Here is a 55998-nt window from a genome sequence, read left to right as displayed (position 1 = left end):
ACTCGACACCAAGGAGGCGCTGGCAGGACCCCAAGCCAAGACCGACCCGGCGACGTATCGCGTCTGGCAGAAGACCGACAGCGAAGGCGGACCGCCCGGCAAGTACCTGGTGGACGACGCCGGTCGTGCCGTCTACCTGGTGGATCCGGGCATCAACGGCACGCACAGCGTGCGACCGGACGGCACCAAGGTCGCCAAGTTCGACGCGCCCAAGGCGACGCTGATGTCCTACATCATCAAGGGCATCCTGAACCGCGAGCTGCCCTGGGGGCTGGTGCTGCTCGGGGTCATGATCTCGGTCGTGCTGGAGCTCTCCGGCATCCCCTCGCTGGCCTTCGCCGTCGGCGTATACCTGCCGATCTCGTCCTCCACGCCCATCCTGGCCGGAGGGCTCGTGCGCTGGCTCGCGGACAAGCAGATCCAGAAGCGCCTGGCCGGCAAGAACCTGACCGAGGAGCAGCTGGTCGCCGAGACGGACAAGAGCCCTGGCGTGCTGCTCTCCAGCGGCTACATCGCCGGCGGTGCCATCGCCGGCATCGTGATCGCGTTCGTGGCCGGCGTGATGGGCGACGTGCAGACCAAGATCGACGACTGGGCCAAGCACAACAACCCGCTGTTCGAAGGCCCGAGCTCCGACGCCCTGAGCATGATCCCGTTCATCGCCATTGCGGCCTTGCTCTACTCGGTGGCCGTGAGGAACGGCAACGCGAAGAAGAGCGCGAAGGCCTGAGGGACCGGCGTCGTGGCGTTCGTGGCGGCGTGGCGTTCGTGGCGCAAACTCTCCCACCCGCGCTGGGCGAAACTCGGCTCAGGGCCCGACGATCTTGCCGCCGACTGCCTCTTTCTTCCCGGTCACCGTCGTGCCCTGGAAGGTGATCTGCGCCCCTGCGCCCACGACCTTCGCGGCCGTCTTCTTGGCGTTGACGCTGCCGCCCTTCATGGTGACCTGGGCGTTGCCCATCGCCGAAATGCCGTCGGGCGCGGTGATGTTCACGTTCACGAGCTCGAGCTTGCAGCTGCCCATGGCCGAGATGGCCTCGCCGCTGGCGATGGTGGCGGTCACTCCCTCGAGCTTCACGTTGTCATTGCCCGAGCAGCTGAACTTGCTCTTGCCGTCCCAGGTCGCTGCCTTGCCGGGGCCGGAGGGCGCGTTGCCGCCGGAGGCCTCGCGGAAGATGTACCAGGCGAGGCCGAGCAGGCCGATGATCACGATACCGACGATGACGCAGCCGATGCCGTACCAGATGATCTCGGTCTTGACCTTGTCCTTGACCTGATTCTTGAGGCCTTCGGTGTCGATGCCGCCGTCGGTGCTGGCCTTGATCTTGAAACCGCCGACGTTGACCTTGGCTTCGTACTCGTAGTTCCGCGGGTCGAGGCGGTCTTGCGCCTGCTGCGCGAAGGCGTTCTTCATCGCGGTCATGGGATCGGGGGGCATGGGCCCACCCATCCCCGGCGCCGCGGCGTACGGGTTCTGGACGTTCACGCTGAGCTGAAGGCCAGAGATCTGGATCCCCGGCGCCTGGGCCGATGCCGCGGCGACGATGTCGTTCAGGAAGTACGGCAGGCTGCCGGCGATGGTGGGAATGGCCACCTGGCTGGAGGCCAGCTTCTGCCCGATCACCTGCGTGATGGCGGAGAGCAGCGCCGCCTGCACCTGCGGCAGCATCGCGTTCGGGTCCCCCGGCCCGGCGAAGGTGAAGCTGCCCTGTGCCGTACCGCTCACCGATTGACCCGAAGTCGGGTCACGGAAAGGACCGATGTTGCCGCCTAGTTGTCCCGGATACACGTGCGCCTGTTCTCCCGCCGGGGAGACTACACGATCCGGTTCGGACCACTAGCCCGCAATTTCAGAGCTTGCCGGCGTGCGCGCGCAGGAGCCCGTAGATCTCGTCCTTCAAGTACACGCGCCGCTTCTTGAGCTCCTCGAAGCTGAAGTCGGACATCGGCACGTCCGCTTCCTCGGCCTTCACGACCTCGAAGTTCGTCCGGGAGTAGCTGTCGAACAACGCCTGGAACTTCGCGTCGCGGTGGCGAAGCTCGGCGATGAGCTCGACGTAATCGGGGAAATCGGACTCCAGCTCGTGTGTTTCGACGTGCATCTTCGTTTCTCCTCCGTGACGCCGACCGAAGCTCAGTGGCCCTCGGCTCGGCGCTTCTGGTACTCGCTCATCAGACGTTGCTGGACGGGCTCCGGCACCTGCTCGTAGTGGCTGAGCGCGACCGAGTAGCTGCCGTCGCCGCCGGTCATGGACTTGAGGCTACCCTCGAAGTCCGCCATCTCTGCCATCGGCGCGACCCCGCTCAGCTCCACGTGGCCGTGCGGGAGCGACTGGTTCCCGGTGATGCGGCCGCGGCGGTGCGAGAAGTCGGCGCTCACGTCACCGACCAGCTCGGCGCGGGCGCGCACCTGCACCTCGAGCAGCGGCTCAAGCACGACCGGCTTCGCCTGCGCCACTGCCTCCAGCATGGCGTAGCGGCCCGCGGTGATGAACGCGACCTCTTTCGAGTCCACGGCGTGGGTCTTTCCGTCGAACAGCGTCACGCGCACGTCCGAGATCGGGAAGCCGGCGACCGCACCTTCGGCCATGGCCTGACGCACGCCCTTCTCGACTGCCGGGATGAACTGGCCGGGGATGACGCCGCCCTTGATCTCGTCCACGAACTCGAAGCCGGCCCCGCGCTCCAGGGGCTCGATGCGGATGGCGACCTCGCCGAACTGCCCGGCGCCACCGGTCTGCTTCTTGTGCCGGTAGCGGGCCTCGGCGCGCCCGACGATGGTCTCCCGGTACGGCACCGTGGGCAGTCGCGTGGTGACCTGGACGTTGTAGCGCGACCTGAGCTGCTCGACGACCGTGCGCAGGTGCAGCTCGCCGAGCCCGCGGATGATGGTCTCGTTCGACTCCGGGTTGTGCTCGACCTTGAGCGACGGATCTTCGTCCAGCAGGCGGTGCAGCGAGTCCGACAGCTTCTGCTCGTCGCCGTGACGCTCCGGAAGCAAGGCCAAGCCGAACACCGGCTCCGGGAACGGCGGCGGTGTCAGGTGGTAGTTGTCCTCGTCGTGGCAGTCGTGGAGGACGGCGTCGCGGAAGATGGCGTCGACGCGGGCCACCGCGCAGATGTCGCCGGGGATCGCCTGCTCGAGGTCCACCTGCTCCTTGCCCTGGAGGCGCAGGAGGTGTCCCACCTTGAACGGCTTGCGGATGCTGCCGATGTAGAGCTGACTGTTGGCGGTGATCGTGCCCTGGTAGACGCGGAAGATCGAGAGCTTGCCCCGGAACGGGTCGTTGATGACCTCGAAGACGTGGGCGACCACGTGCTTCGCCGGATCCGGGACGATCTCCACGGGTTGGACGTCCGCGCCTTCGCCCTTGAAGAACTTGGGCGGATTCCCCTCAGTCGGGTCGGGCATGAGCCGAGCGAGCACGTTGAGCAGCTCGGTTGCCCCGGCGCCGCTCTGCGCCGAGACGAAGCAGACCGGAATGAGCGCGCCCTGCCTGAGCGCAGCTTCGAAAGCGTCGTGGAGCTGCTCCGGCTTCAGGGACTCGCCCTGGCCCAGGTACGCCTCCATCAGCGCGTCGTCGAGCGCGACCACCTGGTCCACGATGGCCTCGTGGGCGGCCGCGACGTTCGAGAACGCCGTCTTCGCGTCGAGCTCCGGTGAGAAGAAGCAATCGACGACGCGCTGCCCGTCGGGTGACGGCAGGTTGAGCGGGAGACAGACCTTACCGAAGGTGTCGGTCAGCTCCGTCATCAGCTCACCGAGCGCACCCGGGGCGGCGTCGATCTTGTTGACGATCAGCATGCGGCACAGCCCCTCGGCGGCGCGCATGGCTCGGCGCGTCACCGCGCTGACGCCCGTCTCCGCATTGACGACCACCGCGGCGGTCTCCACCGCCTCGAGCGCCTCGAACGCGCGACCCAGGAAGTCCGGCGTGCCCGGAGTGTCCAGGAGCTTCACGAAGTGGTCGGCCCAGTCGAGGTTGGCGAGACTCACGTTCAGCGAGTGCCCCATAGACTTCTCCAGGGGGTCGAAGTCGCTCACGGTGTCGCCTCGGGACACGGCGCCCATCGCCTTGATGGCCTTGGCTTCGAAGAGCAGGCGTTCGACCAACGTGGTTTTGCCGCTGCTGGCCTGGCCGAGCAGAGCGATGTTGCGGATTACACGAGGGGAAGACGGATTCATCGGCACTCACTCCCGGGCTACGACAGGGGCGCCAGAAGCACATCTCGTGCGCGACCCCCCGTGCCGCGCGGGGACAGCGAAATTCCCGCGTCGGCAGCCGTGCAAACGGCTCGCGACCAGCAAAATGCTGCGAAGCATTTGCGTCAAGGGACAGCCAGCCCGCACCCAGGTCGCACTCCGTGCGCCGGCTATCTGGCCGGGCGGAATCATCGTATACGCGGCGCGCTATGCGCGCGTTCACCGTTTCGGTCCTGCCGCTCGTCTTGGCCGCTGCCTGTGCGCCCCGCGACACCCCCCGGCCGCCTCCCGCGCCCCTGCCGGCTCCCGCCCCGCTCGCCGCGGCCCCGCCGGCACCCAGGACCTACGACGCGTTCGAGCGCGACACGTTCAACCAGCTCGCGGTTCGCATGAACCTCCCGGTGTACTGGGTCGCAGACTCGAACGGCAACAAGGCCGTCGATCCGAGCGAGCTCCGGGGCCTGCTCTTCTACCCGACCTCACCCGCGTGGGTGCGCGACGGCAAGCTCACGCCCGAGCTCGAGCTCGCCTACTCGGGCATGCTCGCCATGCTGCACCCGCCGACTGTCGAGCTCGAACCGGCCGAAGCCGCGCGCCGCGCGCTCGTCGTGGAGGAGCTCGACCAAGGGCGCCCCACGCTGATCGACACCGACCTGTCGAAGCTGTCGGCCGGCGACCGCGCCGCGGCGCGGTCCATCGTCGCGGCGGCGCTGGAGGTGGAGCGGCTGTTCGCGACGCAGACCGGCATGGCGGCGCTTCGCGCCAAGGTCCCCTCGGATCACGCGCCCAGCCAGAGCCTGTTCCGGCGCAACTGGGGCCCGAAGTGCGAAGCGCCGAAGACCGAGAAGAACCCGGCGTGCAGCGCCATCCCGGGAGCACCCAAGCGCAAGGTGGACGTCTACCCGGCGAGCCTGCAAGACGATCCGAAGTTCTGCGAGGCGCTCGAGAAGCGCAAGGACGCGAAGGAGCTCCTCGCTCCGTTCGTGGTCGTGCGCGAGCAGGACGGGCACATCGTGCCCGTGAAGTACTCGGACGCCTACGCGCAGGGCATGCAGATGGTCGCCGGGCACCTGGACGCCGCCGCGGCGGCCCTGGGCGCCGACGAGCGGGCGTTCGCGGACTACCTGCGCGCGGCGGCGAAGGCCTTCCGCGACAACGACTGGGAGGCGGCGGACGAGGCCTGGTCGAAGATGGGCAGCCAGGGCTCGAAGTTCTACCTGCGCATCGGGCCCGACGAGACGTATTGGGAGCCCTGCAGCCAGAAGGCGGGCTTCCACGTCAGCTTCGCGCTGATCAACAAGGCCTCGCTCGGCTGGCAGGAGAAGCTCACGCCGCACCAGCAGGAGATGGAAGCCTCGCTCGCCAAGCTCATCACCTGGCCCTACCGCGAGCGAAAGGTCAGCTTCAAGCTCCCCGACTTCATCGACATCGTGCTCAACGCGGGTGACAGCCGTCAGGCCTTCGGCGCCACCATCGGTCAGTCGTTGCCCAACTGGGGCAAGGTCGCCAACGAGAGCCGCGGTCGAACCGTGGCGATGAGCAACCTCTACACCGACCCCGACTCGCTGAGGATCCGGCGCGAGATGGCCCAGTCGCTGCTCGTCAACGAGGCTGCGCTGCTCCTGCGTGACGACGCCACGCCGGGCCTGCTCGCGACGATCTTGCACGAGGCGACGCACAACCTGGGGCCGTCCCACGAGTACAGGTTCCAGGGCAAGACCGACACGCAGGCGTTCGGTGGCGGACTGGCCTCCATGCTCGAGGAGCTCAAGGCCCAGAGCGGCGCGCTCTACTTCTTGGATCTGGTGACCAAGCAGGGCGTGATCAGCGAGAAGCTGCGCCGGCAGTCGTACCTGGACAGCGTGGTCTGGGCGTTCGGCCACATCGCGCAAGGCATGTGGAGCGAGGACGGGACGCGCAAGCCCTACAGCCAGCTCGCGGCCATCCAGCTCGGCATTCTGATGGAGGAGGGGGCCGTGGAGTGGGACGCCACCGCGCTCGCCGCGAACGGCAAGGACACCGGCGCCTTCCGGCTGAAATTCGAGAAGTTCCACGCCGCCGCCGAGAAGATGATGCGGCAAGTGGCGCAGATAAAAGCGCGAAACGACAAGAAGGGCGCCGAGTCGCTCGCCAAGAAGCACGTGGACGGCGGGAAGATCCCTCAGGCGATCTTGGCCGAGCGGGTACAGCGCTCTCCCAAGAACAGCTTCGTGTACGCGGTTAAGCTCTGAGCCCCGAGGCTTGACGCGCCACGCGGGCGCGGACATGGCACGGTCGCGATGCGCTTCCTCCATCCGTGTGAGAACGGCGGCGATGCTCGCGAACGCGAGGCGTTCCTCTCGCACCTGGACTCCGTCCTCGACGAGCTGCGGTCGGCGAGCACCCGAGCGGACGCGGAGCGAGTCCGAACCCTGCTCGGGCGCATCCACCCGGCCCTCGACGCGGAGGTCCTGGACGACCACGGGTCGGGGCGTCTGGTGGTGATCACGCCGCACGAGGAGCGCCGCCTCAGACCGCTCGCCAGTCTGGTCGTGGAGCGAGCGGGCAGCCTGGACGGCGTCCGCTTCACGACTCACCGGCCCGCCCGGAGCTTCGCGGAGATGCTCGAGACGGTCCGGCGCGAGCTCGGGTTCGAGCTCGCCGACGCCCGGGCGCGCGCCGGGTTCGCCCGCGGTCACCTGCTCGAGCTCGTGCTCTACGGCGCGGGGTTCGGCGGCAACAACGACGACAGAGCGGGCCTGGCGGCGGAGCGTGCTGCCGAGGTGCTGCTCGGCGAGCGCGTGCTCGACGACTGGGTGGGGCGCATCGACGCGGAACCGCTGCCGCGGGGCGGACCGTTGCGAGTGGTGCAGCGCGACGCTGCGGCGAACTTTCCCCTCTCGGAGCTGCCGCAGACGGTGGCGCTCGCGGTCGAGAACCTCGCTCAGGAGCTCCCCGACGTCACGCGGTTCGGCACCCCGCGCGAGGGCTGGGTGCTGTTCGAGGCCGAGCCCGAGGCCGCGGCCGAGTATGCCGCGCAGGACGACGTGGCGCTGGCGAGCAGCGCCCTGCCGGAGATGCTGAAGTGTTTCTTGGAGGGGTCTTCGTTCGCTTCGAAGCGTTTCGTGCGCGGCGGGGCGCGCATCGCCTACCTGAAGATCGACGCCAAGGGAGCGTCGTTCGAGCGGCGCGTCGCCGACCGGGCCAAGCTCGAGGACGAGCTCACCCTCGCGCTGTCCCCGCGCCGGCTCGGCGCCGTCGTCGGTAACGGGCTCGGGTTGCGCTACGCCTACGTGGACCTGGCGCTCGCGCCCGAGCCCGAGGCGCTCGCGTTGGCCCGCGAGGTGGCTCGCTCCGCCGGCGTCGGCCGCCGCAGCTGGATACTATTCTGCGACACCGACCTCACGGACGAGTGGGTCGGGGTCTGGCCCGACTCGCCACCGCCGCCAGGCCTTCGCTGAGGTTCAGAGCACGCGTCGGAGCAAGGCGTGCAGACGGTCGAGCGTGGGATCTCCTGCCAGGCGTTCCAGCGCGCCGAACACCTTCTCGATCGTGGGCTCGACGAAGGCGAGGAAGCTGGGGTTCTGGCGCACGCGATCGATGAAGACGAAGCGCCCCGCGTCCTTCAGCTTGCGCTGCACGGTGACGGTGTCGAACTCCCGGCCGACGGCCGCGCGACCGGCCTGGTCGAGCTCGTGGTGCACGGCGTATTCGTCGAGGCGCGCCTCGACGAAGGCGCGGTCGAAGCTCTGGTAGCTGTCGTTCAAGAGCGCGACCAGATCGTAGACACGGGGCCCGAGCAGGGCGTCCTGAAAGTCGATCCAGACCAGCTCCGGCTCCGCACCTGGCCGTTCGTGAACCATCAGGTTCCGGCTCTGGTAGTCGCGGTGGACGAAGCCCTTGGGCCAGCCCGCGATGGTCTTGGCGAGGGCGTCGGCAGCCTCCGCGAAGGTGGCCTGGTCCTCGGCGGAAAGCGCGATCCCCCGGGCCTCGAGCGCCCATTCGCGGAAGTGGTCGACCTCCCAGCGGAGCAGGTCTTCGTCGAACGCCCGCGAGGCAATGACCGAGCCGGGCGGCAGCGGGTGCAGGCGCCGCTGGGCACGCGCCAGATCGGCGACGGCGGTCTGGTACAGGCGCTCGCGCGACTCCGGGTGCTTCTCGAGGTAGCGCGCGAGGGTGTCGTCCCCCAGATCCTCGACGAGCACGAAGCCGGCCTCGCAGGCCTCACCCAGCACGGCGGGGACGCGGACGTCTCGACTGGCCAAGAGCTCCCGCACCTCCAGGAACGGCCAGCGCCGTTCGGCGTCGTCGGCCTTGGCGACCTCGTCCGAGCGCCTCGCGTCTGGGACGTACATCGCGACAGCGGAGCCTCCTCTGCCCAGGTCGACGCGGAAGAAGCGGCGAGTGGACGCGCCGCCCTCCATGGCTTCCAGGCAGAGCGGCTCCTCGCGCCCCGTCAACGTCCGCACCAGGCGTTCGAGAGCGTCGAGAGACGGCGCCGGATCGCGGGCGGCCGCTGGGGGGAGGGTGGGCATGCGTTTCGAGGGTGTAGCAAATGTCCAGGGTGCGGTACACGTTGGGCGCGATGGCGCTCGGGCGACTCGGAGCGGGCTGGCATCCGCGCCTCGAGCGCTGCCTCGGGACTGTGGGCTATCAATGCGACCCCAGCGCGCTGCCGGCGCTCGCCGAGCTCCTGGACCGAGTCGTGGAGTGGAACGACAAGGTCGACCTCACGGCGGCGCGCGATCCAGACGAGCTGGTGGATCTGTTCGTCGCCGACGCTGCCGTGGTGGCACGCCTGCACCCGCCGGCGGACGAGACCTGGGTGGACGTCGGCAGCGGCGCGGGAGCGCCCGGAGTTCCCCTCGCGCTGTTCACACACGCGGTCTTCACGCTGGTCGAGCCCAAGGCCAAGCGAGTGGCGTTTCTCCGCACGGTGGTCGGCGCGCTGGGCCTAGGGCGGGTCAGCGTGCGTCGCGATCGCTCCGAGGCCCTCGCTGGCTCGAGCTTCGACGTGGCCATCTCCCGGGCTACGCTCGAGCCCGCCGAGTGGCTCTCCGAGGGCGCGCGCGTCGCCCGCAGCGCCGTCTGGCTACTGGTCGCCCGCAGCGAGGCCCCAGCCCTCGCCGGCTGGCAGATCGACCGGGACGAAAGCTATGAGCTGCCCCTGACCGGCGCACCGCGTCGAGTGCTGCGGTACGTCCGGGTGGCGGCCCGGGGGAAATGACGGCGAACCCGTCCGTACCAACCAGGTAACGGCGGGCTGCCGACTGAGTTACACTACTGCTTGAATTGGGGACACTCCCCGCCCGTCCATCCCACACTGGAGCACCCATGCAGAGACTGGTTCGAAGCGCGCTGTCTGGACTCGCCGCCATCAGCGTCTCCCTCGCCGCTTCGGCGGCGCTCGAGGATGCGGGCGACGTCGAGGTACGCTTCCTGGCCGTTGGTCCCGCGGGCATGAAGATCAACGGCGAAGCCTCCGAGCTGAAAGCCAAGGAGAAGAACGGCAAGGTCACCCTCGAGGTGCCGGTCACGAACCTCAAGACGGGCATCGGGCTCCGCGACAAGCACCTCAAGAAGTACCTGGAGGTCGGCAAGTATCCCTCGGCGACCTTGGAGATCGACCGCAGCAAGCTCAAGTTTCCGGAGAACGACAAGACCGTGCGGGCCAGCGCGACCGGAAGCTTCACGCTGCACGGCGTGACCAAGCCGCTCAAGTTCCAGTACAAGGCGCTGCGGACGGGCAGCGACTATCACGTGCAGGCGCTCGCCACCGTGGACATTCGCGACCATGACGTGGAGGTGCCGTGCTACCTGGGCGTGTGCGTCGACCCCGAAGTGAAGCTCAAGGTGAAGCTCAAGCTGCGCGAGAAGTGAGCTCTCGCCCCGCGCTCAATCGCTGCTGGCGTCGCTAGAGCCGCCGTCGGTGCCTGCCGCGCCGCCCGTGGAGCCACCGGTTCCGCCCGTGGAGCCACCGGTTCCACCCGTGGAGCCCCCGGTTCCGCCCGTGGAGCCACCGGTTCCGCCCGTGGAGCCACCGGTTCCACCCGTGGAGCCACCGGTTCCACCCGTCCCGCCGGTGGAGCCGCCGGTACCGCCGCCACCGTCGCTGCCCGCGGTGCCGCCGCCGCCGTCGCTGCCCGCGGTGCCGCCGCCGCCGTCGCTACCCGCGGTGCCGCCGCCGCCGTCGCTGCCCGCAGTCCCACCGGTGGAGCCGCCGCTGCCGCCGGTGGAGCCGCCGCTGCCGCCGGTGGAGCCGCCGCTGCCGCCGGTGGAGCCGCCGCTGCCCGCCGCGCCCGCCGCGCCACCGGACGCGTCGATCTTGCTGCGATCCACGTCCGTGATGAGCGCACAGCCAATCAGCGCCGTCGCGGCGCCGGCAAGGAGGAAATAACGACGCAAGCCAGCCATGGGCAGGGTTCTATCACAGCCCGGCGAGCCCAGGGCGAGCGTGAAGCTCAGTCGCCGTCGCCGGCGTCGTCGCTGCCGTCGGCGGCGCCGTCGCTGCTCACGTCCTCGGGCGCGTCGCTGCCCGCGTCCGCGCCGCCCGACCCATCCTGGCTGACGTCGTCTGGAGCGTCTGCCCCGGCGTCGCTTCCGCCGGTTCCGCCGGTAGAGCCGCCGGTTCCGCCGGTAGAGCCGCCGGTTCCGCCGGTAGAGCCGCCGGTTCCGCCGGTAGAGCCGCCGGTTCCGCCGGTAGAGGCATCGGTCCCGCCGTCACTCCCCGCGACGCCTCCGGTTCCACCGCCATCGCTGCCGGCCACGCCGCCGCTGCCGGAGCTGCCGCCGCTGCCGGAGCTGCCGCCGCTGCCGGAGCTGCCGCCGCTGCCGGAGCTGCCGCCGCTGCCGGAGCTGCCGCCGGTTCCGCCGGTTCCGCCGCTGCTCCCACCCGTGCCGCCCGCACCCCCGGAGCTGCCGCCGCTGCCGCCGCTGCCCGACGAACCGCCGGTCCCTTCTTCAATCTTGTCGCGATCGACGTCGGTGAGCAGAGTGCAGCTCGTCACGAGCAGCGCGCCCAGCAAGCCGAGATTCAGTGCGGTACGGCGGACGTTGGTCATGGTGATGGCCTCGTCTTCGAAGTGGCCGCGATGTTCCTCCGCCCCCGCCGAGGGCGCAAGGCTGATCGCCTGATCGGGGTTTCCGTACGTAAGATGGGCCGGCTGTGAAGGTTCACCTCATCGACGGCACTTACGAGCTGTTCCGGGCCTGGTTCGGCACGCCGAGCGCGCGTGATGCCGGCGGCCGCGAGGTCGGCGCCACACGCGGGTTCCTGTCCAGCATCCACGCCTTCCTGCGCGACGAACGCGTCACCCACGTCGCCTGCGCCTTCGACCACGTGATCGAGTCGTTCCGCAACGACCTCTTCGCGGGATACAAGACCGGCGACGGGATCGAGCCCGAGCTCTTGGCACAGTTCCCGCTGGTGGAGCGCGCAGCCGCTGCGCTGGGCATCGTGGTGTGGCCGATGACGGAGCTCGAGGCCGACGACGCGCTCGCGACCGGTGCGGTGCTGTACGGCGCCGACGCGCGCGTCGAGCAGGTCGTGCTCTGCTCGCCGGACAAGGATCTGGCGCAGTGTGTTGCGGGGACGCGCGTCGTGTGCTTCGACCGGGCGAGGCGTCGCCTGCTCGACGAGGACGGCGTGCGCGAGCGCTTCGGCGTGCCTCCGAGCGCAATCGCCGACTACCTCGCGCTGGTGGGCGACGCTGCGGACGGCATTCCGGGCGTTCCGCGCTGGGGCGCGCGTTCGGCTGCCGCGCTCCTCGCGCGGTATGGAAGCCTCGAGGCCATTCCGTTGGACTGCTCCCGGTGGGACGTGAAGGTGCGAGGAGCGGACGCGCTGGCGCGCGAGCTCCAGGCGCACGCGAGCGATGCGCGTCTGTACAAGCAGCTGGCCACGCTGCGTCGCGATGCCCCGCTCGACGAGCGCCTGGACGACCTCGCGTGGCTGGGCGCGGAACGAGCGGCGCTCGAGACGCTCTGCGCCGAGATCGGCGAGCGGTCGCTGCCGGCGCGCGTCGTCCGCTGGCGCGAATGACCCGATGCAGGTAGGCTCTCGTGCGATGAAAGCGCTCGCTCGGGTCGCCACCCTCGCCGTTCTCACCGTCCCCGCGGTGGCGTCCGCGCAGGCCTGGGGTCAGCCGACGCAGCCCCCGCAGCAGAGCTGGGGTGCGCCACCACCGAGCCAGCCGCCGAACAACGGCATGAACGCTGGGGGCCTCGCGCCGCCGAGCTCGAACCCCGGGGACCCCAACGCTGCGTACGCCGGGACGGAGCAAGAGCTGGCCAAGGCGGACAAGGAGGACTCGGGCCGAGGGCTGGAGTTCTTCTGGCTGAACGCGGAGGTGGGCGGCGAGCACCTCGGCCTACAAACCTTCAAGGCGAACAACCTCGTGGATGCAGGCACGGTCAAGACCAGCCAGACCGGTCTGCTGTACGGCGCGGGCCTGGGCGTGCGGCTGGTGTTCATCACGCTCGGCGCGCGCTTTCGGCTGGGGCAGTTCACCGAGTGGGACATCTGGACGCTGAACGCCGAGCTGGGCATCCACATCCCGCTCGGAGCCATCGAGCCCTACTTCACCTTCGGCGGGGGCTATGCGTCGATGGGCTCCTTCGACAGCGGCAACCTGGGCGGCAGCCTGCGCTCCGACGACGTGGACATCAAGGGCTACAACATCCGCGGCGGGTTCGGCCTGGACATCTACTTGTCGGACACGGTCTCGATCGGCGCCAACTTGACCGGCGAGATGCTCGTGCTCACCCGGCCCGGGGTCGACCCCTCGCGCTTGCAGGGGGGAACGCCCGATCAACAAGAGGTCTACAAGGCCGACGGCTCCAGCATCGGCGCGGGCGTCTCGCTGACCGGCGTCGCAGGGCTCCACTTCTAGGCGAGGCGGCGCGGGCGTGCCGCGGATCCTGCTCATCGTCTTGTGCGGCGCCGTGCCTCTGGCGCTCGCCTTCGGCATCTGGCGGCGCGTCAACCGCCTGAGTCACGTGCCGCGCCGGCTGACGGTGAGCGTCGTCGCCGCGGCCGTCGTCGCGGGGCTCGTCGCCGGCTGGCTGGAGCGCGCCGTGCTGGGGTTCGCCGAGCTGTCGTTCGACGCGGCGAAGGTCGGCACGCCCGGAGCTTTGCTCGCGACGTTCCTCCTGGCCGCACCCCTCGAGGAGGGGCTGAAGGTCCTGGTGATTTGGCCGCTGTTCGGCATGCGGGCCCTGCGCTCGCCGCGCTTGGGCTTGACCTACGCGGCCTGCGCCGGAGCCGGCTTCGCTGCCGGCGAGATCACCAGCATCGGTCTGGTCGAGCAGCCGTCGATGCTCCTGGCCGTGCGCCTCCTGGTCGGGATGACCGCGCACCCGTTCCTGGCCGGGCTCTGGGGCTACGCGCTCGGAACCCAACGCGCCACGCGCGGGCGCTGGTTCGTGCTCGCGTGGTTCGCCGCGGTGGCGCTCCACGGGCTCTACGATCACATCGTCTTCGGTCGCGGCCCAGGGGTGCTGGTGCTCGCGATCCCGATGTTCCTGATGATGACGCTCTTCGGCTGGCTCGCGCTGCGCGACGTCGCGCCAACCCCCGACTCGAAGAGCTCGCTACTGCTCTCGAGCATCCCCGAGCCGCCGTCCCTCGGATCCATGCGGCGTGCGCTGGTGCGGCCCGATCGCCCGCTGATGCTGCACTGGATCGCCATCGGCGCGCTGGTCACGTTGGGAGTCGTGCTCGTGGCGCTGGGCGGCGCCGTGTACGTCGGGCACGTGATCGGCATCGACTTCGCGCTCGCCGACGAGGCCGACGTTCGCTCCAGCGGTCCGCTGGTGCTGCTCGGCGCCGCGACGCTGTTCGGTTTCCCGCTCGCCGGCTACCTGGTAGCGCGGGCGAGCTCCGCCCACAGCGTGCTGGAGCCGGCCATGGGCGCCGGGGTGGCCATCGTCGCCGCCGTGCTGCTCGTGTCCCTCGCGGCGCCGGTGACCGCAGTCTTCGGGCTCGCGGTGGCCCCGCTCGCGTTCGCGCTCGCCTGCGGCGGTGCCTGGTTCGGTCTGGTGCGCTGAGGCACGCGCGGTCCGATCATTTGGCACACGCCGTCCTGGCACAACCCTTGGGGTCATTGATTTCCATGGCTTGCGGTGCGCCGCGAGCGGCACGGAACGTGCTGCTGGATCGGGCCATGTTGCCCAGAGCCGTCTCTGCCGCGCTCGTACTCGCCTGCGCGTCTCCCGCCCTCGCCCAGTCCTCGGCCGCGTTTCCGGATCTGCCGAAGCGGGCGGTTCCTGCGCCGAGCGCGGCGGCGCCCGAGCGCGCTGCATCGGAGCGGGAGACCCCGAGCCAGCTCGGGCTCCGCGAGCCGACCTTCGGGGCCCCCGCGCCCCAGCTCGGGACGAGCCCGGGGTTCGGGTCCAGCAGCGTTGCTTCCTCGCCGCCGGCCTTCGCGCCGAGCTTCGCGCCCGCAGGCCCGATGCACGACGTCGTCGGCGACGATGGTGCCGCCTCCGCCCCTTCTTCGACGCTGCTGGTGGTGGGAGGTCTCGTGCTTGGGTTGCCCTATGCCACGGGCGTCGGCATCGGCGCCTCCGAAGGCTTCGAGAACGGCAGCGGTTGGCTGGTCGCGCCAGTGGCGGGGCCGTGGCTCTCGCTCTCCGCACGACGTGATCCCTGCGCCGAGAGCCAGCAGAAGCAGGAGTTCGACAGCGACGTGGGCAAGTGCGTCGCGGAGCCGCTGGTCCGCGGCATGCTCGTGCTCGACGGCGTGCTCCAGGCCACCGGCGCGGTGCTCATGCTGATTGGCGCGACGTCGGGCGGGCCCGCCAAGCCGCGTCGCGAGCCGCCGCCGCTAGTGGCGGCGCCAGCTCCCATGGGCCGAAGCGGCTACGGGCTCGCCGTCGCCGGTGGCTTCTGAGCAGGCTTCGGCGCTAGCCTAGGCCCATGAAGCGCCTCGCGTTGGTCTTGGTTTCTCTCTCGCTCTTCGCCTGTGGCGAAGACTCCGACGACGCCGGCGCAGCGACCGGTGGAGCGGCCGGTGCCGGTACCGGCGCGTCGGGTGGGGCTGCCGGGAGTGGTGGCGCTGGCGGCGGGAGTGCCGGCGGCGGCGGGAACGCTGGCAGCGGTGGCGGACAGGCCGGCTCGGGTGGAGCGCCGAGCGGTGGTGGAGCGCCGAGCGGTGGTGGAGCGCCGAGCGGTGGTGGAGCGCCGAGCGGTGGTGGAGCGCCGAGCGGTGGTGGAGGCTCGAGCAGCGGGACGACGGTGGCGTGCGGCGCGCTCACCTGCAACGTGCCGCAGACCTACTGCTGCAACTTCTACAATCAGCCCGATCAGTGCATGTCCCCGGGAGCCAGCTGCGGCTACGGCGTGGACGTCTTCTGCGATGGACCCGAGGACTGTGCGGGTGGCACGGTCTGCTGCGGCGAGCTCTTCATCCAGGGCTCGAACAAGTCGTACCAGAGCTTCACCTGCCAGGCTTCCTGCACCGGCAGCAGCAAGCGCGTGATCTGCGGCGCGAGCGGCAGCTGCCCCGGCAACGGCCAGTGCGGCGCGAGCGAGATCCTGCCCGAGTACAAGGACTGCAAGTGAGCCAAGAGAAGGTCAGCGGCGGGTGTCTGTGTGGCGACGTCCGCTTCGAGCTCACGCTCCCGGTTCGCTTCTGCGCCCACTGCCACTGCTCCATGTGCCGGCGGGCCCACGGCGCGCCGCTGGTCACCTGGGTCGGCGTGCCGCAGGAGCAGCTCCGCTTCGTGAGCGGCGAAGAGCGCTTGGTCCGCTACGCCTCCTCCGCGGCCGGGCGCCGCAGCTTCTGCGGTCGCTGCGGCAGCACCCTGTTCTTCGAGGCAGAGCGCTGGCCCAACGAGGTCCACGTCGCCCGCGCCAACGTCGAGGGCGATGTCGGCGTTCCGGTGCAGGCCCACTGCTACTGGGACGACCGTGCGGACTGGCTGCCCGTCGGCGACCAGTTGCCAAGGCTGGGCGGGGCGAGCGGCGTGGAGCCGAAAGTCAACGACTGACCCGTTCGAGGATCCCCGGCAACATCTTGCGCCAGCGCCGGGCCACCAGATCCGAGGACCAGGACGGAAAAGCGCGCTTGGCCGCGTCGAGCAGGATGGCCTCGCGAGTGATCAGCACGCGGTGCGAGTTCTTCTCGATGCCTCGCACGATGGCCTCGGCGGCCTTTTCGGGCGGTAGCATGCGGCGAAACGAGCGCACGGCGCGGGCCCGCAGCGTCTCCGCCTCCGCTCCGCCGACGAAGCGCGCCGCCTGGACGATGTTGGTGGCGATGCCGCCGGGCTGCACACAGGTGACGCCGATGTTGGTGTCGCTGAGCTCTGCTCGCAAGCTCTCGCTCAAGCCGTAGACGGCGAACTTGCTGGCGCAGTAGGCCGAGTTGAGCGGCATGCCGATCAGGCCGAACACGCTGGAGACGTTGACGATGTGGGCCTCGTCGGCGCGGCGCAGGAGCGGGAGGAACAGCTTGCAGCCGTGCACCACGCCCCAGAGATTGATGCCGATGAGCCAGTGAAAGTCCTCGAGCGACTGGTCCTCGAAGGTCCCGGACACGGCGACCCCGGCGTTGTTGACCAAGACGTGCACGGCGCCGTGCGCCTTCTCGACGTCCGCCACCAGGCTCTCCATCCGCGCTCGGTCCGCCACGTCGCAGTCGTGCGTGGTGGCCCGCCTGCCCAAGCGCTCGACATCGGCGCGGGTCTCGGCGAGCCGGCGGTCGTCGATGTCCACCAGGGCGAGGTGTGCCCCCTTCTCCGCGAGCCGGACCGCGGTGGCCCGCCCGATCCCACTCGCGGCGCCGGTCACCACGGCGACGCGATCTCGAAGGCGCTTCATGCCCCGGTGCTACGGCGGATGTGGCGCCCCAGCAATGCCAGCGGACGGTACGCTGATTGCGCCCGCGTAGGGGCTCTGGAAGACTCCCGCCCGTTGGCCGCTGCGTTCAAGATCGGCTTCGCGCTCTGCCTGGCGGTCCTCTTGGGTACCGCGCAACCGGCCGTCGCCGAAGAGGCCCCGCGCCAGCCGACGCTGTCGCGCTCGAGCGTCATCGTGGTCGGCGTGGAGAGCGGCATCGAAGCCGGCCGCGGCATCGACGCCATGGTCCGGCCGCTGGGCGGGCGCCTGATGCGGGCGGGCGACCTGGATGCCTCCGTGGAGGTCCCCAGCGCACGCTATCGAGACTTCGTCGCGGAGCTCAGTCGCATGGCCGAGCTCCGGAGCGAGAAGGTCACCACGACCGACACGAGCGCGCTCCTGGCGGACGCGATGGCCGAGGTCCAAGCTGCGCGGGCGGCGCGCCAGCGCCGCGAGAAGCTCGCGGGTGTCGCCCGCGACGTGAACGAGAAGCTCACGGTGGAGCGCGTGCTCGAGGGCAGCTCGAGCCGCATCGTGTCGGCAGAGGCTCGAGTGCGCGAGCTGGAGAGCCGAGCGGCGGTGGTCTGGGTGGAGATCCGCTTCCAGACCGAAGGCAAGGAGTCCATCGAGCCGGCGACGTTGCCTTTCCCCTGGCTGGACGAGCTGGGGCCCGCCCGGCTCGCCAACCCGCCGGACCACGTGCCCTCGCGCTCGCTCGAGCTTCGGGCGCTCACCGACTTCGCGCTCTCGCTGAAGACGAGCTACGTCCACGACGCGGCGCCGCTCGACGGCACCCAGCTGGCGATGGCCCTGGCGTTCGACATGCGTGTGCTCGGCGAGGCCAACCCCGTGGGCTTGTTCGGCGGCATGAACGTCGCGCTCGGAGCGAGCCAGGGTTTCGTCTACGGCTTGCAGTTCATGGGCGGTGTCGGCATGCCCATCGGCCGGCGCTTCGCCTTCGGTGTCAGCAGCGGCCCCGGCATCGACGGCATCACGACCGTCGTTCCGTTCGGGTTGGTGTTCCCCGTCGAGCTCTGGCTGGGCTGGGATCTCTTCGAGTGGCTGAACGTGAGCGCGTGGGGGCACAACGCTTGGGTCGTCGGCTCCGACGACCGCCAGAGCGGGTCGGCCCATGCTCTGTTCGGCGACGAGCTCTCGGTAGGGCTCGCGCTGGTCCTCGCCGACCGGGACAGCTTCAGCTCCTACACGCAGCGGCGCCACGGCTGGCTGTTCGGGGCCGGCTACCGCGAGCTCCTGGGCACCGAGATGTTCGAGCTTCGCCTGGGATACGCGGGTATCGACGCGGATTTCTCGGGGAGCTACTAGGCCCCCTTGCCGCTCTCGACACTTTGCGTCAAAGTCCAGATCGACGCGGTGCGCCACGCGCTGCGGCCAAAGCCCGTTACCCGGTTTCGTTCGAGGGGGGAGGAGCAATGACCCATGTCCCTTCCCCAGAACCGTTACAAGGCTGACCTCCGCGAGCTCCACTTCGTGCTGTTCGAGCAGTTCAAGCTCGGCGAGCTGCTCGGCCGCGAACCGTACCAGGACTGGGGCGAGGAGGAGGTTCGCCTCACGCTCTCGGAGGTCTACCGCTTTGCGACGGAGGTGACGGGCCCGCTCAACGCCGTCGGGGATCAAGAAGGCTGCCGCATCGAGGACGGTCAGGTGTTGACACCGAAGGGCTTCAAGGAAGCGTGGCAGAAGACCTACGAGAGCGGCTTCAAGAGCCTGGTGGTCCCGGCGGAGTTCGGCGGGCAAGGCGCGCCGCGCGTGCTCGCGGCGCTCACCACGGAGCTGACCAGCGGCTCGAACACCGCCTTCGACATGTACCCGGGGCTCACCATCGGCGCTGCGGATCTGATCGAGGCCTTCGGAACCCCCGAGCAGCGCGAGCGCTACTGCGGGAAGATGTTCGGCGGCGAGTGGGCGGGGACGATGTGCATCACCGAGCCGCAGGCGGGCTCGGACGTCGGCGCCGCGACCAGCTTCGCGAAGAGAAACGCCGATGGCACCTACAGCATCACCGGCACCAAGCTCTTCATCAGCGGTGGCGATCAGGACCTGACCGAGAACATCGTGCACATGGTGCTGGCGCGCACCGAAGGCGCCCCCAAGGGGACCAAGGGGCTCTCCCTGTTCATCGTACCCAAGCGGCGCGTCACGGGTGAGCCGAACGACGTCAAGTGCCTGTCCATCGAGCACAAGATGGGCATCAAGGGCTCCTCGACGGCCCTCCTGCAGTTCGGGGACGACGGGCAGTGCGTCGGCGAGCTCTGCGGCACGACGGAGCAGCAGGGCATCAAGCAGATGTTCAAGATGATGAACTACGCGCGCATCGGCGTGGGCCTGCAAGGCCTGGGCATCGCCTCGGCCGCGTACCTCTCCACGCTGGAGTACGCCAAGGAACGCAAGCAGGGCTCGAGCGCGGCCCAGTGGAAGGACCCCGACGCGCCACGCGTGGCGATCATCGAGCACGCCAACGTGCGGCGCATGCTGCTCTGGATGAAGGCGCACGTCGAAGGCGTCCGCGCGCTGATCGTCAAGGGAGCGATGCACCTGGATCGCGCTGCAGCCTTGGCCGGCAAGGACGACGAGCAGGCGCTTTACCACCAGGGACAGGTCGAGCTGCTCACGCCCCTGATCAAGTCGTACTCTTCGGATACGGCGTTCCGCGTGGCGGAGATGGCCATCCAGGTCCACGGCGGCGTCGGCTACACCGAGGACTACCCGGTCGAGCAGCACTGTCGCGACGCGAAGATCTTCAGCATCTACGAGGGCACCAACGGCATTCAAGCGCTCGACCTGGTGGCGCGCAAGCTGGGTCAAGCCGGCGGCATGAACACCCAGCGCTTCCTGGGTGACGTCTCGGCGTTCGTCGAGCAGCACCGCGAGCACCCGGTGCTCGGCCCGAGCGTGGCGAACCTGGCGCTGGCGCACGAGGCGGTGGCGGGCTCCGTGATGCAGCTGCTCGGCTGGTTCCAGGGCGGAGAGGTCGAGCGCGTGCCGCTGGTCGCGAACCGCTTCTTGACCATGATGAGCGAGCTCACCGTGGGCTGGCTCTTGCTCGACGCCGCGGCCGTTGCGCTGGAAAACCAGAAGAAGGTCGCGGAGTCGGACCCGGACTTCGCCTTCTACGAAGGCAAGAAGCACGCGGCGATCTTCTTCGCTCACCAGGTGCTGCCGGGCGTGGTCGGCTCGGCCAAGATGCTCGCCGCCGGCGACAACAGCGCCCTGGACATCCCCGACGCGGCCTTCGCGACGGTCTAAGGCTCGGCAGGCACGCTCGGCCGCTCGCCGCTGGGCGTCCGCGGCGGATCTGCGAATTCGTCCGCCAGATCGAAGGCCACGAAGCGCCCGGAGAGGTGGGGTGCCTCGCTCACCCAGAGCCGGCGCCGGCCCGAGTCGAAGACCACGCCGTGGGTGGCGATGTGGGCGTCGATGGCGCGGCGATCACCGGCCGGGAGCGCCGCTCCGCCGGGTGCGCGCTTGTCGCGCAGGAGCCGAACCGCGTCTTCGACCGTCGCCGGGTGGTCGAGGGAGGCGGCCAGCTCCTTGCCGCGCGCCTCGCGCTCCAGCGTCGTCGTCGCCGCGCGCACGTGCTGGTTCTTCGGATCGGCCGCTGCCGGACCGTCGAAGTGGTTCGAGACCGCGGCTTTCGCGGGCAGCGCGCGTGCGTGGGGCGGCGAGCCCGGCACGCGCTCGATCACGCTGGTAGCGCCGTTCGCGTCCGCCGCGATCACGATGTGGCTGACCATCGGCTCGCGCTCCGCAAAGGCCCTCACCGCTTCTTCCACCGTGCGCGCGCTCGAGAGCACGCGGCGCAGCGCGTGCACGACGGGCTCGCCTTCGGCGCGCGGCTCGCCCGCGCGGCCGCCGTGCACGACCAGGGCGAGGCCCTCGCGGTTCATGCCGCTGACCACTCCGGGCAGGCCGGGCCAGGCCACCGACGCGAAGGGGATCGTGCCGGTCTCCCGGACGAAGAACACGGCCTTCTGCTCGTCGAACACGTCGTGTACGTCGAAGTCGAAAGCGCGGGCGAGCAAGCTGTGTCCGCCCTCCGCTGCTTCTCTGGCGAAGGTGAAGCTGGTGCAGCCGATCAGGGGCGAGCGTTCGAACGACAGCGCGATGTCGTAGAGGGCGTTCAGGTAGACGAAGCGCTGGTAGGTCGGGAAGAGGTCCGCGTAGGGATCCGGCGCGAAGCCCAGCGCGCTCGCGGCTAGCTCGCGACGCCGCGCTGCATCGAGCCCTCGATCCAGATCGCGGTAGCGGAGCTGAGCCAGATCGAGCAGCAGCCAGCGCAACGGCGCGGGGCGAACGGCGCGCCGGAATTCCTCGAGCAAGATGCCTTCGTTTGCGACCATCTCCGGCCGGAGCAGGCGCGCCTGGGCGAAGCCGATCTGCTCCGGCGTCCCCGAGAGGTGGACCACCCGCAGCTTGCCGTAGCTCGACGACGTCGAGCGCCCGAGCGCGCGGACGCCGGGTGCGGGCTCCGTCACGGGCTCGTCGTTCACCTCGACCGTCGGAGGCTCGAGCCGGGCGCGCTGTCGGATGCCGAAGTGAGCGGCAGCCAGCGCGCCGAGCGCTGCCACGGCGACTATCGCGAGGCGCCGCCGCCAGCTCACGCGCCCCCACGCTCCGAGAGCAGCGTGCTCACCACGCGGAACACGATCCGCGCTGGGTCACGCACGACGTGGAAGTGCGTGCGCCGGTCCGGCGGGTAGAGCACCCGCACCGGGATCTGGACGATGTCCCAATTCGCCCGGGCGGCACGCAGCAAGACCTCGGCTTCGAAGGCGTAGCCCTCCGAGCGTGGCGCGAGCGCGAGGGTCTTCTCGAGCGGATAGCGCCGGAGGCCGCACTGCGTGTCCCGGAGCTCGCGCCCCGTGAAGCGCGAGAGGAAGAAGTTCGAGATGGCGTTGGAGCGCTGGTTGGCCCGCGGCGCGCCGGCGCCGACCAGGTCACGCACACCCAGGATCAAGCTTTCCCGCGGCGCGGGGTGGAGCGCGAGCCGAACCGCCTCCTCTGCCGGGTGCTGGCCGTCGGCGTCCACGCTGACGACGGCGTCGGCCTCGAAGGCGCGGGCGCGCTCGAAGCCGGTCAGGAGCGCCGCGCCCTTGCCTCGGTTGTGCGGGTGTCGCACCACGTACGCGCCGGCCGCGCGGGCCGCTCCGCTGGTGTCGTCCGCGGAGCCGTCGTCCACCACGATCACCGGCGGTGCCTCGCCGGTGTCCGGCCAGAGCGCTCGGAGCTCGCGCGCGAGCGCACCCACCGAGCGTTCGGCGAAGTAGGCCGGGACGACCGCGAGCACGCGCATGCCGCGAATCTGCCACGCTGGGCCGTGGTATGGACACCTCCGTGGCCGACCTGGCGAAAAATGAGATGGAAGCGCTCCTGGCGCAGGCCAAGCGGCAGCTCCGCGCGCGCATGAGAGGATTGCGCAGCGCCCTGCCTGCGTCCGCCATCGCGGCGCGCAGCGGGCGCATCGTCGAACGGGTCGCAGCGCTCGGCCCCGTTCGCGACGCGAAGAGCGTCGCGCTGTTCTGGCCGATGGCGAACAAGAACGAGGTCGACCTCGTGCCCCTGGACGCGACGCTCAGAGCTCAGGGAAAGCGCCTGTACTACCCGTTCATGACCCCCACCGAGACCGGCTACCACACCGGCTTCCGCCTGTTGTCCGACGTCGGGCTACTGGAGCAGCGCGGCCGCGGCTTCAGCGAGCCGCCGCTCGACGCAGCCGAGGCGACGCGGGGCGACATCGACGCAGTGGTGGTGCCTGCGCTGGCCGTTTCGGCCGACGGCTATCGCATCGGTTATGGCATCGGGTTCTACGACGTGACTTTGCCGGACGTGTGCCCACCGGCCTCCACGGTGGTGGTGGCGTTTTCGTTCCAGCTGCTCGCGGAGGCGCCGCACGACGAAGGCGACTTTCCCTGCGACTGGGTCGTCACGGACGCGAGTGTCACCGATGCGCGGTCCGCGCGCGGCCCGGCTTGACGCTCTTCTTCGCGCAATCGGCGCAGAGCCCGTAGAGCTCGTGCTTGTGGTCTTGCACCACGAAGCCGTAGCGCGCGGCGATGCGCTCCTGCAGCTCCTCGATGGCCGGCTCCTCGAACTCGGTGATCTTGCCGCAGTCGAGGCAGATCAAGTGATCGTGGTGCGCCTCCTCGTCGGCGAGCTCGTAGCGGGTGAAGCCGTCGCCGAACTTGCGCTCGTGTACCAGGCCGCCTTCGGACAGGAGCTTCATGGTGCGGTACACGGTCGCGTAGCCGACGCGCGGGTCGGCGGCGCGGACGACCTCGAGCAGTTGGTCGATGGTCACGTGGTCCGTGGCCTCGAACAGCTTGTCGATGATGACTCGGCGCTGCTCGGTGCTGCGCAGGCCGCGCTTCTCCATGAACGTCGTCAGCTCGGCGCGCAGACGCTCGCGGTCCGGGGGCCGCGGGCCACTCTGGGGCTGGAGCTCCCCTCGCTTCACCCGTCTTTCATCGCGCCCGCGGGGCGGGGGGTCAAGCCATCTCAGCCTTCTCTTGCCCGCAGTCGGAACAAAGCCGCGAGTGTTCCCAGCACGGCGGCGAGCGGTGCGATGGCTGGTGGCAAGAGCGCGAACGCCACGCCGAGGGCGCTGCCCACACCGGGGACCAATGTGAGCAGCAGGCCCAAGCGGGCCTCGCTCTTGGCGCGATGGGCCAGACGAATGGCGTACGCGGCGTCGCGCACGTCGTCGCTGGCGAGCTGGATGCCCCACTCCGCCGTGCTGGAGCCGGCCGAGCTCAGCGCTGCCGAGACGTCCGCGGCGCCGAGCGCCACGTCGTCGCCCGGGCTTCGCCCGACGACCGCGACCGTGGCGCCCCCGTCGGCGAGCCTGCGCACCTCGTCGCCGCGGTCGGCAGGCAGCACTTCGGGGCGGATGTGCTCGATGTCGAGCGCGCGACCGATGGCCTCGCAGGTCTCGCGGGCGTCACCGGAGAGCAAGACGGGCTCGACGCCCACGTCGAGCAGGTGCTGCACGGCGGCGCGGGCGCCGGGGCGCAAGCCGTCTTGCAGGCCGACTACTCCGACCAGGCGTCCTCCCAACGCCACGAGCAGAGCCGTGCGTCCCATGGCCTCGAGCTCCAGGATCTTCGGCTCCGCTGCTGCCACGCTGATGCGTTCCTTCAGCATCAGGGCGCGGCTGCCGACCACCAGTTGCTGGCCGCTCGACGCTACCGCGGTGACCCCGAGCCCAGGTTGAACGCTCGGGCTGCGCACGCCGTCCGGGCGGACGCCGCGCACGCGCGCCGCGCGCAAGACTGCCGTCGCCATCGGGTTCGACTCTCCCGCCTCGGCGCCCGCGGTGAGGGCGAGCACGCGCTCGGGCTCGACGTCGCCGATCGGCTCGACGTTCGCGACCTCCGGCTCGCCGAGCAAGAGCGTTCCCCGAGCGCAGAAGGCAGCGACGGACACGCGGCCCGCTTTGTCCAGGGCCTCTGCGGAGCGAAACACGATGCCGCGACGCAGGCCGAGGAGCACCGACTCCATCATGTGCAGCGCGCCGATCTGAGCCACACCCGCGTTGGCCAGCGCGCTCTGCGCCGCCACCGCGAACATCGCGATCACCAGCGGCGACTGGTCCTCGGCGTACCCCGCCAGCGCAGCCAGGCCGGCCGCCAACGGGGCCGCACGTTCGGCGGTCAGGCGTCCGACGCGAGCGCCGCTCGCGAACAAGTCGGCGCGGCGCCGCGGGTCGTTCGTCACGCGCATCCAGGCGCGATCGAAGCCCGTCCAGGCCGCCACCGCCCGCAGCCGTCCGTCCAGCACGCTCGCTCCAGCCACCACGTGATCGCCTTCACTGCGCATCACGCTGGTCTTTGCGCCGAGCCAGGGGGCCACGCGACCGCTCCCGGCGGTGATGGTGGCGTCGACCGGCATCACCTCGCCCGGTTCGACCACGATCTCCTCTCCGGGACGCAGATCGAGCGCGCGCACCGTCGCGGTGTCGTTTCCGATCACGCGGCGGCCGGGGCGCGAGAGCGCCTCCGCGATGGCGTCGCGCTCCAGATCCAGCGGCCGGCGTGCTCGACGCGCCAGCCAGATGCCGGCGGCGACGGCGGCCAGCACGATACCCGCGAGCGTCGCCGCGGCGTTGCCCTCTTTGGCGTTCGCCGCCCGCGCTGCCATCGCCACGCCCAGGGCGATGATCGGTCCCGCCAGCAACACTCCTGGGTGAGGCTCCGTCGGGTCGCGTCGAGCGGTGATGCCCTCGGCGATCAGGGCAGCCGCCGCCACGCAGACCACGACCAACCGTGCCGTCAGCGCGCCGGGCGAGCTTCCGGCGAGGCTGAGCGCCACCGAGAGCATGCCGCCGGCGATGCACAGACCGAGCAGGAGCGCGCCGATGTCGGCGCGGTCGGCGCCGTCCGCGAGCTCGGCACGGGCGCCTGGCGGCTCGTGCAGCGCGTCGCCCTCCCGATCCGAGAGCGCGTCCAGGTGGCTGGCGTCGTGCACGGGAGCGATCTCGGCCGTGGCCACGTCTGCCAGGGCCGCGACCTGCCGGCGCTGATCCAGCGCTTCCGCGGCCTCGGCCCGCGTGGCGAGCACCTCCGCGGCGGGCGTGGGCGAGCGCCGGCGCTTTGGCATGGGCAGCGGCGTCTCGCGCGTCGCCGGGTCGTAGCTCTCGCGGCACTCGGCGCTGCAGAAGTAGCGGAACCTCTCGTTGAAGATGGCGACGCGGGAAGCCCTCAGCGGATCGACGGGCACCCCGCAACGGGCGCAGCGCACCGGGCGCGCGCGAGGACCTACCGGGGTGTCGATGGCGGTCTCACCCATCGAGGCCCATCGCCCAGACCAGGACGGCCTTCGAGGTGTGCAGGCGCGCCTCGGCCTCGTCCCAGACGAAGCTCCTCGGCCCTTCCAGCACCGCCTCCTCGATCTCCTCGCCGCGGTGCGCGGGCAGGCAGTGCAGCACTACTACGTCCTTCGACGCCCGCGACAGGAGCTCGCGGTCGAGCATGAAGCCGCGGAAGGCCTCCAGCCGCTTCTGCTGCTCGCTCTCCTGGCCCATGCTGGCGAACACGTCGGTGCTGACCACGTCGGCGCCTTCCATGGCGGCGCGCGGCTCCCGCACCACGCTCACGCGTGCGCCGCGCTCCTTGGCCCGCGCGAGCTCCTCGGCGCTGGGATCGTAGCCCTCCGGACAAGCCAACACGAGCTCCAGACCCAAGAGGCCCGCCGCCTCGATCCACGAGTTGGCCATGTTGTTGCCGTCGCCGAGCCAGGCGTACTTGAGGCCCTTCAGCGTGCCGCGTACGCTCCGCGCGGTCATCAGGTCGGCCAACAGCTGCATGGGGTGACTCTGATCGGTGAGCGCGTTCAAGACCGGCACCGAGCTGTACTTCATCATCTCGACCAAGCGGTCCTCGCCGAAGGTGCGCAACGTGATGGCGTGCACCATGCGCGAGAGCACGCGCGCCGTGTCGCGGATCGGCTCGCCCCGGCCGATCTGCGAGCCTTGCGCGGTCACCACGACGGGGTGCCCGCCGAGCTCGGCGACGGCGACCTCGAGCGAGATGCGCGTGCGGGTCGACGACTTCTCGAACACCAAGGCCACCGACTTGCCCGCCAGCGGCTTTGCGGCAGTGCCGCGCTCGGCCTTGAAGCGGTCCGAGGCGTCGAGCACTTTGACCAGGCCTTCGGGGCCGAGGTTGGAGAGCGTCTGGAAATGGCGGAGGCTGGACATGGCGGGGAGGGAACTAACCCGGCGGCGCGCGGCCTGCCAACCGGGGGTGGTTTTTCCCGGCTGCGAGCCAAGGGAGCGCACGCAGACCCGTTGCGGTGCCGAGCGCGCAGACGTGCGCCGTTGCTCGAAAGACCGGTGGAGACGACCGGGATTCGCACCCGGATCTTCGGCTTGCGGCGCCGACGTCCTCCTGTTGGACGATCGCCCCGTGGTGGCGCAGGTTCGCGCCCGCCCCCGATGGGGGCACTACCGCCCGCGGGCGGTTCTCTCTCTGTCTCGGGTCACGCCCGCGCCCTTCGGGGCTTGGCGAGACCGATCTTGTGACGAACGATCTTCAATCTCCGACTCCTCGTGTGGCAGTCCGAGCCCATGGAACGGAGAGGCCGCCTCGCGGGCGGCCTCGATCCGAACACCAGCGTGTCGTACGTGGGCTACCGCGAGCTCGCTCCTCCGAACGCGCTTGCATTGCGCGTGTCGCTCTTGGGTTTGGACATGTTTCGCTCCTCAGACGGATGAGCCGCCGAGTTTGTTTCCAGGTTTGTTCGTGGCCCGAAGATTTCCGCGAAAAGTTGGCCACAAAACACGACGGCCGCTCGGGAGACGAGCGGCCGGTGCGTGCTTCGAGCAGCGCGACCGCTACGTGGTCTCCACCTTCGAGGCGCGTCCTCGACGGAGTGAATTCTGGGTACGAGCGGCGTTCATGCGAGCGCGTCATTTAGGCGCGCTCGCGGGGCTCGTCAAGGCGTGGCGCGAGCGCGCGAGACAACGGCCCGCGTCGCCGCTACGCTCTCGTCCATGCTCCGAGCCTGCCTCGCCGCCACTCTGCTCTCCGTTCTCGTGCTCCCCGCCTGCGGGTCCAGCGGCTCCGGCGGCGGCGCGAGCTCGGGCGGGACCGGAGGCGCCACGGGCGGCGGCGGCGGGAGCGGCGGCACCGCGGCCACCGGTGGCATGACCGGCGGCAGCGCGGGAGTCGCCACGGGCGGCGGCGGGACGGGCGACGCCGGCGGTGCTGGTGGCAAGCCAGTGATCGAGATGGATACCAGCCTGGGGAAGATGGTGTTCGAGCTCGAGCCCACCGACATGCCGGTGACCACGGCGAACTTCCTGAGCTACGTCGACTCGGGGTTCTACGACGGCACGATCATCCACCGCGTGCTCCCCGACTTCGTGATCCAGGGCGGCGGCTACGCCACGGGACTGGTGGCGAAGACCGCGAATCCGCCGATCAAGCTCGAGACCAGCCCTGCCGTCCAACACGACTACGGCGTGATCTCCATGGCGCGGACCTCCGATCCCGACAGCGCTGACAGCCAGTTCTTCGTGGTCAACGCCAAGGCCGGCTCGCACAGTCTGGACGGCAGCTACGCGGCGTTCGGTCGCATGCTCGAAGGCGGCGCCGTGCTCGACGCCATCAGCGGCGTCCCGACGCAGAGTCAGTCGGGCCTGGAGGACGTGCCGGTCACGGAGATCGTCGTGAAGTCGGTCACGCGCAAGCCGTGACTCCGGTCGGGGCATCGCGTAGACTCTCGAGCATGGTGCGGACGCTGGCGTTCTCGTGCTGCGTCATCGCTGCAGCTTGCGGCTCGTCGCAAGACGACGGGCTCGGCGGCACGGGCGGGAGCTCCGGCAGCGGGGCGAGCAGCACCGGTGCGGCAGCGGGGATGGGGGGAGGCTCGAGCGGCGGAGCGGGCGGCAGCGGGGGGAGCGCCGGCGCAGGCGGCAGCGTGCTCGCGGGTGGGGCTGCCGGCAGCGGAGCGACGGGCGGCAGCGGAGCGACGGGCGGCAGCGGAGCGACGGGCGGCAGCGGAGCGACGGGCGGCAGCGGAGCGACGGGCGGCAGCGGAGCGACGGGCGGCAGTGGAGGCGCGCCCGCCGCCTGTTCTCCGGCCTGCGGCGGCTCCACACCGTATTGCTGCGACAAGGGCAGCGGGCCCAAGTGCTACAACACCGCGCAGGGTTGCGGCTGCACACCGGGGGCGACCGGAACCTGCGGGGGGACCTACGCCATCTGTTGCGACAAGTCCGACGGGCAGGGGCCGCGCTGTCAGGCGACGGCCAATGGATGTGGCTGCAAGCCCGGAGCCGCTTCCAATCCTTGTGCGGGGACGTATCCGATCTGTTGCGCGGGGACTGGCGGGCAGGCGATCTGCAAGAGCGTCGCGGCAGGCTGCGGCTGTGTCGTGGGCGCCAAGGACAACGTCTGCTCGGGCGGTTATCCGATCTGCTGCGACAAGAAGGACGGCCTCGGGGCCGTCTGCCAGAGCACGTCGAACACCTGCTCGTGCAATCCGACCATGCCCCTGCAAACCTGCCAGAGTCCGTACCCGGTGTGCTGCGTGAAGGTCCCGATCTCCGAGCCGCGCTGCTACTCGTCCACGACGGGGTGCCAGCCCTGAGGCGCTTCCTGGCTGAGCCCGCCGTGCGCGCGTCGCTCACCCGCCCCTGAAGTCGTCGAGCGAGAGCTGCGTATTGCCAGCCCAGACGGCGATGCCCGGACGACTCGCCGGCCAGACTCCGACGTTCACGCTGTCCACCGTCACGCCGTTGACCAGGACCGTGAGCATCCCTGCCGCCGTCAGGCGCGCCTCGATGCGGTCGCCGTCGTAGACCGCCCAGGGTTGGCTCATCAGGTCGCTCCATTTTCCGCCCACGCACTTCTGCGCCACGATGGCCTGCTGATACCCGGAGTGGCCGACCTGAATCAGGTTGCAGTTGTTGTCGCTGCTCGCGGCGAACAACACGCCGACCAGGCCCGAGCTCGGATCGACCTTCATCAAGCGCACACTCACGGTCTGCGTCGCGCACAGCTTCTTGGCGTGGAAGATGCGATCGTCGAGGTTGTTCTTGGTGTGCCGGAGCTGTCCGGCCTGCACCGCGAACGCGGTGATGTCGCCCGTCCAGGCCGACCCCAGCGGCCCGTCGGGCTGGCCGAAGTCGTCCAGCAGCGGCGGACTCTCGGGGAAGCAAGGGTTGCCATCCCAGGTGTCGGGGGTGACGTCCTCGGGCGCGTCGAGTGAAGCGTCGCCGCTCGAGCTTCCCCCAGGGAATGCGCCGGCTCCGCCATCGCCGGTTCCAGCGCTTCCGCCGTTCCCTCCGCCGGAGCTTCCTCCGCTCTCGCCGCCATCGCCGCTCGTCCGCGCCTCCTCGATGCTGAGGCAGGCCCCGAAGACGAGGCCGAAGCCGAAGAGCCAAGCGCGCGCCATGCCCGACCAGCATACACCGAACGGGTTGCAGCTCGTGGTCGAGCCGTGCTCGCCTCGGGTGTGGCCAACGTACATCTGAGAGTTTGTCCCCTGTGTGAGGCGACCTGCGGGCTCAGCATCGAGACGGAAGGGGATCGGGTCACCAAGATCCGAGGCGACGAGCTCGACGCGTTCAGTCGCGGCTACATCTGCCCGAAGGGTGTGGCTCTCGGCGATCTGCACCACGATCCCGATCGGCTGAGGCGCCCGCTTCGTCGGCGGGGCGAGCGTTGGGTCGAGGTGGGTTGGGACGAAGCCCTAGACGAGGCCGCCGAGCGTCTCGCCGCGGTGCAACGCGAGCACGGCAAGGACGCAGTCGCCGTCTACCTCGGCAACCCCACCGTTCACAATCTGGGCGCGCTGCTCTTCGGGCCCCCCTTCGTGCGTGCGCTCGGCACCAAGAGCCGCTTCTCGGCCACCTCCGTGGATCAGCTCGCGCACCACGTCGCCGCCTGGGCCATGTTCGGTCATCAGCTGCTCTTGCCCGTGCCCGACGTGGACCGCACCGACTTCTTCCTGCTCATCGGCAGCAATCCCCTGGCCTCGAACGGCTCGCTGATGACGGCGCCGGACGTGAAGCGGCGGCTCTCCGACATCCGGGCCCGGGGCGGCAAGCTCGTGCTGGTGGACCCGCGCCGCACGGAGACCGCCGAGATCGCCGACCACCATCACTTCATTCGGCCCGGCACCGACGTCTACCTCCTGGCGGCTCTGCTCCAGGTGATCTTCGCGGAGAAGCTCGAGCGGACGGGACGCCTCGCCGCCCACACCGTGCGGCTCTCGGAGGCGCGGCGCGCGGTAGAAGGCTTCTCCCCGGAGCTCGCGCAGAAACACACCGGTATCGCTGCTCAGGAGGTTCGGACCCTGGCGCGCTCACTGGCGGGCGCCAGGAGCGCCGTCGTCCATTCGCGCATGGGCGCCTCGACCCAGGAGCACGGCGGTCTCTGCCAATGGCTGACCCAGCTCTTGAACCTGGTCACCGGCAACCTGGACAGGCCCGGCGGTGCCATGTTCACCACGCCCGCGCTCGACGCGTTCCGCTTCGCCAGTAGCGGGCACCTGGGTGTCTGGCGCTCGCGGGTCAGGGGCCTTCCCGAGTTCGGCGGCGAGCTGCCGGTGGCGGTGCTGGCCGAAGAGATGGAGACGCCCGGCGCCGGACAGATCCGCGCGCTGGTCACCCACGCCGGCAACCCGGTGCTCTCGACTCCGGACGGCCGCCGCTTGGAGCGCGCGCTCGCGGGGCTCGACTACTTCGTGGCGATCGACTTCTACAAGAACGAGACCACGCGGCACGCCCACCTGATCTTGCCGCCGACGGGCCCTCTGGAGCACGACCACTACGACGCCGCCTTCTACCTGCTCGCGGTGCGAAACTTCGCCAAGTACTCACCGGCGGTCTTCCCGAAGCCGGCCGCGGCGCGCCACGAGCACGAGATCTTCTCGGGGTTGACCCAGCGCCTGCTCGCGCGCGCGCCGCTCCGCCGGCGCCTGCCGGAGCGCGTGCTCGGCTGGCTCGGCCCGGCGGGAATGTTGGACCTCGGGCTGCGCTCCGGGCCTCATGGGCTTCGGCGCGGACCCAATGGTTTGAGCCTCGCGCGACTGCGTCGCGAGCCCCACGGCGTGGACCTCGGCCCGCTCGTGCCGCGCCTTCCGGGCGCGCTGCGCACGAAGCAGCGGCGCATCGACGCAGCTCCCGAGCTCTTCGTCGCAGCGCTCGCGGCTCTGGTGGACGCGGAGCCTCCCTCCGCGACCGAGCTCTCGCTCATCGGCAGGCGGCAGCTCCGCGGCTGCAACTCCTGGATGCACAACGTGCCCCGCCTGATGACCGGGCGGGAGCGCTGCACGCTCTTGATACATCCCGACGACGCGCGGGCCCGCGAGATCTCGCAGGGCGACCGAGTGCGGGTGCGCTCGAGGGTCGGGGAAGTCGAGCTCCCGGTCGAGGTGAGCGACGAGGTGATGCGTGGCGTGGTGAGCATCCCTCACGGATTCGGGCACGATCGTCCCGGAACCGCGCTGGGCGTCGCGGAGCGTCACGCCGGCGCGAGCATAAACGACCTCACCGACCCCGAGCGGGTCGACGCTGTGACCGGCGCCGCGGCCTTCTCCGGCGTGCCGGTCGAAGTCACGCGCATCACGCCGTAGCCAGAACGCGATCGACGATCGCCAGCGCCTCGGCGAGCTCGCTCTCTCGGATCACCAAGGGCGGCGAGAAGCGCAGGCCGGCGGCGCCCGCGATGCTGAGCAGGAGGCCGGCGTCCCGCAGCTTCTCCAGGACCCCCCTCGGGTCGACGCCATCGCGCAGCACCAGGGCCTGGAGCAGCCCGCTGCCTCGGGAGGTCGCGACCAGGCGCTCGTGCTTCTTGGCCAGCGCGGTCAGGCCCGAGGCCAGCTGGGCGCCGCGCGCATTCACGTTGTCGAGGATCTTCTCTTCCTCGAGCACGTCCAGGACGGTCAGCGCCGCCGCCGAGGCCAGGGGGTTGCCGCCGAAGGTCGAGCCGTGGCTGCCCGGCGGCAGCACGCCCTCCAGGTGCGCCTTGCACAGCATGGCGCCGATCGGCACGCCGCCTGCCAGGCCCTTGGCCAGCGCCAAGACGTCGGGCTCCACGCCGTCGTGCTGCACGCACAGGAACTTGCCGGTGCGACCGATGCCGGTCTGGATCTCGTCCGCGAGCAGGAGCGCCCCGTGCTCGTCGGCGATGCGGCGCAGCTCGGCGACGAAGCCCGCGGGTGCCGGCAGCACCCCGCCCTCGCCCTGCACGGGCTCGAACAGGATGCCGGCGACGTCGGGCGCCATCGCGGCGCGTACCGCGCCAGCGTCTCCGTAGGGGACGTGCGTCACACCCGGCAGCGGACCGAAGCCGTCGCGGTACTTCTTCTGCCCCGTCGCCGCCAGCGCGCCCAGCGTGCGACCGTGAAACGAGCTCTCGAAGGCGATGATGCGGAAGCGGTCCGCCTGGCCCTTGTCGAAGTAGTGCCGCCGCGTCAGCTTCAGCATCCCCTCCATCGCCTCCGCGCCGGAGTTGCAGAAGAAGGCCCGGGCCATACCCGTCAGCTTGCACAGGCGCTCGGCCAGGTGGATGTTCGGCTCGTTGTAGAAGTAGTTCGAGAGGTGGATCACCTCCCCGGCCTGCTTGGCGATGGCCGCCACCAGGCGCGGGTGCGCGTGGCCCAGCGTGCTCACCGCGATGCCCCCGTGGCAGTCGAGGTAGCGCTTGCCGCTTTTGTCCCAGAGCTCCGAGCCCTTGCCGCGCGCGATCACGAGCGGGGGCTGGCGGTAGTTCGGGTACAGGTACTGGCCTCCGAGGGCCACGAGCTCGGCTTCGCTGGACATGGCGGGATGCAACTACCCCAGCCGCGCGCGGCCCGCCAATCCTCTGGAGCATTTGCCGGCGTGCGCGTTGACCCGAACGGGTACGCCGCCTAGTCTTCGGTGCGGCGATGAGGGGCGTGCGTCTTTCGCGGAGGGCTCTCATCAGCGGGGTCGTGGGCGCCACGGCGGCGTTGGGCCTCCCGGGCGCCGCGCGCGCCGACGAGGTCACCGTCCCGGTACCGCTCCAGATCGAGCTGCTCGCGAAGGTCGCGGCCTATGACAAGAACCTCCCGGCCCGGGCCGGCAGCAAGGCGCGCGTGGTCGTCTTGAGCAAGTCCAAGGACGGCGACTCCGAGCGCATCGCCGAGCAGGCGAAGAAGGAGCTGCAGAAGAAGGACACCATCGCGGGCCTGCCCGCGGAGGTCACGTCGCTGGGCTACAGCGACGCCAAGGATCTGGTGAAGCACATCAAGAGCAAGCACATCGCGGTCGTCTACCTGGCTCCGGGGTTCTCCGGCGGCGAGCTCGGTACGCTGGCCAAGGCGCTCGAAGGCGTGAGCGTGCTGACCGTGGGTGCGGTGCCCAAGCAGGTAGCCGGCGGTGTCGTGCTCGGCTTCGACCTGGTGGGAGGCAAGCCGAAGCTGCTCGTTCACCTCAAGCAGGCGAAGAAGCAAGACGTCGAGCTCAGCAGCAAGGTGCTCAAGCTCGTGAAGGTGGTGGGATGAAGCGCCGGCTGTCGATCACGACCCTGATCCTGTGTTTGGCCGCGCCGAGCCTGGCTCAGGCCCAAGCGTCCGACGAGGACACCGCCGAGCTCGAAGGGCTGCTCGACGAGTCCGTGGTCTCTTCCGCCTCCAAATCCGCGGAGACCACCAGCACGGCGCCCGCCACCAGCGTGTCCATCAGCGCAGAGGAGCTGCGCCGCCACGGCATTCGGACCGTGGACGAGGCCATCAACTACCTGGCCATGGGCATGGTCACCGAAAAGTTCTTCCAGAGCACCGACATCGGCGCTCGCGGCGTGACTCTGCGCGGCGACTTCGGCGCCCACGTCCTCTTGATGCTCGACGGTCACGTCCTGAACGAGCAGTGGGGCGCGGGGAGCTACTACGGGCGGGGTACGATGGTGCCCATCGAGCTCGTCGATCACATCGAGATCGTGCTCGGGCCCGGCTCGGTCCTCTACGGGTCGAACGCCATGCTCGGCGTGGTGCACCTGGTGACCAAGCGCGCGAAGGACTTCAAGGGCGCGCACTTCGGCGTGGACACCGAGATCCCGACCAGCATCCGCGGCATGGCCGGAGTCGGCCACGAGCTCCAGCTGTTCGGCACCGACGCCGAGGTCACCTTCGCAGCGGAGTACTTCGCGCAGTTCGGGCCGAGCTTCGACTTCCGCGCGTTCGATCCGGGTCCCGACAGCGTCACGGGCTTGCCGCGGCGCTATTCCAAGGAGAAACCCCTCGGCATCTGGGGCGGCAAGGGTGACGACGCTCACTACACCCGCGCGCCTGGCGGCTACCTGCGCTTCCGCGTGGGCAACACCGAGGCGGCGGTCCGCGCGGCGGTCTACAAGCGCACCTATCCGACCAACGGCGGCAACTTCGACGACCCCGACAGCTTCGAGCAAGACCGCTGGCTCAACGTGGACTTGAAGCACACGTTCACGGTGTCCAAGACGCTACGGCTCAGCGCGCGCGCCTACGGCGATCTCTACGACTACCGCCAGGACTGGACCAGCGACGGCGCCGAAGACTGCCTGCCCGGGCAGGATTCCGGATGCCTCTGGCGCTTGACGGGCATCTCCATGTCCACCGGCCTCGAGCCCCAAGCGCACCTGGACTGGGCGGGGAACGGCAGCTTCGTCACGCTGCTCGGCGTGGACGGCCGCTTGAAGCAGGTCAAGTCGAAGGTCGATTTCATCGACAACCTGACCGGCTCGAACCCGGGGAGCATCGGGGTCTACGACGAGGGGGAACGCGCGCTCGGCGCCTACGTCCAGCAGACGGCGGCTCCGGTGGATTTCTTGGCGCTCAACGCCGGAGTCCGGCTCGACGCCGACGATCGCTTCGGCAACCACCTCTCGCCGCGCGCTGCCGGCACCGTCTTTCCTTGGAAGGGCGGCGCGCTCAAGGCCATCTACAGCGAGGCGTTTCGCGCACCCACCGCGTTCGAGATCTACTACCGCGATCCGCTCACTCAGATCCCGGGCGGCGACGGGCTCGACCCGGAGGTGGTGCGCTCGGTCGAGGCGTCGTTCGAGCAGCGCTTCGGCCGGCAGCGCATCCTGATCGGCGCGTTCCGATCTTGGTGGAAAGACCTGGCGGTGGCCGTGGAGCTCAGCCCGCAGGAGCTGGCTGACGCCATCGCCCGAGGCGAGCTCGAGCCGGCAGCGGCCTACGGCTATCAGGTGCGGAACCTCGGCAGCATCGAGAACTACGGTCTGAACGCGCTCTACGAAGGCTCTGCGGTGACCGGGCGGCTGCGCTACGGGCTCTCGTTCACCGAGGCCTTCACGCGGCTCGAGGATCCCGGCAGTGACCCCGTGCTGCTCGAGACCGCGCCGTCGTGGTTCGGCAACGCACGCATTTCCTACGACTTCGCCGGAGGCTTGCCGACCGCGGCGCTCGCCACTCGCTTCATCAGCCGGCGGCAGCTCAATCGCGGCGAGCCCGGCTTCGCGGATCCGCAGATCGAGCTCCGGGCCGCGCTCACCGGGCCGGTTCCCGGGCTCACCGGCCTCAGCTACCGCCTCACCGCGAACTACACGGTCGTGGACGACAGCCCGTATGTCGTCGGTCCACCGCTGCCGTCGGGTGAGCGCTTGCGCGCGCCGGTGGACCGCTTCCGCACCGGTGTCGGGCTCCAGTACGACCTCGGATGGTGAGGCTCAGGCCTCGCGGCGTTCACGCCTCATGCGGAGCGCCATCTTGCGCAGGCTGATGGTGCGGAACACCGCATCGACTTGGGTCGTCAGCGCGCCGTCGTCGCCCTTCTTCAAGAACGCGCCGTCGAACCCGTGGACTCGGTAGCGGCTGGCCTGCTCCGGATCGGACGTGTACAGGTAGAACTGACAGATCGAGTCCGCCGGCAGCGTCCGCTTGATGTGCTCCAGCACTTCCTTGCCGTTCATTCCGGGCATGTGGAAGTCGATCACCGCCAGGTCACTGCTCTTCGCGAGCTTGGCCGCCACCTCCAGGCTGGTGGTGGTGCGGACGTTGTAGCCAGCCAACGCGAGGGACTCGCGGATCTTCTCCAAGATCAGCCAGCTGTCGTCCATGACGACCACCTGTCCGCGCTCCGAGCTCATGCGCGCGCTCCGGGAGGTTGGCTGTTGCCGGGCGCCAGGATGAAGCGAGTTCCGCAGGGCTCCCGGGCTTCGACCAGGAGATGGTAGCCCACGGCCTCGAGCTCGCGGACCACCGCTGCCAGGCCCATGCCCCGGCCCGACAACGCGTCGTCGCTGGTGTTGGCCCCGTCGACTCGGAACGACCCGTCGTTGGCGGTCTCGACCGAGAGCTTGTCGCCCTTTGCGACGGCCTGCGCCAAGACCGGGTTCTTCTCGACCCCCCGGCCGTCGTCCCACACCTCGATGCGGGGTCGGTCCGACGCGACTGTCGCGATGATGCCCACCGTTCCCACCTCGAGCTTGTCGCCGGCCCGGCGCTGCTCGGGGCGCTCGATCCCGTGGGCGATGGCGTTCTTCACCAGGTGGGTGACGACCCCCGGCAGCACGCGGCCCAAAGCCTCGGGAATGCGCGTCTCTCGGCCTTCGAGCTCCAGCCGGGCGCGCTTGCCGATGGCTTCGGCCCAGGCCGGTGCGCGCTCGATCAGGGGCCCGACGTGCTCTCCCACGGAGCAGGCGCGGAGCCGCTCACTGATCAGCTCGAGCTCTCCGCCCTGCTTCTGCGCGATCGCCGAGAGGGCATCGAGGTCCGAGCGCCGCACCGTGACTTGTTCCAGGGCGGCGCGCCCGGAAGGTGAAGCAGCGATGAACAGCTCCTCGCTCTCGTTCAACAGCTTCTCGACACCGTCGAGCGCGCTTCCGAGGTCGCCGTCGAGCTCGGCCTGGCGCGAGGGAGCGTCACGGGCTTGCTCGCGCAGGCTGGAGAGTCGGCTCTCGACCCCCTCCAGGAGCCCCGTGATCTCGGTCATCTCGAAGCTCGCCGCCTCGCCCTTCAGGGTGTGGATGGTCTGGAACGCGTCGTCCAGGCGCGCGAGCGGCGTGGGACCCGGAGCGAGCAAGCTCTTCGCCCGCTCCAAGCGCTGGCGGGCGCTGCCGAGGAACGCCACGAACAACTGCCCGCCGCCGGAGACCAGGCGACGCAAGGTCGCCAGCTGGCGCGCGTGCCGCTCGCCCTGCTCGTGCACCTCGCGCTCTAGGCGAAACTGCTCGGTGACGTCGGTGGCCAGGAGCATCACGCGGTGGATCGCCCCGTCGCGCACCACCGGCTGGAAGTCCAACGACAGCACGCGCTCGCCCGCGCCACCCGAGAGGCGCACCTCGCGCGGCGCCAGCGACAGGAGCTCGTCCCAGCCCTCCGGCGTCACCTCGAAGGCCAGGGTCAGCCACTCCTCGAACGCGCGCCGCTCCGGGTCCCAATCGCCTACTCCCGGGTAGAGCAGGTCACGGGCGTGTTGCTGGCTCGCCGCGCCCTCGCCGAAGATGACCGCGGCCTGCCGCGACTGAGTGCCGGTGACCGTGCCCTGCTCGTCGAAGACGACGATGGCCTGGCGCATGTGGTCGAACAACTCGCGCAGGTTGGCGTTCGCTTCGGCCAGGCGCTCCTCACGATCGAAGATCGCAGTCCGCATCGACTCGAACGCGCGGGCCAAACGTCCGATCTCGTCGTTGGCGAAGACGCGGACCTCGGCTCCGCGCTGCCCTCGCTCGACTCGGCGGACGGCGCTCAGCAGCGCGTCGATGGGACCCACCACCGAGACTCGACTCACCAAGAGGAGGACCGTCATGGTGCCGAGCGCCAAGAGCAGACAGAGCCACAAGATGCGCTGTCGGTTCACCTCGTAGGCGGCGTTCTCCCGGTCCAGCGAGAAGTGGATCACCGTGGTGCCGACCGGCCTCCCTTCGCCGCCCGCCACGTTGCGGGCGACCTCGACGAAGGTCGGGTGAACGCGGGTGCGCTCGGGTGCGCGTTCGGTGCTGCCCTGCGGGCGCGGACCACCGGCGACCCTCTCCGCGAAAGGCGTGTCCTGTCCTGCCTGCCAGACGGAGACGAAGCTGACGTCCTTGTTCTGCACCAGGTGCCCCAGCTCGGCCTCGACGGCTTCCTTGTCCCCGAAGTCGAGCGGCGCCCCCAGCGAGGCCGCGAACAAGTCCGCGACCATGTCCGCGGCGACGCGCTTGCTCTCCACCAGCGAGTCGCGCTCGCGCTGGCTGACTCGGAAGAAGACGACCGCGCTCGCGACCGTGACCACCAGCACGACCGCGACACCGAGCTTGGTGCCGACCGAGAGGAAACCGCGCTCCGCGGCCGGCCGGCGCGGGGCGCCCGAGGAGGGAGGCGCCTCGGCGGAGTCTCGTCGCCCGTCCCTCATCGGCTGGCAGTATATTCGGGTCGTTCGGCGAGCCGCCAGCCCGCCGAGATCGGCGTCTCGAAGTGTGACGCCCAGAGGCGGTCGCTCAGCCCGGGCCTTCGCGCAGCTCGACCACGCGCGCCGCCGCTTCCGCGAAGCCCGCGCCGCGGGGCGCGGCCGTCAGGTAGCGCGGAGAAACGGTCGGGCGGCCGGAGAAGTTCTGGACCGCGATGGTGGTACGAAAGCCGGCGAAGCACGCTGCGTCGTTCTCGCTGTCACCGATGAACGCGAAGTGGAAGCGAGTCAGCGTGGGATCGGTGCCCCAGAGCAGGCGGACCAGGCGTACGGCGCCGGTGGCCTTGTCGTCGGCGTCGAAGCTCACGTGCAGGTGCACGCTCGAGGCCTGCGTGCGCGCGCCGTGCTCGCGGGCGAGAGCCGCGACGGCCCGCACCACCTCGGGCGCGACGCGCTGCCGCTCGCCGATGTCGAAAGTGAAGTCGCTGAGGCGCGCCGCGACGTCGTCCGCGGGAGCGAGCTCGGGGAAGGCCTCGCCTATCTTGGCCACCACCTCGGCGACGCGGATGCGGCGCGTGCGGCGCTCCGCTTCGGGCACGGCGTCCAGCCGGCGTACGCCACCGTCGTCTCGGTACAGGAGCACGGCGCCGTTCTCCGTCACGGCGCCGTCGACGGGCCACTGGCGCGCGACGACCTCGCCCCAGCCAGCGGGTCTGCCCGTCACCGCGATCAGACGTAGGCCGCTCTCGCGCAGCCGAAAGAGCGACGAGTACGCGGTTTCACCCAGCCGGCCGTGATCGAGCAGGGTGTCGTCCAGGTCGAACAGGAGGCCCTCGAGGCCCCGGGCTTCGGCGGCGGATAGCTCCGAGATTGGGCGCATGCGGCGGATCTGAGCACCGCTCGGCGGGTTGCGCTACGCTCTCCACCGTGAGGGTTTCTGCCCTGTCCCTGGCCTTCGCAGGCCTGCTCGCCGCCGGCGCGGCGTCTGCCGGTGCCCCGGGCAGCCCGGCGCCGAGCGCGACCGACGAGACCGCGGAGGACATCCCCGGCGAGCTCGTCGTGGACTTCGCCGACGACGTCGCGCCGAGCGCGATCGAGGAGCTCTTCGCCCGGCTGGCCGTGGGCTTCGCGCCCTCCGCGCTCGAGTCCGAGACCCGCATCGAGGTGGTGCGGGTGATCGCGGAGCGCCTCGACGAGGTTCGGGGCGCCCTCGAGAAGGACTCTCGCATCGAGGTCGTGGAGCCTCACGCGCGGGTGCGCGCGCTGTTCGTCCCGAACGACCCGCTCTTGAAGGAGCAGTGGCACCTGACGCGCGTAGGAGCCGAGCGAGCCTGGGACTTCTCGACGGGACGCGGCGTCACCGTGGCCGTCATCGACACCGGCATCGCCTGCGAGAAGTTCGGCCCCTACGACAAGGCGACGGACCTGGCCGAGACGCGCTGCGTGGGCGGCTACAACTTCGTGGAGAAGAGCACCCACGCGAACGACGACCACGGCCACGGCACGCACGTGGCCGGCACCATCGCCCAGAGCACCAACAACGGGCTCGGCGCGGCGGGCTTGGCCTTCGACGCGCGCCTGATGCCCGTGAAGGTGCTGACCGCCGACGGCTGGGGCACCACCAGCGACGTGGCCGACGGCATCCGCTGGGCCGCCGACAACGGCGCGCAGGTGATCAACCTGAGCCTCGGCGGTCCGCGCAACTCCCGCATCCTGCAGCGGGCCATCGATCACGCCAAGAAGAAGGGGGTGATCGTGGTCGCCGCGGCCGGCAACAGCGCCGGACCCGTGGGTTATCCCGGCGGCTCGGAGGGCGTGATCGGCGTCAGCGCTCTCGATTCCTCCGACAAGCTCGCGTGGTTCTCCTCTCGCGGTCCCGGCGTGGACGTGGCCGCCCCAGGCGTGGACGTGGTGCAGCAGACCATCTGCAACGGCGGCCGCGACCGCTGCGAACGCTTCCCCAGCTACAACGGCACCAGCATGGCGTCTCCCCACGTCGCCGGCGCTGCCGCGCTGCTGGTGTCGCTGGGCGTCTCCGATCCGGCCGCGGTCGAGCGCGCCCTCACCAAGCACGCGCGCAAGCTGGACGACTCCGCGAAGGGGCGCTTTCAGTTCGGTGCGGGAGCGCTGGACGCCTCGCGCACGCTCGGGCGCGTGGCCCTGGAGCGCACGCTGGGCCGGCTCATCGCGCTCTCGCTGGTCATCTTCTTCGTGTTCAGGAGCGTGCGCAGGAAGGACCCCCGGCTCACGCCCTGGACGCCGCGGTTCCTCGGGCCGGCGCTGCTGGCCGGTCCGGGGCTGCTGTTCTTCGCGCCGTTCATGCTGGGCCGGCACAACGATCTCGTCGACCTGCTCGCGCGCCCGCTGCCAGACTGGGACATCCTGCTCGGCGCCTCTTTCCATGGCTTCTTGCCCCTGGGCACGGTGCTCCTGCCCTTCGGGCTCACCCTCGTGTTCCTCAACCTGCGCGGCGCGCGTCCCGTGCTGGCCGGCCTCGCGGTGGGCATCGCGGCGTTCTGCTTGGCCGCCGCCGTGCAGGGAGGGATCCACTCGCCGCTCGGGCGCTGGGGCCTCGCGTTCTTTGCCGTCCTGAACGCCATCGCGTGTCTGCTCCTGGCGCGGCTGGTGCTGACGGAGAAGTAGCTGCTTCCATCCGAGCCGCATGGGGGGCATCGCGGAGAACGAACGCACGGCGCACGACGCCGCCTACGGAGTGCTCGTCTTCTTGACCGTCACGGCGGTGATGGTGCTACCGGTTCTGTCGCTCGCCCACGTGGCGGCCATCGTTCACTCCTTGGTGGGTCGCTGTCGGATTGACACGAAGGATGCGCTCGGCGAGACTTCGACGCGGGAGGAGTGAACGATGTCTCGAGTCGTGATCGCGTCATTGGCGCTGGCCGTTTGTCTCATGGCGGGCGGCTGCAAGAGCCAGGTCGAGAAGTGCATGGAGACCACCAAGCAGCGCTACGAGCGCGAGGTAGCCGCCTGCAAAGACGACGCCTGCAAAGCACAGGCGGCCAAGGACATGAGCGACTGGATGGAGGCGTGCCGGTCGGCGAAGTGAACGAGCCGGCCAAGAAGGGGCGCTTCAGCGCGCGCTGGGCGCTGATGACGGCTGGCGGCACGCTCGCGCTGTGCGGCGTGCTCTACGCCTGCTCGGTCCCTCCGCGTCGAGAGCTGGATGCCTACACCGAGCACCTTCGCGCGCAGGGCCAGCCCGCCTACCCGCTGGAAGCCACCGATCCCGACGACGCACAGCGGACGCTGGAAGCGCTGCGGCGCAGCACGGGGTACTGGACGCTGAACTATCGCAGTCGGCGCAGCGGGGGGGAGTACTCTCGCGCCTGCCTGTTCGTACGCGTCAACCTGCCCGAAGGCGGGCGCTTCATGGATGTGGCGCTCGAAGAAGCAGGTGGCGGGTGGAAGGTGCGCGATCTCTCGTTCGAGCGGGACTGTGCCAGCGAGAAGCGAGGCGACATGCGTCTGCACTGAGTGATCGCGATCCGCGCCCCGGCGATCCGCGCCGATCGCGATCGTCTCGGAGGCTGAAATAGTGCTGTAATTTCGTGCTAGTCGAGGGCGGCACGACGGCTGCAGAGGGTCCTCTCGAAGGAGAACCCGAAGCCCATGTCGACCACCGAGACGTCCGTTGCCCTGTCCCTTGCCGAGCTCACCCGCATCGAAGAGGAGCGCATCGATCACGAGCGCGCCGAGCGGGCGCGCGCTCGCGCCGAGCGGGCGCGCTGCGAGCGCGCCGAGCAGGAGCGAGCCGCCGCAGAGCAAGAGGCGCGAGCCCGGGCGGAGGCGTCGGCGCTGGCCCAGCGCGCTTCGGACGAGGCCGCCCAGCGAGCCCGAGTCGAAGCGCGCGAGCGCGCCGCGGCGGACGTGGCGAGGATCGAGGCGGAGGCTCGCGTGCGTCTCGAGGCCGACAACGCGGTGCGCGCGCACGAGCTGGCGGCGTTGCGCGTGCGTCGAGAGACCGGACGGCGTACCCGCGAGATCGTCCTCGGGGCGGCGCTGGCCGTGGTGGTCGCGTCGGCCGGGTTCGGCGCGTGGGACGCGAGCGCGCGAGTCTCGGAGCACGAGCGCGCGGGGCAGGAGCTGCGCGAGCGCGAGCGGGCGCTGCTGCGCGAGCGCGACGACGCCAAGCGCGCCGAGCACGGCTCCCTCGAGCGTCGCCACGCCGCGTTGCTCGCCCGCGCTCGCTCGGCTGACGCGAAGGCGGAGAAGGGGACGGTCGAAGCAGCGCGCGCGGGCCTCGACGCGCGCTCGCCGAGCCACGCCGGGCTGCGGGCCTTGGCCGAGTCGCTCGATGCGCTGGAGGCGCGCCTCGACACGCTGGACGAGCTCGCCGGCCTCGACCGGCGCCACGCGGATCTCGCGGCATGGGCCAGCTCGGCCCGGCGCACGAAGCGGCTCGAAGCCGTGAAGGTCGCCGCCCGCGCCGCGAAGGCCGACAACGCCGGCGCCGCGGCGCTGGCAACCTACGAGCGCACGCTGGACCAGCTCAGCGTCGATCTGGGTGAACGGGCCGGCGTCGCGGGCGGCGCGGGGACCGTTCAGCTCGCGGACTCGAAGGGGACGTGCCAGGAGGGCGACCCCGGATGCGGCCTCGACGGCAAGCCGGTGTTCTGAGCCTGACTTCCTCGGCGCGCGCCGCCATGGCAACCTCTGGGCGAGCATGTCCGGCGACGCGTCGAGCACCGTCGAGCACCGGGGACCGTCGCCTCCCAAGACCGGGCCTCGCAGAGCGGCGCTGGTGTGCGCGTATCCGCGAGCGCTGGCGCTGGCGGTGCCGGACTCCGGCAGCGTCGTCGGGCGAGACTGGCTGCAGAAGCACGGGCTCGCCGACACCGAGGTCTCCGGCGCGCACCTCGAGGTCAGCCGTGCCGGCGGCGTCTTGCGCGTCGCGGACGCGGGCTCGCGCAACGGGACCTGGGTCAACGGCCACCGGCTGAACCCGCGCGACCAGACGCCCATGGACGACGGCGCCACGCTGCGCATCGGCCGCACGCTGTTCGTATACCGCGACAAGCTCACGGGCTCACTCGAGCCCGCCCCGCCCGTGGGCGAGCTGGTCGGACCCTACGGGCTGCGCACGCTCGCCGGGGCCATCGACGGCCTGGCGAAGACGCGAGCGGGCAACGTGCTCGTGCACGGCGAGACGGGCACGGGAAAGGAGCTGGTGGCGCGGGCGGTCGCGCGGGCCTTCGGGCGCGAGAAGCGGCTGGGCGCCGTCAACGTGGCCGGCGTGGCACGCGGCGTCTTCGAGTCGCAGATGTTCGGGCACGTCGCCGGCGCCTTCTCCGATGCCAGGACGGCGGCGCCCGGCATCGTCGTGGCGCACGACGGTGGCGCGGTCTTCCTCGACGAAATCGGCGAGCTCGACCTGGACCTTCAGGCGAAGCTCCTGCGCCTGCTCGAGAACCGCGAGGTGCTGCCCGTCGGCGCCGAGCGCCCGGTGAGCGTGGACGTTCTGTTCATCGCGGCGACCAACCGCGAGCTCGAGGGCATGGTGGAGCGAGGCGAGTTCCGGCGCGACCTCCTGGCCCGGCTCGCCATGACGACCCTCGAGGTGCCGGCGCTGCGCGACCGGAGCGAGGACCTGTTCAGCATCGTTCAAGAGCTCTGGCGACGAGCGGACGTGCCGGCGCCGCCGCTCGACCAGATCGAGGTGGAGGCCGTCGAGCGCCTGCTGCTCGAGCCATGGCCGAGCAACGTGCGGGAGCTCGACGCGGTGCTCGCCGCGGTGCGGCGCGTCGATCGCGAGCCGGGCTTGCGCCTGTGGGCGCTCGCGGAGGTGCTCGGCGAGCGCGGCGACGACAGGCCCGCGCTCACCCGCGAGGTCGTCGACGCCGCGGTCGCGGCTCAGGCGGGCAACGTGACGAAGGCCGCAGAGAAGCTCGGCGTCTCGCGGGGCAAGCTGCTCCGGATGCTGAAGAAGAGCTGACGGGTCACAGCGATTTCGCGCAGCGGAAGCCGACGCTCCAGCTGCGCGCCGACGGGGCGCTGGGCAGGCGGCGTGCCGCACGCACGTCCCGGCTCTCGACGGTGTCCCAACCTCCGCCGCGGATCACCCGGCGCGAGTCGCCGCAATCGGGGGAGTCGTAGCGGCAGTAGTGGCTGCTGGTCCACTCCCAGACGTTGCCGGCCAGGTCCAGCACGCCGCTCGGAGTGGCTCCTGCTCTGCGAGAGCCCACCGGTGCCGTCGCGGGAGCCGAGTCGTCGTCCTCGTACAAGCGCGGCCAAGGCCCGCGTCCGGTCTTCGCGAGCTCCTCGCTCAACATGCGGCTGCACTCCGCACCGCAGGCGTTGACGCGCTCTCCCGACGGCGCCGCCTCGCCCCAGGGATAGGTGCTGCCAGCGTTGCCGCGGGCGGCGAGCTCCCACTCGGCCTCGGTCGGGAGCCGCGCTCCGCGCGCCTCGCAGTAGGCGCTGGCACGCTCCCAATCGATGCAGTTCATGGGGTGCTCGGGGCGGTCGGCTCGATTGCAGTGCTTGCTCCAGAAGGCCACGCCGTTGGGCGTGAGCCCCTCGCCTTGCACCGTGCCGAGCGGGCGTTCGCAGGACTTGCAGCCCAGATAGTCGCCCACCGTCACCTCGGTCTCGTCCAGGCAGAACGGCTCGAGCTGCACCGACTGCGGAGGGGTCTCGTCGCTCGGGGTCTCGCCCTCCGCCGGCGAGCCCAGCCGGAACGCCGCGCCGTCGATGCGCTTCATGCCCGCCGGACAACTCGCCGAGCGGGCACCGAGCCGGGAAGCGGCGACGCCGCCACCGAGCGCGGCCACTGCGACCAGTGACGCCGCAAGCGCGACGCGCCGGGGGCTCGCTCGCCGCTTGATGGCGAGCGGAGCGTGGCTCTCGGTCCGCTCCGCGGGGCCGACCTGGAGCAATGGCGCCTCGACCGTGGTAGCGAAGGCCGCCGGCGGTGAGGGCCGAGGCGCGTCGCTCGGCGCCTCGTCTCGTTCGGGATGGCTCAGCGCCTCGTAGGCGGCGACCATTTCCCGGGCAGACTGGAAGCGCTCGTCGGGCTCGACGGCGAGCGCCTTCGCGAGCCAGTCGTCGACGGACTTGGGCAAGTCCTTGCGCAGCTCGCTCGCGGGCGTGTACTTGCCTTCGAGCACGGCGGAGCCCACCGCGACGAACGAGCTGCCCTGAAACGGTCGCCTGCCGGTCAGGGCCTCGTAGACGATGACGGCCAGGGACCAGAGGTCCGCACGCAGGTCGACCCGACGGCTGCCCTCGATCTGCTCGGGGCTCATGTACGGAGGCGAGCCCACGATGGCCCCGGTCTCCGTGAGCGCGTGGCTGGCCCCCGGCACCTGCGAGTCCCCGAGGAGCTTGGCGATGCCGAAGTCCAGGACCTTCACGAAGAGCGGCTCGTCCGGGCTCTTCTGCACGATGAAGACGTTGTGCGGCTTGATGTCGCGGTGCACGACGCCGCGCTCGTGCGCGCTGGCGAGGGCGCCGCCCACCTGCTGCACGAGCAACACCGTGGTGGCGAAGCTGAGGCGACCACCGCTCTCGAGGAGCTCGGCCAGCGAGAACCCCTCCAGGAGCTCCATCACGATGTACGGCAGCGCGCCATCCAGCGTGCCGAAGTCCATCACCCGAACCACGTTCGGGTGCTCGATGCGCGCGGTGGCCTTCGCCTCCAGCTCGAAGCGCGCGACGAGCGCCGGATCGGCGGCGACGCGCTCGGGGCGGATCAGCTTCACCGCGACGTCGCGCTCGAGCGCCTCGTGCCGCGCGGCCCACACCACCCCCATCCCGCCCTGACCCAGGGGGCGGAGCAGGCGCAGCTTCCCCGCGAGCACGCTGCCGGCGCGGATCTCCTGGGCCACGGCGCGAGTGTACCGCGGGGGCAGCTAGCCGCGCTTCCGCGGCCTCCGGGAGGTGTCCGCGCGCGCGAGCTCCCGCGAGAGCCAGTCGGCGACCGCCCCCACGCGCGGGATGGCGAGGGCGCTCTTGGCTGCGACCAGTTGCATGCTGCTGGGCACCGGCGGCAGATCCACGTGCAGCTCGACCAGGCTGGTCTCGCGGCTGAAGCGATGCCGGACGCGACCCAGGAAGATGGCGCCGAGCCCCGCCTCGGCGGCGCTGAGCTGCACCAAGAAGTCGTCCGAGGCGAAGACCGGCCGGAAGCCAGGGATCAGTCGGGCGAGCTCCGGGTTGGGCGAGAGGTGGTCCAGGGGCGGCGCCCAGCCGATCCAGTCGACGTCCGCCAGCTTGGCGCGGCGCGGGAGCTTCGCGGCGTACTCCCGGGACGCGAACGGCACGGCGTCGAAGTGAATGGAGGCGACGGTGACGAGATCGCGCTGCGTCGCCACCTGGGTGCGCAGCGCGAGGTCGGCCTCGCGCCTCGACAGATCCAGGTAACTGACGGTCGAGATCACCTCCAAGCGGATCCCGGGCAGCTCGCTGCGAAGCGCGGCGGCGGCGGGCGCGAGCACGTCGGCGGCCACACCCGGTGGCGCGGTGACCCGGACCACTCCGCGCGGCTCGGCGTCCACGCTCTCCGCCGTTCGCTCGACCACGGCCGCCCACTCGGCCATGTGCTTGGCGGGCTGGAGCAGGTGCTCGGCGAAGCTGGTGAGCGTGGCGCCCTCCGCCCCGCGAGCGAAGAGCGGCTCCCCGAGGCGCGCCTCGAGATCGGCCAGGCGGCGGCTGACCGTGGGTTGGGTGGTGCGCAAGCTGCGCGCGGCAGCGCTCAGGCTCCCCGACTCGGCGACCGCCAGGAAGAGCCGGACTTCGTCCCAGTCGATATGCATCGGCGTATGGTACCATGCGTAAGTGACCAGTAGCCATGCGCCCAGGCAGACCTCAGACTGCCGGCATGACCCTGACTCGAAAGCGAAAGCTGCTGCTCGCCACCGCTCTGCCCCTCGCGCTCGCCGCCGGGCTCGCCAGCGTCGGCGTCCGCCCCACCAGCCATCCGGTCGAGGCCGCGACCCTGGGCACGACCTCGTCCACCTCTCGGCTCGAGCAGGTCCTGGGCACGCCGGGACCGGTCGTGGTGGAGACGGTCAAAGCGGCCGACTGGGAGATCACCCGCGCCGGCCTCCTCAACCTGGACCACGAGAAAGCTCGGACCGCGGGCCTCGAAGACGGCCCGGAGCCGATCCAGATCTTCTTCCACGCGCTGCGCCACCCCGAGCGGGGCCTCTACCTGGTGGACACCGGGATCGAGCGCGCGCTCCGTGACGCCCCCGAGCGCGCCGCGTTGCGCGGCATCGCGGCCAAGGTGATGAACGTCGACAAGATGCGCTTCGCGACCGACACCGCGAGCTGGCTCGCTCGGCAGCCGGAGCCGCTCGCCGGGGTGCTGCTCACGCACCTGCACCTCGATCACCTCTCGGGGCTTCCGGACGTGCCCCGCGGGACGCCGCTCTACGCCGGACCGGGGGAGACGCGGGAGCGCGCGTTCCTCAACGTGTTCGTGCAGCCCGTCATCGATCGGACCCTGGCCGGGCATGCCCCGCTCCGCGAGCTTCGGTTCCAAGCCGATCCGAGCGGGGTCTTCGCGGGTGTGCTCGACCTGTTCGGCGACCAGAGCCTGTTCGCGCTGCTGGTTCCGGGCCACACCGCGGGCAGCACGGCGTACCTGGCCCGCACGCCGGACGGCCCGGTGCTCTTGGTCGGCGACGCCTGCCACACGGCCTGGGGGTGGGAGCACGGCGTCGAGCCCGGGACGTTCTCCCGGGACCGCGCAGAGAGCGCGCTGAGCCTCGAACGCCTGCGGGTCTTCGCCGAGAAGCACCCGGAGGTCGAGGTGCGGCTGGGCCACCAGGTGCTGCCCGCCGAGCCGCGCGCCGTTGGTGCGGCCTCACGCTAGTGGCAGTCGTATCGCGTGTAGCTCACGCCCTCTTCCGAGCGCAGCGCCTGGATCACGCCGCCGTCGTCCAGCACCACGAAGTCGCGCATCGACTCCTCGGGTAGCGTGTTGGCCGGGAGGCTCGCGCTGCCCGCGGGCGCGCCGCTGGCGCCGTCGAGGCAGTACAGCACGACCTCGCCGCCGCTGATCTCGGCGGCGAAGTAGATGGTGCCGCGCTTGTCGCTGTCGAGGAGCGCGATCATGTGTACCGCCGACGGCAGCGCGAGCTCGCGCGTGAAGCGGTGCGCGAGCTTGCTCCGGTCCATGGACGTCACGTAGACGCGACCGGCCGGCGCCTCGATGATGCCGGCCTTCAGCAAGGACTTGCCGTCGCGGCTCGGGCGGCCGGGCAGCTCGCTGCGCGGCGACGCCGGGACGCCGGAGAGATTGCCGATCTTCACCAGCGGACCGTGCTCGCGCTCCACGTACACGTCCTCGCCGTCCACGAACACTCCGGTGACGCTGCCCGGGTCGGCGACGCCTTCGCCTTCGAGCGGCAGCTTGCCGCGGGACTTCCCCGACTCGTCGTAGATACTGACGGCCTTGTCGCGGTGGCGGTCGAGCACCGCGCTCTCACCGCGCGGGCCGACGGCCACGTCCTCGGGGTTCACCACGTCGATGGGGAACGTCTGGTCGGGCTCCCCGCTGTCGCCGCGGCGTACCAGGCGCCCGTTGACGCCGTCGAGCACGGTCAGGCGCCCGCGCGAGTCCGCCGCGAAGCTCATCGGCCCCACCGGGTTTCCTTCCTGTGGCCGCTCGCGCCCGAGCTCACCCGGGCCGCCACCCCAGCGGGCGAAGAACGTGGGCCCGCCGCTCGGCTTCGGTGCCTCGTCGTCCGCCGCGGGCCGGAGCGCCGGCTGCGCCGGCGCGCGCGCCGCGGGCGCGGGAGCAGCGGCGGTCGGGGAGGCGACTTCGGGTGTGCCCTTGCCGTGGGACGAGGTGGTGCGGAACCAGAGCGCGGCGACGACGGCCAGCACCACGAGCGAGGCGAAGAGCACGCGCTTGTTCATGACCGTTCCTCAGTACCCCTTGCGGCGGATCGCATGATACGCGCTCGTCGCCGTGCGGTAACCCTTCACGCATCCCGCCGAGCAGCCCTTGCACTCGTAGGCGTACATCGAGCCCCAGCCGTCGCCGCTCGAGTAGACGAAGATGTGACCGGCGCCGTTGCTCCGATACACGAAGGCGTCGGCCTGCTTGACGTTGCCCTTCGAGACGGTGGACCACTGGCTGCCGTCGACGTCGAAGTCGGCAGTGCTGTACGGGTGGCTGTCGACCGTGATGTCGGTGTTGCTGGCCGGCACCTGCCAGACTTTGGCGACGAAGCCCGAGCAGTCGCCGCCGTAGCTCCCGCTGTGCGAGCAGTTCGGGCAGGAGCCCGAGCAAGAGCCGGCGTTGCCCTTCGGTCCGCCGTTCGCGAAGCGCCCGTGGCCCCACCAGTACGAGAAGCCGACGGCGGACTCGGCGCGCGACATCGCCGCCGCGATGGTGGGATTGCTCCCCGTCGCGCCGCCGCTGCCGCCGCTGCCGCCGCTGCCACCGCTCGCGCCGCCGCTGCCGGTCGCGCCGCCGCTGCCACCCGATCCGCCGCTGCCGCCGGTGCCCGTCGAGCTGACCGAGAAGTACTTGCTCGAGCTCCAGCCGACCTTGCCGGAGTAGTCCACGTTGTAGAAACCGTTCTGCGCCGCGGAGGCCACCAGCGTGACCTTGGCGCCGGCGCTGACGACGTCGATCACCCCGTTCGACGTCGAGGGCCCGCTGCGCAGGTTGACGTCACCGGTCGCGCTGAGGACCGTGCCGACGGGGAGCGCGCCCGAAGCGCTGCCGGTCGGCTCCAGGTACGAGCCCGCGCACCAGCCCAGCGTGCCGCCGTGCTTGACCTGGTAGAAGCCGTTCTTCGGCGTGGAGGCCGCGACCGTCACCTGCGAGCCTTTGGCGACGACGTGCAGCACGCTGTTCGAAGTCGACGGTCCCGAGCGCAGGTTGACGTTGCCGGTCGTCTTGAGCTGCGTGCCTACCGGGACGGCGCCGGACAGCCCCTCGCCTGCTGCGACGGGATCTTCGCTGAGCTCCTGTGACTCCGCGGGCGGCGTGGCCGGCGCGCAAGCGGGGACGCCGCACGCTGCGGCAGACAGGACGAGGACCGCGAGGGAGAGTCTCTGCTTGAACATGGCAGCTCGCACCAAGCACGACGCGTGCCGCCACTCGCGCACGGCCCCGGGGTCGACTTCGCTCGGATTTCGCGATTGTGGGAAAATGTAGGCAATCAGCGGCGCATCCGGACGGCGTCCGGAATATCTGGACGGACCGGGACGAGCGTCGCGCGTCTCCCGCGAGATCTCCGAGAGAATGCGCTGGACGCGATCTTGCTAGGTCCGATGCGTGGCGCTCCGAGCCCTGTTCGCAGCCTTCCTGGCCCTGACCTTGGCCCTCGCCTGTAGCGCCGCCGACTCGTCCGAGAGCGGCGTCTCGGCGCTCGGGAGCGAGCTCACGGTCGGAGGTTGCCAATGTGTGTCGTCCGGGACCTGCGCTCAGCTCAGCTACTCGGACGTGCCCGCGGACGGCAAGTACGTCATCACCACCTTTGGCGGAGGCTCCGACACCCAGCCCATGTCCTGTGGCGGCAACGCCGACGGCACCTGGGCGTACGTGGCGGACCGCGCGCGCTTCCCCTGCGGGACCAAGCTCCTGGTCGAAGCGAAGGGAAAGCACTGCGTGGCGCAGGTGGCCGACTGCGGCCCCAATCGCTGCGTGGAGCAAGCCGCCGCGGGCTCGTGCAACGCGCACGTGCCGGTGCTGGATGCGAGCCCGCTCATCACCAAGCACCTGCTCGGGTTCAGTCAGACCGGGTGGAGCGACAAGCTGACCGTGGTCGCGACTCCCATCGACCCGAGCTCCGTGGTGGGCTGTCCAGGCGTTCCGGTCACGGCGCCGGCGAGCCCGCCGCCCGCTTGCGTCCCACCGAGCTGTGCGGATTGCGGCGACTGCGTCGCGCAGTGCACGTGTCAGGGCGGTGACCTCGCGTCGTGCAACGCTCAGTGCACGTCTGGAAGCGGTGGAGCTTACGGAGGGACCGGGGGTTCGGCCGGCGCAGGTGGCAGCGATCCGGGCAAGGCCGACAACGGAGACAACGGGGTTGACGGCGAGGGGAGCTGCTCGGCTCCCGCTTGCGACGGCTGCACCACTTGCTTCGACCAGTGCCAGTGCGCCGGCACCGACGCAGCGACCTGCGCCGACCTCTGCGACGAGAGCGATCAGCCCGACAGCAGCTGCCCGGGGGACTGCTTCTCGACCTGTAGCTGCCAAGGCTACGATCAGGCGGCGTGCGCCGAGATGTGCGGCGCCCCCATCAGCAAGGTGACGGCGATGTCGGACGACTCCGGCGCGAAGAATTCCTGCGCCGCGAGCGTGGTCGGCGCGCGCGGCCGCGGCCGGGGCACGGACAGCGTGCTGTTCTTGGCGCTGCTCGCGCTAGGGACCCTGGTGCGCAGAGCTCGCAGACAGTGCGTTCCGTAGGCACGAGCAGGCAGCTGCGGCAGACTGCCGCCCATGGCTCGGCTCGCGGTCACCCCCTGTACGACCTGCGGCGCGCCGCTGAGCCATGACCCGGCCGTGGCTCTCGAGATCACGTGCCCCTACTGCAAGCGCGTGACGCGCTGGGAACCAACCGCCGAACCCAAGCCTGCGGACGGACGCGGGGTGGGGTTCGCGCTCGCCGCCATGCTCGCGGGTATCGTGCTGGTGATCGTGCTGGGGACCACCGTCGACTGGCTCAGGAACCGGGACGACTCCGACCGGGTCGTGCGCTTGCAGGCCCCCGAGGCGGCCACCGACGTCTTCGTCACGCGGGCGACGCTGGCGCCGGACGGCGCGCTCTGGATGGCGTGTCGCAGCGAGCTCCTGTGCCACTTCGCGAGCGACGGCACCTGGCTCGGGTCCGTGTCCTTGCCGACCCCGGAGCCCGACGACTTCGTCAACTCGGCCCGGACCGGCGTGACATGGGGGCTCGCCGCCGATCGCGCCGGTCGCCTGTACGTGAGCCACGGCCGTGCGCTCCTCGAGGTGTCGATGGCCACGCGGGTCATCGCGGGCCGGTCCGCGCTGCTGTCCGGCGACGAGCACGCGACGTGTCTCGCGGTCGGGGCGGACGACGCGCTCTGGCTCATGACCAGCGGGGACGACCTCGTGAGCTTCGGGGCCGACCGCAAGCCGCGCGTACGCTGGAAGCAACCGCTCACGGGGGTCGATCCGCGGCACCACGGCTGCGACAGCCTGGCGCTGGACGGGCAAGGGCAGGTGTACGTGACGCCTCAGCAGGAGCCGGCCATCTACGTGTTCTCTCCCGAGGGTAAGCTGCTCCGCCGGCACGCTCCGGGTGGCCCGGCCAACTACACCGGGCTCCTGCCGCTCTCGGACGGGAAGGTCCTCGTCGGCTACTACTACGAGCTCTTGCTCTTCGACGCGGCTTTCCGGCCGCTGCCCGGGCCGAAGCTGCCCCGCGACAGCTGGGGCTTCGTCACCGACCTGGTCGAGACCCACGATCGGTCCGTGCTCGTCATGACCCAGCTCGGCTTCCTGGCGCGCTGGGGGAAGGCTGGCCGGAAGTGGTAGACAGCTCGTCCGTCGAGCGAGGGTGCTGAGCATGCCCCGGCGTGTTTCCGTCCAGTGTCCCGTGTGCGGCGCGCCGCTCCAGATGGATGCACGCGCTGCCTCGGCGCTCTGCGCTCACTGCCACACGCGGTCACGAGTCGAGCGCGTCACCTCCGCCGCTGGCGCCGCTGCCGCGGGCGGAGAGCCCGTCATTCGTGTCGTCGTGCGAACGGGCTTCCGCTTCGTCGGGATCGGCATCGGCGTCGCCGTCGCCGGCGCGCTGCTCGTCGTGGGTGGGCTCCTGGCGAGCAGCCTCGTTTCGTCCCCGAGCGACGAGATGGCGAAACAAGCCGAGCTCGTGGTCGATCTGAGCGCACAGGCGCGGCGCCTCGACAGCTACCACGCCGTCGCGCGGCTGGCCGACGGCACCATCGTCGTGGGGTCACTCGCCGGCAGGCTCGTGTACCTGGACGCATTGGGTCAGCCTCGCGCCCAGATCGAGCTTCCGCTGCCGAAACGCGAGGCACAGCTCGGCGGGCTGGCCAGCGCTGGTGCTCGGGGGCTGTTCGCCAGCTTCGGGGGCGCCATCTACCGCGTCGAAGGGCAGGGTGAGCGCGTCGGTCCAGCGCTCCCCAGCGAGACCGACGCGCGGGTCTACGGCGCAATCGCCAGCGACGCGAGCGGTGCGCTCTACGCGCTCACCGCGAGCGGAGAGTTGGCGTTGCTCGGTGCCGACGCGCGCCCAGTCCAGAGCTGGCAGCTCCGCCTGCCGCCGGAGGTCCACCCGCCCTCGGTGCGCGGGCTCGCCGTCGCGCCCGATGGTCGAGTGGCGATCTCCGAGCCCCATGGCAAGCGCATTTGGGTGTTCGACACCAAGCTCGTGACGCTCGAGTCGATCCAGGTGCGCTGGAGCTCGGCGCTCGAGTCGAGCCTGGCGTTCTGCGCCGACGGGCGGCTGGCGTTCGACGTGGACCGGCGGCTCCACTTGCTCTCGCTGGGCACCGGCGACGTCGTCAGGCCCGAGCTCGCGCGCCCCGGCTGGCTCACGTTCCACGCCCTCGCCTCGGACCCGTCCGGGGGCCTCGTCGCGCTGTCCGGCACGGGCACGCTCGTCTACTGGGGCGGAGCTCGGCTCGCGGCGAAGCGACGCTGACGGGACATGCGGCACGAGAATCGGTCCATTCCGGTTGCGGTCGGGCAGCGACGAGCCCATGAATGACCGACCATGCAGCATCATCCCATCGGCGACCCCGGTCAGGGCCCCGACATCGGGCAAGTCCTGGGTCAGGTTTCCGAGGCGTTCAGATCGCGCCTCAAGAGTATCGGTCCCATCGCGCTCGGGCTGCTCGTGCTGGTGATCGCGGCCACCGGCGTCTACAGCGTCGGGCCCGGCGAGCAGGGCGTCGTGCGCACCTTCGGCCGCGAGTCCGGCAAGACGGGGCCCGGTCTGCACTACCGCGTGCCCTTCGTGCAGAAGGTCAACGTGGTGAACCTGGAGCAGATCCGCCGCCTCGAGGTCGGATTCCGCGGCAACGACCCGGTCCCCGACGAAGCGCTGATGCTCACCGGCGACGAGAACATCGTCGAAGCCCAGATGATCATCCAGTTCCGCGTGACGGACCCGAGCAAGTACCTGTTCCGGATCAAGGATCCGGAGGAGGCCTTGAGGGCGACCGCCGAGGTTGCGCTCCGCAGCATGGTCGGGCGCACCAAGATCGACGAGGTCATCACGACCGGGCGCGAGAAGGTGCAGAGCGAGACCCGCGCCTGGCTCCAGAAGCTGATGGATGAGTACCAGAGCGGCATCAGCATCACCGAGGTGAAGCTCCAGACGGTGGACGCGCCGGACCAGGTCAAGGAGGCGTTCCACGACGTGGTGCGCGCGCGCGAGGAGAAGGAGAAGCTGATCAACCAGGCCAAGGGCTACCAGGCCGACATCATCCCCAGAGCTCGCGGCGAGGCGCGGAAGATGGAGCGCGAAGCGGAGGGTTACAAAGAGCAGCGCGTGCTCAGGGCCAACGGCGACGCGCAGAAGTTCGAGTCGGTCTACGCCGAATACGCCAAGGCCGAGCGAGTGACGCGACAGCGCCTGTACCTGGAGACCATGGAGCGGATCTTGGGCAAGATCGACAAGAAGGTGGTGGTCGACAAGGATCTCGCCAAGGGCGCGCTCCCGGTCCTCCAACTCGGTCCGCAGGGCGCCGCCGTCGCGGCAGGAGCGGCGAAATGAAGCTCGGCGTCATCGTGCTCGCCGTGGTGGCTTTCTTCGTGGGGTTGCAGAGCACCTTCGTCGTGGACGAGGGCGAGCTCGCCATCGTGACCCAGTTCGGCGAGTTCAAGCGCACCGTGGACTCGCCCGGCCTCTACTTCCGGACGCCGTTCGCCCAGACCGTGACGCGCATGGAGCGGCGCGTGATGGTGAGCGACACTGCACCCGCCGAGTACCTGTCGCTGGACAAGAAGCGGCTGTTGGCGGACCCGGTGACCCGCTGGCGCATCACGGACCCGATCGTCTTCTTCAAGACGGTGCACGACGAGAGCGGCGCCAAGGCTCGCCTCGACGACATCATCAACAGCGAGATGCGACGCGAGATCGCCAGCCGCGATTTCGGCGAGATCATCGGCAGCGAGCGCGAGCCGCTGATGCAGCGCGTGGCCGTCTCGACCCGGGTGCAGACCAAGGAGTTCGGGGT

Annotated in this window: 52 protein-coding genes and 1 tRNA gene (1 of these 53 only partly in view); 31 read left to right on the top strand and 22 right to left on the bottom strand. The window is 70.5% G+C overall.

Features of this window, described 5'->3' with window-relative positions:
- Positions 1-808: 808 nt before the first annotated feature.
- The 3 genes from HS104_17320 to HS104_17310 form a co-directional block, all read right to left on the bottom strand.
- A complete protein-coding gene (locus HS104_17320) occupies positions 809-1726 on the bottom strand; it encodes a hypothetical protein (GenBank protein MBE7481727.1) in 918 nt (305 codons plus the stop codon).
- A 124-nt stretch (positions 1727-1850) separates the two neighbouring features.
- Entirely contained in the window at positions 1851-2102 is a 252-nt protein-coding gene (locus tag HS104_17315; protein ID MBE7481726.1) for a DUF465 domain-containing protein, read from the bottom strand.
- 32 nt (positions 2103-2134) lie between these two features.
- Positions 2135-4186 carry an elongation factor G gene (locus HS104_17310; GenBank protein MBE7481725.1) on the bottom strand — a complete coding sequence of 684 codons (2052 nt, stop codon included), beginning with the start codon at positions 4184-4186 and terminating at the stop codon, positions 2135-2137.
- Between the two features lie 227 nt (positions 4187-4413).
- Here HS104_17310 and HS104_17305 point away from each other — a divergent pair, with 227 nt between their 5' ends.
- Both HS104_17305 and HS104_17300 read left to right on the top strand, forming a co-directional pair.
- Positions 4414-6435 (top strand): hypothetical protein, encoded by a 2022-nt coding sequence (locus tag HS104_17305; protein ID MBE7481724.1) that lies wholly within the window; start codon positions 4414-4416, stop codon positions 6433-6435.
- A 48-nt stretch (positions 6436-6483) separates the two neighbouring features.
- The gene (locus HS104_17300; protein MBE7481723.1) at positions 6484-7644 is read left to right on the top strand and encodes a hypothetical protein; all 1161 of its coding nucleotides are present in this window, start codon (positions 6484-6486) and stop codon (positions 7642-7644) included.
- A gap of 3 nt (positions 7645-7647) precedes the next feature.
- On the opposite strand, the gene HS104_17295 is transcribed toward HS104_17300, so the two are convergent.
- A complete protein-coding gene (locus tag HS104_17295; protein MBE7481722.1) occupies positions 7648-8718 on the bottom strand; it encodes a phosphotransferase in 1071 nt (356 codons plus the stop codon).
- A gap of 50 nt (positions 8719-8768) precedes the next feature.
- Between HS104_17295 and HS104_17290 the strand changes: the two genes are divergently transcribed.
- Together HS104_17290 and HS104_17285 are read left to right on the top strand one after the other, a co-directional pair.
- The gene (locus tag HS104_17290; GenBank protein ID MBE7481721.1) at positions 8769-9410 is read left to right on the top strand and encodes a class I SAM-dependent methyltransferase; all 642 of its coding nucleotides are present in this window, start codon (positions 8769-8771) and stop codon (positions 9408-9410) included.
- A 107-nt stretch (positions 9411-9517) separates the two neighbouring features.
- Complete coding sequence (locus HS104_17285) at positions 9518-10063, top strand: YceI family protein (protein MBE7481720.1); 546 nt, start codon at positions 9518-9520, stop codon at positions 10061-10063.
- Positions 10064-10078: 15 nt separating this feature from the next.
- Here the strand turns inward: HS104_17285 and HS104_17280 are convergent, their stop codons facing one another.
- Together HS104_17280 and HS104_17275 are read right to left on the bottom strand one after the other, a co-directional pair.
- Positions 10079-10597, bottom strand: coding sequence for a hypothetical protein (locus tag HS104_17280; protein ID MBE7481719.1), 519 nt, complete (start codon positions 10595-10597; stop codon positions 10079-10081).
- A gap of 47 nt (positions 10598-10644) precedes the next feature.
- Complete coding sequence (locus HS104_17275; protein MBE7481718.1) at positions 10645-11244, bottom strand: hypothetical protein; 600 nt, start codon at positions 11242-11244, stop codon at positions 10645-10647.
- Between the two features lie 104 nt (positions 11245-11348).
- On the opposite strand from HS104_17275, the gene HS104_17270 reads away from it, so the two are divergent.
- The 6 genes from HS104_17270 (at position 11349) to HS104_17245 (ending at position 16174) form a co-directional block, all read left to right on the top strand.
- On the top strand, positions 11349-12224 hold the full coding sequence (locus HS104_17270; protein ID MBE7481717.1) for a flap endonuclease: 876 nt from the start codon (positions 11349-11351) through the stop codon (positions 12222-12224).
- A gap of 25 nt (positions 12225-12249) precedes the next feature.
- Positions 12250-13074, top strand: a complete 825-nt coding sequence (locus tag HS104_17265; GenBank protein MBE7481716.1) for a hypothetical protein — start codon at positions 12250-12252, stop codon at positions 13072-13074.
- Between the two features lie 16 nt (positions 13075-13090).
- Entirely contained in the window at positions 13091-14230 is a 1140-nt protein-coding gene (locus HS104_17260; GenBank protein ID MBE7481715.1) for a PrsW family intramembrane metalloprotease, read from the top strand.
- 116 nt (positions 14231-14346) lie between these two features.
- Complete coding sequence (locus HS104_17255) at positions 14347-15075, top strand: hypothetical protein (GenBank protein ID MBE7481714.1); 729 nt, start codon at positions 14347-14349, stop codon at positions 15073-15075.
- A 26-nt stretch (positions 15076-15101) separates the two neighbouring features.
- Positions 15102-15746: a hypothetical protein gene (locus tag HS104_17250; GenBank protein MBE7481713.1), complete on the top strand. Its 645-nt coding sequence runs from the start codon at positions 15102-15104 to the stop codon at positions 15744-15746.
- Positions 15743-16174 (top strand): GFA family protein, encoded by a 432-nt coding sequence (locus HS104_17245; protein ID MBE7481712.1) that lies wholly within the window; start codon positions 15743-15745, stop codon positions 16172-16174. Before HS104_17250 ends, HS104_17245 begins: the two co-directional genes overlap by 4 nt.
- On the opposite strand, the gene HS104_17240 is transcribed toward HS104_17245, so the two are convergent.
- Positions 16164-17006 carry an SDR family NAD(P)-dependent oxidoreductase gene (locus tag HS104_17240; protein MBE7481711.1) on the bottom strand — a complete coding sequence of 281 codons (843 nt, stop codon included), beginning with the start codon at positions 17004-17006 and terminating at the stop codon, positions 16164-16166. The genes HS104_17245 and HS104_17240 overlap by 11 nt on opposite strands.
- A 93-nt stretch (positions 17007-17099) precedes the next feature.
- Between HS104_17240 and HS104_17235 the strand changes: the two genes are divergently transcribed.
- Entirely contained in the window at positions 17100-18350 is a 1251-nt protein-coding gene (locus HS104_17235) for a DUF4349 domain-containing protein (protein ID MBE7481710.1), read from the top strand.
- A 114-nt stretch (positions 18351-18464) separates the two neighbouring features.
- Positions 18465-20291 (top strand): acyl-CoA dehydrogenase, encoded by a 1827-nt coding sequence (locus tag HS104_17230; GenBank protein MBE7481709.1) that lies wholly within the window; start codon positions 18465-18467, stop codon positions 20289-20291.
- On the opposite strand, the gene HS104_17225 is transcribed toward HS104_17230, so the two are convergent.
- Positions 20288-21646 (bottom strand): hypothetical protein, encoded by a 1359-nt coding sequence (locus tag HS104_17225; GenBank protein MBE7481708.1) that lies wholly within the window; start codon positions 21644-21646, stop codon positions 20288-20290. The genes HS104_17230 and HS104_17225 overlap by 4 nt on opposite strands.
- Positions 21643-22338 carry a glycosyltransferase family 2 protein gene (locus tag HS104_17220; GenBank protein MBE7481707.1) on the bottom strand — a complete coding sequence of 232 codons (696 nt, stop codon included), beginning with the start codon at positions 22336-22338 and terminating at the stop codon, positions 21643-21645. Before HS104_17220 ends, HS104_17225 begins: the two co-directional genes overlap by 4 nt.
- Positions 22339-22379: 41 nt before the next feature.
- On the opposite strand from HS104_17220, the gene HS104_17215 reads away from it, so the two are divergent.
- Positions 22380-23018, top strand: a complete 639-nt coding sequence (locus HS104_17215) for a 5-formyltetrahydrofolate cyclo-ligase (protein MBE7481706.1) — start codon at positions 22380-22382, stop codon at positions 23016-23018.
- On the opposite strand, the gene HS104_17210 is transcribed toward HS104_17215, so the two are convergent.
- The 4 genes from HS104_17210 to HS104_17195 form a co-directional block, all read right to left on the bottom strand.
- Entirely contained in the window at positions 22984-23418 is a 435-nt protein-coding gene (locus HS104_17210) for a transcriptional repressor (protein ID MBE7481705.1), read from the bottom strand. The genes HS104_17215 and HS104_17210 overlap by 35 nt on opposite strands.
- Before the next feature lie 122 nt (positions 23419-23540).
- Positions 23541-25829 (bottom strand): cation-translocating P-type ATPase, encoded by a 2289-nt coding sequence (locus HS104_17205; protein ID MBE7481704.1) that lies wholly within the window; start codon positions 25827-25829, stop codon positions 23541-23543.
- The gene (gene argF, locus HS104_17200; GenBank protein ID MBE7481703.1) at positions 25822-26739 is read right to left on the bottom strand and encodes an ornithine carbamoyltransferase; all 918 of its coding nucleotides are present in this window, start codon (positions 26737-26739) and stop codon (positions 25822-25824) included. Before argF ends, HS104_17205 begins: the two co-directional genes overlap by 8 nt.
- 136 nt (positions 26740-26875) lie before the next feature.
- Positions 26876-26947 (bottom strand) — tRNA-Ala (locus HS104_17195).
- Positions 26948-27108: 161 nt separating this feature from the next.
- Here HS104_17195 and HS104_17190 point away from each other — a divergent pair.
- From HS104_17190 to HS104_17180, 3 genes are all read left to right on the top strand, one after another.
- A complete protein-coding gene (locus HS104_17190; GenBank protein MBE7481702.1) occupies positions 27109-27255 on the top strand; it encodes a hypothetical protein in 147 nt (48 codons plus the stop codon).
- A 432-nt stretch (positions 27256-27687) separates the two neighbouring features.
- On the top strand, positions 27688-28239 hold the full coding sequence (locus HS104_17185; protein MBE7481701.1) for a peptidylprolyl isomerase: 552 nt from the start codon (positions 27688-27690) through the stop codon (positions 28237-28239).
- A 32-nt stretch (positions 28240-28271) separates the two neighbouring features.
- Positions 28272-29135, top strand: coding sequence for a hypothetical protein (locus HS104_17180; GenBank protein ID MBE7481700.1), 864 nt, complete (start codon positions 28272-28274; stop codon positions 29133-29135).
- 36 nt (positions 29136-29171) lie between these two features.
- Here the strand turns inward: HS104_17180 and HS104_17175 are convergent, their stop codons facing one another.
- Positions 29172-29942 carry a hypothetical protein gene (locus HS104_17175; protein MBE7481699.1) on the bottom strand — a complete coding sequence of 257 codons (771 nt, stop codon included), beginning with the start codon at positions 29940-29942 and terminating at the stop codon, positions 29172-29174.
- A 60-nt stretch (positions 29943-30002) separates the two neighbouring features.
- Here HS104_17175 and HS104_17170 point away from each other — a divergent pair, with 60 nt between their 5' ends.
- The gene (locus HS104_17170; GenBank protein MBE7481698.1) at positions 30003-32126 is read left to right on the top strand and encodes a molybdopterin-dependent oxidoreductase; all 2124 of its coding nucleotides are present in this window, start codon (positions 30003-30005) and stop codon (positions 32124-32126) included.
- Here the strand turns inward: HS104_17170 and HS104_17165 are convergent.
- The gene (locus HS104_17165; protein ID MBE7481697.1) at positions 32116-33315 is read right to left on the bottom strand and encodes an aspartate aminotransferase family protein; all 1200 of its coding nucleotides are present in this window, start codon (positions 33313-33315) and stop codon (positions 32116-32118) included. The two genes, HS104_17170 and HS104_17165, sit on opposite strands and share 11 nt — an antisense overlap.
- A 152-nt stretch (positions 33316-33467) precedes the next feature.
- On the opposite strand from HS104_17165, the gene HS104_17160 reads away from it, so the two are divergent.
- Together HS104_17160 and HS104_17155 are read left to right on the top strand one after the other, a co-directional pair.
- Positions 33468-34019 (top strand): YfiR family protein, encoded by a 552-nt coding sequence (locus HS104_17160; protein MBE7481696.1) that lies wholly within the window; start codon positions 33468-33470, stop codon positions 34017-34019.
- Positions 34016-36178 carry a TonB-dependent receptor gene (locus HS104_17155; protein MBE7481695.1) on the top strand — a complete coding sequence of 721 codons (2163 nt, stop codon included), beginning with the start codon at positions 34016-34018 and terminating at the stop codon, positions 36176-36178. The genes HS104_17160 and HS104_17155 overlap by 4 nt, the downstream gene beginning before the upstream one ends.
- 3 nt (positions 36179-36181) lie before the next feature.
- Here the strand turns inward: HS104_17155 and HS104_17150 are convergent, their stop codons facing one another.
- The 3 genes from HS104_17150 to HS104_17140 all read right to left on the bottom strand — a co-directional run bounded on the left by HS104_17150 (position 36182) and on the right by HS104_17140 (position 39721).
- On the bottom strand, positions 36182-36601 hold the full coding sequence (locus tag HS104_17150; protein ID MBE7481694.1) for a response regulator: 420 nt from the start codon (positions 36599-36601) through the stop codon (positions 36182-36184).
- Complete coding sequence (locus HS104_17145; protein MBE7481693.1) at positions 36598-38847, bottom strand: Hpt domain-containing protein; 2250 nt, start codon at positions 38845-38847, stop codon at positions 36598-36600. The genes HS104_17150 and HS104_17145 overlap by 4 nt, the downstream gene beginning before the upstream one ends.
- Before the next feature lie 85 nt (positions 38848-38932).
- Positions 38933-39721, bottom strand: coding sequence for an HAD hydrolase family protein (locus HS104_17140; GenBank protein MBE7481692.1), 789 nt, complete (start codon positions 39719-39721; stop codon positions 38933-38935).
- A gap of 47 nt (positions 39722-39768) precedes the next feature.
- Between HS104_17140 and HS104_17135 the strand changes: the two genes are divergently transcribed.
- The 6 genes from HS104_17135 (at position 39769) to HS104_17110 (ending at position 44791) form a co-directional block, all read left to right on the top strand.
- The gene (locus HS104_17135) at positions 39769-41484 is read left to right on the top strand and encodes a peptidase S8 (protein ID MBE7481691.1); all 1716 of its coding nucleotides are present in this window, start codon (positions 39769-39771) and stop codon (positions 41482-41484) included.
- 19 nt (positions 41485-41503) lie between these two features.
- Positions 41504-41701: a hypothetical protein gene (locus tag HS104_17130; protein MBE7481690.1), complete on the top strand. Its 198-nt coding sequence runs from the start codon at positions 41504-41506 to the stop codon at positions 41699-41701.
- A gap of 3 nt (positions 41702-41704) precedes the next feature.
- Complete coding sequence (locus tag HS104_17125; protein MBE7481689.1) at positions 41705-41905, top strand: hypothetical protein; 201 nt, start codon at positions 41705-41707, stop codon at positions 41903-41905.
- Positions 41887-42333, top strand: coding sequence for a hypothetical protein (locus HS104_17120; protein ID MBE7481688.1), 447 nt, complete (start codon positions 41887-41889; stop codon positions 42331-42333). Before HS104_17125 ends, HS104_17120 begins: the two co-directional genes overlap by 19 nt.
- A gap of 135 nt (positions 42334-42468) precedes the next feature.
- Positions 42469-43476, top strand: coding sequence for a hypothetical protein (locus HS104_17115; GenBank protein ID MBE7481687.1), 1008 nt, complete (start codon positions 42469-42471; stop codon positions 43474-43476).
- A gap of 46 nt (positions 43477-43522) precedes the next feature.
- Complete coding sequence (locus HS104_17110; GenBank protein MBE7481686.1) at positions 43523-44791, top strand: sigma 54-interacting transcriptional regulator; 1269 nt, start codon at positions 43523-43525, stop codon at positions 44789-44791.
- Positions 44792-44795: 4 nt separating this feature from the next.
- Here HS104_17110 and HS104_17105 read toward each other — a convergent pair whose 3' ends face one another.
- Both HS104_17105 and HS104_17100 read right to left on the bottom strand, forming a co-directional pair.
- Positions 44796-46685 carry an SUMF1/EgtB/PvdO family nonheme iron enzyme gene (locus tag HS104_17105; GenBank protein MBE7481685.1) on the bottom strand — a complete coding sequence of 630 codons (1890 nt, stop codon included), beginning with the start codon at positions 46683-46685 and terminating at the stop codon, positions 44796-44798.
- Between the two features lie 24 nt (positions 46686-46709).
- Positions 46710-47612, bottom strand: coding sequence for a LysR family transcriptional regulator (locus tag HS104_17100; protein ID MBE7481684.1), 903 nt, complete (start codon positions 47610-47612; stop codon positions 46710-46712).
- 65 nt (positions 47613-47677) lie between these two features.
- On the opposite strand from HS104_17100, the gene HS104_17095 reads away from it, so the two are divergent.
- Entirely contained in the window at positions 47678-48676 is a 999-nt protein-coding gene (locus HS104_17095) for an MBL fold metallo-hydrolase (GenBank protein ID MBE7481683.1), read from the top strand.
- Here the strand turns inward: HS104_17095 and HS104_17090 are convergent.
- The gene (locus HS104_17090) at positions 48673-49725 is read right to left on the bottom strand and encodes a hypothetical protein (GenBank protein ID MBE7481682.1); all 1053 of its coding nucleotides are present in this window, start codon (positions 49723-49725) and stop codon (positions 48673-48675) included. The genes HS104_17095 and HS104_17090 overlap by 4 nt on opposite strands.
- A 9-nt stretch (positions 49726-49734) precedes the next feature.
- On the bottom strand, positions 49735-50886 hold the full coding sequence (locus HS104_17085; protein ID MBE7481681.1) for an SH3 domain-containing protein: 1152 nt from the start codon (positions 50884-50886) through the stop codon (positions 49735-49737).
- Between the two features lie 211 nt (positions 50887-51097).
- Between HS104_17085 and HS104_17080 the strand changes: the two genes are divergently transcribed.
- The 5 genes from HS104_17080 to hflC form a co-directional block, all read left to right on the top strand.
- On the top strand, positions 51098-52231 hold the full coding sequence (locus HS104_17080; GenBank protein ID MBE7481680.1) for a hypothetical protein: 1134 nt from the start codon (positions 51098-51100) through the stop codon (positions 52229-52231).
- A 33-nt stretch (positions 52232-52264) separates the two neighbouring features.
- Complete coding sequence (locus HS104_17075) at positions 52265-53326, top strand: hypothetical protein (GenBank protein MBE7481679.1); 1062 nt, start codon at positions 52265-52267, stop codon at positions 53324-53326.
- A 31-nt stretch (positions 53327-53357) separates the two neighbouring features.
- Positions 53358-54458: a PQQ-like beta-propeller repeat protein gene (locus tag HS104_17070; protein MBE7481678.1), complete on the top strand. Its 1101-nt coding sequence runs from the start codon at positions 53358-53360 to the stop codon at positions 54456-54458.
- Between the two features lie 72 nt (positions 54459-54530).
- The gene (hflK, locus tag HS104_17065) at positions 54531-55535 is read left to right on the top strand and encodes an FtsH protease activity modulator HflK (GenBank protein ID MBE7481677.1); all 1005 of its coding nucleotides are present in this window, start codon (positions 54531-54533) and stop codon (positions 55533-55535) included.
- On the top strand, positions 55532-55998 hold the 5' portion of the coding sequence (hflC, locus tag HS104_17060) for a protease modulator HflC (protein ID MBE7481676.1). 385 nt of this gene lie beyond the right edge of the window; 467 of the gene's 852 nt are visible here — the first part of the coding sequence; it begins with the start codon at positions 55532-55534; the stop codon falls past the right edge of the window. Before hflK ends, hflC begins: the two co-directional genes overlap by 4 nt.

This window comes from Polyangiaceae bacterium, assembly GCA_015075635.1.
In the GTDB taxonomy this organism is placed as follows: domain Bacteria; phylum Myxococcota_A; class Polyangia; order Polyangiales; family Polyangiaceae; genus JADJKB01.
This window is presented reverse-complemented; position numbering and strand designations above follow the sequence as displayed.

What these genes read in the sequence shown, in the direction of transcription:
- HS104_17255 (MBE7481714.1), top strand. Translation starts at nt 14,347, where the DNA reads ATGTTGCCCAGAGCCGTCTCTGCCGCGCTCGTACTCGCCTGCGCGTCT.
- HS104_17110 (MBE7481686.1), top strand. Translation starts at nt 43,523, where the DNA reads ATGTCCGGCGACGCGTCGAGCACCGTCGAGCACCGGGGACCGTCGCCT.
- HS104_17230 (MBE7481709.1), top strand. Translation starts at nt 18,465, where the DNA reads ATGTCCCTTCCCCAGAACCGTTACAAGGCTGACCTCCGCGAGCTCCAC.
- HS104_17210 (MBE7481705.1), bottom strand. Translation starts at nt 23,418, where the DNA reads ATGGAGAAGCGCGGCCTGCGCAGCACCGAGCAGCGCCGAGTCATCATC.
- HS104_17130 (MBE7481690.1), top strand. Translation starts at nt 41,504, where the DNA reads ATGGGGGGCATCGCGGAGAACGAACGCACGGCGCACGACGCCGCCTAC.
- HS104_17100 (MBE7481684.1), bottom strand. Translation starts at nt 47,612, where the DNA reads ATGCATATCGACTGGGACGAAGTCCGGCTCTTCCTGGCGGTCGCCGAG.
- HS104_17240 (MBE7481711.1), bottom strand. Translation starts at nt 17,006, where the DNA reads ATGAAGCGCCTTCGAGATCGCGTCGCCGTGGTGACCGGCGCCGCGAGT.
- HS104_17175 (MBE7481699.1), bottom strand. Translation starts at nt 29,942, where the DNA reads ATGGCGCGCGCTTGGCTCTTCGGCTTCGGCCTCGTCTTCGGGGCCTGC.
- HS104_17115 (MBE7481687.1), top strand. Translation starts at nt 42,469, where the DNA reads ATGTCGACCACCGAGACGTCCGTTGCCCTGTCCCTTGCCGAGCTCACC.
- HS104_17095 (MBE7481683.1), top strand. Translation starts at nt 47,678, where the DNA reads ATGACCCTGACTCGAAAGCGAAAGCTGCTGCTCGCCACCGCTCTGCCC.
- HS104_17275 (MBE7481718.1), bottom strand. Translation starts at nt 11,244, where the DNA reads ATGACCAACGTCCGCCGTACCGCACTGAATCTCGGCTTGCTGGGCGCG.
- HS104_17220 (MBE7481707.1), bottom strand. Translation starts at nt 22,338, where the DNA reads ATGCGCGTGCTCGCGGTCGTCCCGGCCTACTTCGCCGAACGCTCGGTG.
- HS104_17290 (MBE7481721.1), top strand. Translation starts at nt 8,769, where the DNA reads ATGGCGCTCGGGCGACTCGGAGCGGGCTGGCATCCGCGCCTCGAGCGC.
- HS104_17285 (MBE7481720.1), top strand. Translation starts at nt 9,518, where the DNA reads ATGCAGAGACTGGTTCGAAGCGCGCTGTCTGGACTCGCCGCCATCAGC.
- HS104_17305 (MBE7481724.1), top strand. Translation starts at nt 4,414, where the DNA reads ATGCGCGCGTTCACCGTTTCGGTCCTGCCGCTCGTCTTGGCCGCTGCC.
- HS104_17090 (MBE7481682.1), bottom strand. Translation starts at nt 49,725, where the DNA reads ATGAACAAGCGCGTGCTCTTCGCCTCGCTCGTGGTGCTGGCCGTCGTC.
- HS104_17180 (MBE7481700.1), top strand. Translation starts at nt 28,272, where the DNA reads ATGGTGCGGACGCTGGCGTTCTCGTGCTGCGTCATCGCTGCAGCTTGC.
- HS104_17190 (MBE7481702.1), top strand. Translation starts at nt 27,109, where the DNA reads ATGGAACGGAGAGGCCGCCTCGCGGGCGGCCTCGATCCGAACACCAGC.
- hflK (MBE7481677.1), top strand. Translation starts at nt 54,531, where the DNA reads ATGCAGCATCATCCCATCGGCGACCCCGGTCAGGGCCCCGACATCGGG.
- HS104_17205 (MBE7481704.1), bottom strand. Translation starts at nt 25,829, where the DNA reads ATGGGTGAGACCGCCATCGACACCCCGGTAGGTCCTCGCGCGCGCCCG.
- HS104_17085 (MBE7481681.1), bottom strand. Translation starts at nt 50,886, where the DNA reads ATGTTCAAGCAGAGACTCTCCCTCGCGGTCCTCGTCCTGTCTGCCGCA.
- HS104_17310 (MBE7481725.1), bottom strand. Translation starts at nt 4,186, where the DNA reads ATGAATCCGTCTTCCCCTCGTGTAATCCGCAACATCGCTCTGCTCGGC.
- HS104_17295 (MBE7481722.1), bottom strand. Translation starts at nt 8,718, where the DNA reads ATGCCCACCCTCCCCCCAGCGGCCGCCCGCGATCCGGCGCCGTCTCTC.
- HS104_17165 (MBE7481697.1), bottom strand. Translation starts at nt 33,315, where the DNA reads ATGTCCAGCGAAGCCGAGCTCGTGGCCCTCGGAGGCCAGTACCTGTAC.
- HS104_17150 (MBE7481694.1), bottom strand. Translation starts at nt 36,601, where the DNA reads ATGAGCTCGGAGCGCGGACAGGTGGTCGTCATGGACGACAGCTGGCTG.
- HS104_17145 (MBE7481693.1), bottom strand. Translation starts at nt 38,847, where the DNA reads ATGAGGGACGGGCGACGAGACTCCGCCGAGGCGCCTCCCTCCTCGGGC.
- HS104_17265 (MBE7481716.1), top strand. Translation starts at nt 12,250, where the DNA reads ATGAAAGCGCTCGCTCGGGTCGCCACCCTCGCCGTTCTCACCGTCCCC.
- HS104_17315 (MBE7481726.1), bottom strand. Translation starts at nt 2,102, where the DNA reads ATGCACGTCGAAACACACGAGCTGGAGTCCGATTTCCCCGATTACGTC.
- HS104_17155 (MBE7481695.1), top strand. Translation starts at nt 34,016, where the DNA reads ATGAAGCGCCGGCTGTCGATCACGACCCTGATCCTGTGTTTGGCCGCG.
- HS104_17185 (MBE7481701.1), top strand. Translation starts at nt 27,688, where the DNA reads ATGACCGGCGGCAGCGCGGGAGTCGCCACGGGCGGCGGCGGGACGGGC.
- HS104_17075 (MBE7481679.1), top strand. Translation starts at nt 52,265, where the DNA reads ATGGCTCGGCTCGCGGTCACCCCCTGTACGACCTGCGGCGCGCCGCTG.
- HS104_17280 (MBE7481719.1), bottom strand. Translation starts at nt 10,597, where the DNA reads ATGGCTGGCTTGCGTCGTTATTTCCTCCTTGCCGGCGCCGCGACGGCG.
- HS104_17125 (MBE7481689.1), top strand. Translation starts at nt 41,705, where the DNA reads ATGTCTCGAGTCGTGATCGCGTCATTGGCGCTGGCCGTTTGTCTCATG.
- HS104_17070 (MBE7481678.1), top strand. Translation starts at nt 53,358, where the DNA reads ATGCCCCGGCGTGTTTCCGTCCAGTGTCCCGTGTGCGGCGCGCCGCTC.
- argF (MBE7481703.1), bottom strand. Translation starts at nt 26,739, where the DNA reads ATGTCCAGCCTCCGCCATTTCCAGACGCTCTCCAACCTCGGCCCCGAA.
- HS104_17250 (MBE7481713.1), top strand. Translation starts at nt 15,102, where the DNA reads ATGAAGCGCCTCGCGTTGGTCTTGGTTTCTCTCTCGCTCTTCGCCTGT.
- HS104_17300 (MBE7481723.1), top strand. Translation starts at nt 6,484, where the DNA reads ATGCGCTTCCTCCATCCGTGTGAGAACGGCGGCGATGCTCGCGAACGC.
- HS104_17140 (MBE7481692.1), bottom strand. Translation starts at nt 39,721, where the DNA reads ATGCGCCCAATCTCGGAGCTATCCGCCGCCGAAGCCCGGGGCCTCGAG.